Here is a 55,844-nt window from a genome sequence, read left to right on the forward strand (position 1 = left end):
GAACTAACGGAGATGCCCACTAGCCTCCCGCGGTAGCGCGGACCGGGCCGATCAGGCCGGGCTGTAGGTGAGGCAGTCGGCGGTATCGGCGCCGGAACCGATCTCGACGGAATCCGCCGAGCAGAGCAGGTCCTTGTTGTGGGTGCACTCCACCCGTTGGCAGGCGCCCACGTGTGCGCTGGCGGTGGGCAGGCCGCCGCGGACGTCCAGCGAGATGAAGGTGCCGCACTCGGCGTGATCCGGGGTTCCGGCGACGGTGATGGCGCCCGCGTTGCAGCTCTGCTCGCTGTTGAACGAGCACGCCGTGACGGTGCAGGCGCTGATTCCGGTGAGTGTGGCCATGATGATCGCTCCTCGTATGACGGTGGCGTGGTGTGCCCCAGGGTCAACACCGGATCCCCCCGGCTTGCAAGCAAGTTGAGGCTGTGCTAAATCAGGCCAGCCTAGGCTGTCTACCTGCGCGGATGGCGGGAATGTCGGCGTCCCCCGCGGGGTTCTCGGCCGGATCGGCTGCGCGACGACCGGGAGTTGTAGTCCCCCGTCGGGTCGCCGGCCGTGCGCGTCGTCGGGTCCGCGGAGTGGAGGAGCGCGGGTCCGGGTCCCGGTGGGTGATCCCGAATCCAGTCTGGACATTTGTGAGGCGCAGCACTATCGTCGATTTCAGTTAATCCGACTTAACTGAAAGGGAGCGGCACCGATGACTTCCGCGACCACCAATCGCCAGGCCCACGAGGAACTTCTCGCCGACCTCCGCGAGCGCCTTGAGCGGGCCGCGCTGGGCGGCGGCGAGAAGGCCCGTGCGCGCCACCTCGAGCGCGGCAAGCTGCTCGCCCGCCAGCGCGTGGACGTGCTGCTCGACCCGGGCAGCCCGTTCCTCGAGCTCTCGCCGCTCGCCGCGGAGGAGATGTACGGGGGCAAGGCCCCCGCCGCCGGCGTCGTCGCCGGGATCGGCCGGGTGTCGGGCCGCGAGTGCCTGATCATCGCCAACGACGCGACCGTCTCCGGCGGCACCTACTACCCGATGACGGTGAAGAAGCACCTGCGCGGTCAGGAGGTGGCGCTGGCCAACCACCTGCCGTGCATCTACCTCGTGGACTCCGGCGGCGCGATGCTGCTGCAGCAGGACGAGGTCTTCCCCGACCGCGACCACTTCGGCCGGATCTTCTACAACCAGGCGAACATGTCCGCCAAGGGCATCCCGCAGATCGCCGCGGTCATGGGCTCGTGCACCGCCGGTGGCGCGTACGTCCCCGCGATGAGCGACGAGGCCGTGATCGTCCGGAACCAGGGCACGATCTTCCTCGCCGGCCCGCCGCTGGTGAAGGCCGCGACGGGCGAGGAGGTCACGGCCGAGGAACTCGGTGGCGGCGACCTGCACGCCAAGACCTCCGGTGTGGTGGACCACCTTGCCGACGACGACTATGACGCGCTGATGAAGGTCCGCCGGATCGTGGCGACCTGCCCGCCGGCGCCCGCGCCGGACTGGGAGGTGCTCGAGCCCCGCGAGCCCGTCCGCGCGCAGTCCGACCTGTACGACCTCGTCCCGGTCGACTCGCGCCAGCCCTACGACGTGCGCGACATCATCGGCACGATCGTCGACGGCGGCGAGTACACCGAGTTCAAGGAGAACTACGGCACCTCCATGGTGACCGCGTTCGCCCACATCCACGGGCACCCGGTGGGCATCATCGGCAACAACGGCGTCATCTTCTCCGAGTCCGCGCTTAAGGGCGCCCACTTCATCGAGCTGTGTGACCGCCGCAAGATCCCGCTGGTCTTCCTGCAGAACATCACCGGCTTCATGGTGGGCCGGCAGTACGAGGCGGGCGGCATCGCCAAGAACGGCGCCAAGATGGTCACCGCCGTGGCGTGCGCCCGGGTCCCCAAGTTCACCATCGTCGTGGGCGGGTCCTTCGGTGCCGGCAACTACTCCATGTGCGGCCGTGCCTATTCGCCGCGGTTCCTCTGGATGTGGCCCAATGCCAAGATCGCCGTGATGGGCGGGCCCCAGGCAGCCGACACCCTCGCGTCGGTCCGTGCCGCCCAGGTCACCAAGTCGGGCGGGGAGTGGACCGACGAGCAGCAGTCCGAGTTCACCGCGCCGATCCGTGAGCAGTTCGAGGAGCAGTCCACCGCGTACTACTCCACTGCCCGCCTGTGGGACGACGGGATCATCGACCCCGCAGACACCCGCACTGTCCTCGGTCTGGCCCTGGCGGCCGCGGCCAACGCCCCCCTCGAGCCGGTCAACAACGGCGTCTTCAGGATGTGAGCAGCTCCATGTCAGAACAACTGTCACAGAAACTCCACACCGTCCTGGTGGCCAACCGCGGGGAGATCGCGTGCCGCGTGATCCGCTCGCTGCGGGCAGCGGGTATCCGCTCGGTCGCCGTCTACTCCGACGCGGACGCCGACGCGCTGCACGTGCGCGTGGCCGACGCCGCCGTCCGTCTCGGCCCGGCCCAGGCCTCGCAGTCGTACCTCGACATCGACAAGGTGATCGACGCGTGCCGCCAGACCGGGGCGCAGGCCGTGCACCCGGGTTACGGTTTCCTGTCCGAGAACTCGCGGTTCGCGCGGGCACTCGACGAGGCCGGCCTGATCTTCGTCGGACCGCCGGCCTCGGCGATCGAGACCATGGGCGACAAGATCACCGCCAAGGCGGCGGTGTCCGCACGTGACGTCCCCACCGTGCCCGGGATCTCGCGTCCGGGACTGACCGACGACGAACTGATCGCCGGTGCCGCCGAGGTCGGCTACCCGGTCCTCGTCAAGCCCTCGGCCGGTGGTGGCGGCAAGGGGATGCGCCGCGTCACCGATCCCGCCGATCTGCCGGCGGCACTGGAGTCCTCGCGACGGGAGTCGGCAGGCGCCTTCGGCGACGACACCCTGTTCCTCGAGCGGTTCGTCGACACCCCGCGCCACATCGAGGTGCAGGTCCTGGCCGACACCCACGGCAACGTCATCCACCTGGGTGAGCGGGAGTGCTCACTGCAGCGCCGCCATCAGAAGGTCATCGAGGAGGCGCCCAGCGCACTGCTCGACGAGGTCACCCGTCAGCGCATCGGTCAGGCGGCGTGCGACGCCGCCCGGTCGGTGGGGTACGTGGGCGCGGGCACGGTGGAGTTCATCGTCTCCGCGCACGCCCCGGACGAGTTCTTCTTCATGGAGATGAACACCCGCCTGCAGGTCGAGCACCCGGTCACCGAGATGGTCACCGGTGTCGACCTGGTCGACTGGCAGGTCCGCATCGCCGCGGGCCAGGAGCTCACCCTGCGCCAGGAGGACATCACCCTCACCGGCCACGCGATCGAGGCCCGCGTCTATGCCGAGGACCCGGCCAAGGGCTTCCTGCCCACCGGCGGCACCGTGGTCGGGCTCGAGGAGCCCTCCGGCGACGGCATCCGCGTGGACTCCGGCCTCCGTGTGGGCACGGTCGTCGGCAGCGACTACGACCCGATGCTCGGCAAGGTCATCGCGCACGGCGCCGACCGCGCCGAGGCACTGGCCCGGCTCGACGCCGCGCTCGCCGGCACCCACGTGCTGGGTCTGCGCACGAACGTCGACTTCTGCCGGTTCCTGCTCTCGCGGCCGGAGGTCGTCTCCGGCGAGCTGGACACGGGCCTGCTCGACCGGTCCGTCGACGACTACACCGCGACGCCCGCCCCCGAGGGCGGACTGATCGCCGTGGCCATGCACCGCACCGAGGAGCGCTGGGCCCGGGTGCCCGCGCAACGCCGCGGCCCGTGGGACGTTCCCAACGGGTGGCGGATCGGCGGGCGCGCCGAGGTGTGGACCCGCCTGGACGCCGGCGCCGGGTCCGACGCGGTCACCGTGGGACTGCGGGGGACCCCCGACGACGCCGAGGTGACCATCACCGACGCCACGATCGGATCCACCGAGGCGCCCGAGGTCTCCTCCCGGCATCGTGCGCGGGTCGCCCGGGACGGCGCCTCCCTCCGGCTGACCGTCGACGGCACCCAGCAGCGCTGGACCGTCGTGCGCTCGGCGGACCCCAAGGCCGCCGACACCTTCTGGGTGGCCGGCGACGGCGGGACCTGGGACCTGCGGATGCTCCCGCTCATCGACTCCCGGATCCACGACGCCGGGATGTCGGACGGCCAGATCGTCAGCCCCATGCCCGGTTCGGTGATCGCGTGCTTCGTCGCCGACGGCGACGAGGTCACCGCCGGACAGAACATCCTGGCCGTCGAGGCCATGAAGATGGAACACGCACTGCCCGCGCCGATCGACGGTGTGGTCCGCGTGCACGTCACCACCGGCGAGCAGGTGCCCGCCGACCACCTGCTCGCGACCGTCGAGCCCCACCCCTCCACCGAGGAATCCGAAGGAGAAGGCAATGCCTGAGTTGGAAGAGCACTACGCCGACCTCAAGTCGACGGTCGCGGACTTCGCCGACAAGGTGGTCGCCCCGGCCTCGGCCGAGCACGATCGCAACCACACCTTCCCCTACGAGGTCGTCGCCCAGATGGGCGACATGGGCCTGTTCGGTCTGCCGTTCCCCGAGGAGTTCGGCGGGATGGGCGGCGACTACTTCGCGCTGTCGCTCGCCCTGGAGGAGCTCGGCCGCGTCGACCAGTCGACCGCCATGACCCTCGAGGCCGGCGTGGGCCTGGGCGCCATGCCCATCTACCACTTCGGCAACGACGAGCAGCGCGCCACGTGGCTCCCGGACCTGGCCGCCGGCCGCACGCTCGCCGGCTTCGGCCTGACCGAGCCCGGTGCGGGCTCGGACGCCGGCGCCACCAAGACCACCGCGAAGCGTGACGGCGACGAGTGGGTGGTCAACGGCAACAAGCAGTTCATCACCAACTCCGGCACCGACATCACCTCGCTGGTCACCGTGACCGCGGTGACGGGAGAGCGGCGGGCCGCGGACGGTTCTGTGAAGAAGGCCATCTCGACGATCATTGTCCCGGCCGACACCCCCGGATTCACCGCGGAGCCCGCGTACGACAAGGTCGGGTGGAACTCCTCCGACACGCACCCGCTGACCTTCGCCGACGCCCGGGTGCCGGCGGAGAACCTCCTCGGCGAGGAGGGGCGCGGGTACGCGAACTTCCTGTCGATCCTCGACGAGGGACGCATCGCGATCGCCGCCGTAGCCACCGGTGCCGCGCAGGGGTGCGTCGACGAGTCCGTGAAGTACGCCCGTGAGCGCGAGTCCATGGGCCGCAAGATCGGCGAGTTCCAGGCCATCGCGTTCAAGATCGCCCGCATGGAGGCCCGTGCCCATACGGCGCGTTGCGCCTACTACGAGGCCGCGCGCCTCATGCTGGCCGGCAAGGAGTTCAAGAAGGAGGCCGCCATCGCCAAGATGATCGCCTCCGAGGCGGCCATGGACAACGCCCGCGACGCCACCCAGATCCACGGTGGCTACGGCTTCATGAACGAGTACCCGGTGGCGCGGCACTACCGCGACTCCAAGATCCTCGAGATCGGCGAGGGCACCACCGAGGTGCAGCTCATGCTCATCGCACGTGGTCTCGGATTATGAGTGATCAGGCTGTAACGATGTCCGAGCAGCGCAGAGAGGTCGTCCAGCGTGGCCTGTGGTTCGAGGAGTACGAGGTGGGGACCGCCTACCTCCACCGCCCCGGGCGCACGATGACCGAGACGGACAACGTCCTGTTCACCACGCTGACGATGAACACGCAGGCCCTGCACCTGGACGCGGCGTGGTCGGCCGAGCAGCCGGGCTTCGGCGGCGAGCGACTCATGAACTCGATGCACACGCTCTCGACGCTCGTGGGACTGTCGGTCGCCCAGCTCACCCAGGGCACGATCGTGGCGAACCTCGGCTTCTCCGAGGTCAGCTTCCCCAAGCCGGTCCTGCACGGTGACACGCTGTACGCGGAGACCGTGTGCACCGACAAGCGCGAGTCGAAGTCGCGTCCGGGCGAGGGCATCGTGACCCTCGAGCACATCGGCCGCAACCAGCACGGCGACATCGTGGCCAGGGCGGTCCGCAAGACGCTGGTCCGCAAGCGGCCGACGGAGTCGGGCCCGGGCGGGGAGGCCACGGCATGACCCCCGCACCCGCCTGGATCCCGCCCGGCCCGGCACTGTTGTTCTGCCCGGCCGACCGGCCGGAGCGCTACGGCAAGGCGGCGGACCGCGCGGACGTCGTGATCGTCGACCTCGAGGACGCCGTCGCACCGGCGGACCGCCCCGCGGCCCGTGAGGCGCTGCGGGCCTCGACACTCGATCCGGACCGGACGATCGTGCGGGTCAACCCGACCGGCACCGACGACCACGTGGCCGACCTCGAGGCCCTGGCCGACACGGACTACCGCTGCGTGATGCTGGCCAAGACCGAGTCCGCCGCGCAGGTCACGGATCTGCACTCGACGACCGGCGCCGCTGTGCTGGCGTTGGTCGAGACCCCGCTCGGGGTCGTCCGCGCGGAGGAGATCGCCGCCGCGCCCGGGTGCGCCGGGATGATGTGGGGCGCCGAGGACCTCCTGGCCGCGATGGGCGGATCGACCAGCCGGTTCTCCTCCGCCGAGGCCGGTGGCCCCCGCGAGGCGGGGGAGTACCGCGACGTGCCCCGTCACGCCCGGGCGCGGGTCGCGCTCGCCGCGGCCGCGTTCGGTCGGTGGGCGGTCGACTCCGTGCACCTGGACATCGCCGACTCCTCCGGTCAGCGCGCCGAGGCGCTCGACGCCGTCGCGCTGGGGTTCGTGGCCACCGCGTGTATCCACCCGTCCCAGGTGGCGGTGGTCCGCGAGGCCTACGCCCCCGATGACGACGAGGTGGCCTGGGCCCGGAAGGTCCTCGCCGCCGCGGAACACAACCAGGGCGTGTTCCGGCTGGACGGTCGCATGGTCGACGGTCCCGTCTTCCGTCAGGCCGAGGCGACGATGCGTCGCGCCGCGGCCGCCGCCACCTGATACCGCAATCCCCGTGTCGCGCCCCCCTGTCGCGGGCCGTCCGGCCCCACCCCCAAGGAGTACCGAGATGACCACCACCGATCTCGATTCCACACCCCTCGACCCCGCCGGGTCCCACACGCGCGGGGAGACCGACGTCCCCCTGCTCACCCAGACGATCCCCGAGAACCTCGCGGCGACCGTCGAGAGGTTCGGCGACCGCGACGCGCTCGTCGACGTGCAGGCCGACCGGCGGTGGACCTACGCCGAGTTCCTCGCCGACGTCCGCCGCCTCGCCTCCGGACTGCACCGCCTCGGCATCCGTGCGGGCGACCGGGTGGGCATCTGGTCGCCCAACCGGTGGGAGTGGGTGATGGTCCAGTACGCCACCGCCGAGATCGGCGCCGTACTGGTCAACATCAACCCGTCCTACCGGGTCCACGAGCTGGAGTACGTGCTCAAGCAGGCGGGGATCAAGGCCGTCGTCGCCGCCCCCCAGTTCAAGGATTCCGACTACACCGGGATGCTCGCGCAGGTCCAGCCGAACTGCCCCGACCTCGAACTGGTCGTGCTCTTCGGCGACGAGGAGTGGGAGTCGCTGGTCTCGGGCCCCACCCACGCCGAGGAACTGGCGTCGATCCGCGCCGCACTGCAGCCGGGCGACCCGATCAACATCCAGTACACCTCCGGCACCACGGGCTTCCCCAAGGGCGCCACGCTCTCGCACTCGAACATCCTCAACAACGGGTACTTCGTCGGCGAGCTCGTCAACTACACGGAGGTCGACCGGGTGTGCATCCCGGTGCCCTTCTACCACTGCTTCGGCATGGTGATGGGCAACCTCGCGTGCACCAGCCACGGATCGGCCATGGTCATCCCCGCGCCCGCGTTTGACCCCGCGGCCTCGCTGCGCGCGGTGGAGCAGGAGAAGTGCACGAGTCTCTACGGCGTGCCCACGATGTTCATCGCCGAGCTCGCGCTGGAGGATTTCGACTCCTACGACCTGTCCACGCTGCGCACCGGGATCATGGCCGGCTCGCCGTGCCCCGAATCCACCATGCGTCAGGTGATCGACAGGATGAACATGGAGGAGGTCTCCATCTGCTACGGCATGACGGAGACCTCGCCGGTGTCCACCCAGACCCGTCGGGACGATTCGCTGGACCGGCGCGTGTCCACGGTCGGCCGGGTCGGGCCGCACCTCGAGATCAAGATCGTCGACCCGTCGACCGGTGCCACCCTGCCGCGCGGCGAGGCCGGCGAGTTCTGCACGAAGGGCTACAGCGTCATGCTGGGCTACTGGGACCAGCCGGACAAGACCGCCGAGGCGATCGACCCCGAGGGCTGGATGCACACCGGCGACATCGGGGAGATGGACGACGCCGGTTACGTCCGCATCACCGGCCGCATCAAGGACATGGTCATCCGCGGTGGCGAGAACATCTACCCGCGGGAGGTCGAGGAGTTCCTCTACACCCACCCGGACATCCTCGACGCCCAGGTGATCGGCGTGCCCGACCCCAAGTACGGCGAGGAGCTCATGGCCTGGGTCCGGCTCAAGCCGGGACGCGACGATCTCACGGCCGAGGAGGTCCGCGAGTTCGCCACCGGCAAGCTCGCCCGCCACAAGATCCCGAAGTACGTCCACGTGGTCGACGAGTTCCCCATGACCGTCACCGGCAAGGTCCGCAAGGTCGACATGCGCAAGCGCGCGATCGAGATCCTCGGCATCGCCTGACCGCCCCCACACCCAAGGAGTGCGTGTATGTCCAGCAAGATCATGACCGCGGCCGAGGCCGTCGCGGACATCCCCGACGGGGCGTCCATCGCCGCCGGCGGATTCGGCCTGAGCGGGATCCCGCAGATCGTCATCGAGGCCCTCGCCGCCCGCGACGTCGGGGACTTCGAGGTGTTCTCCAACAACGCCGGCGTCGACGGCAAGGGCCTCGGCATCCTGCTGGAGAGCGGCAAACTCCGGCGCATCGTCTCCTCCTACGTCGGGGAGAACAAGGAGTTCGCCCGCCAGTACCTGTCCGGTGAGCTCGAGGTGGAGCTCACCCCGCAGGGCACCCTCGCCGAGCGGATGCGTGCCGGCGGCTCGGGGATCGGGGCGTTCTTCACCCGCACTGGCGTCGGCACGTTCGTCGCCGACGGCGGCATGCCGTGGAAGTACGACTCGGCCGGCGGGATCGCGGTGGCCTCCCCGCCCAAGGAGACCCGCGAGATCCGCGGCGAGACCTACGTGCTGGAGCAGGCCATCGAGGCCGACTACTCGCTGGTACGCGCCGCCGTGGCCGACCGCAACGGCAATCTCCGCTTCAACCTCACGGCCCGCAACTTCTCGCCGCTCGCGGCGATGGCCGGCCGGGTGTGCATCGTCGAGGCCGAGAAGATCGTCGAGGTCGGAGAGCTCGCCCCCGACGACATCCACCTCCCGGGCATCTTCGTCCACCGCCTGGTGGAACTGACCCCGGAGCAGGTCGCCCAGACCAAGTGGATCGAGAAGACCACCACCAACCCGCCCTCGGAAGGACAGCGCTGATGAGCAGGATCGGACGCGACCGCAAGGCCATGGCCGCCCGCGCGGCCCTGGAGCTGGAGGACGGCCAGTACGTCAACCTCGGGATCGGCCTGCCGACCCTGGTCCCCAACTACGTCCCCGAGGGCGTCAACGTCACCCTGCAGTCCGAGAACGGGCTGCTGGGAATCGGCCCGTACCCGCACCCCGACGACGTCGACCCGGACCTGATCAACGCCGGCAAGGAGACCGTCACGACCCTCCCGGGGTCGGCGATCTTCGACTCGGCGATGAGCTTCGGCATGATCCGCTCGGGCAAGATCGACGTGGCCATTCTGGGCGCCATGGAGGTCAACCCCGCGGGCGACATCGCCAACTGGATGGTGCCGGGAGCGATGGTCAAGGGCATGGGCGGGGCCATGGACCTCGTGGTGGGCGCCCGCCGGATCGTCGTGGTCATGGACCAGGTCGCCAAGGACGGTTCCTCCAAGATCGTCTCCGAGATCTCCCTGCCGCTGACCGGCCTGGGCTGCGTCGACCGGATCATCACCGAGCTGGGCGTGTTCGACCGGGACGCCGACGGGCTGACCCTCATCGAGATCGTCGACGGGGTGACCCTCGAGCAGATCGAGGCGGCCACCGACGCGCCGTTCCGGGTGGCCGAGCACCTCAGGTGACCCCGCCGCCGGCGCCGCCCGGCCTTTGGACCACACCGGTCCGGGGCCGGGCGGCGCTGTCGGCGTTGGCGTGGGTCCTCGCGTACGGGGCCTCCCTCGTCGTCGTCGTCCTCCTCGGCCTGGTCACGGCACGGACCCTCGGGCCCGGCCGCCCCGACACCGCGCTCCTCGCCCTGGTCGTCCTCGCCGGCACCGCCGTGGCCGCGCTGCTCGCGGTGCGGATCCACCTCCTGCGCCGGCGCGGTCTCGGGTGGGCGGACGTCGGCCTCCGGCCACCGGACCGCTCACCCTGGCACCTGGCGTGGCAGATCCCCGCGGTGATGGCGGCCGGCGTCACCGCCTCGATGATCGTGCTCATCCCCCTGGGGGCGGGCGCCGAGTCGACGGGGGATGAGGCCGATGCGGCGATCGCGGACCTGGCGGCCGGCGGGCCGGTGTTCGCCGCCCTCGGGCTGCTGACCGTCGCCGTGCTCATCCCGGTGGCGGAGGAGGTCGTGTTCCGCGGCATCGTGCTGCCGGCCCTGCGGGCGCGGCTGCGGGCCGTCGCGGGGATCACGCTCGCGGGAGCGGTGTTCGCCGCCGTGCACCTGCTGCCCCCGGCGTTGCCGTACTTGCTGGTGGTGGGGATCTCACTGTGCGCGATGGCCGAGTGGTACCGGTCGATCGTGCCCGGCATCGTGCTCCACGGCGTCAACAACGCGATCGTGTTCACCGGCGTGATCGCCGCCGGGTCAGGCCAGTAGCGCCGAGACCAGCAAGAGGACCGGCAGCGCGCCGAGGGTCGTGAGGACGGCGGAGTCCCGGGCCAGCAGTGTCCCGTGTCCGTACCGGGTCGCGACCACGAGGACGTTCTGCGCGGTGGGCAACGCGGCGGCGACCACCACCGTGAGAAGCTCGTGACCCTGCATGCCCATCAGCCCGGCGCCGATGGCGTACGCGAGCACGGGGTGGGCGACGAGCTTGAGTGCGCTCGCGAGGAAGATCTCCCGGCGGGGCGAGGCGCCGGCCTCGAGCACCTTGACTCCGTAGAGCGACATGCCGAACACCAGCAGGGCGCCGGGGACGGAGATCTGGCCGACCAGGTGCACGGGCTCCAGGAGAGTCTCGGGCGGCGTCCAGGGCAGGGCGGCGACGACGACGCCCGCGAGCGCAGCGAGGACGATCGGGGTGCGGACCGACTGCAGTTGCGCACCGAGCGCGCCCCCGTCCCCGCCGCCGTCCGACCCCTCGGCCCGCGCGGCCCGCTCCAGCACGGCGATTGCGACCGGTTGGAGGACCACCACCTGGAAGAGCAGCAGCGGCATGACGAACCCGAGGTCCCCGAGGACGTACAGCGCGATGGGGATGCCGAGGTTGGCGGAGTTGACGTAGCCGGCGGACAGGGCACCCACCACGAGGTCCGCCGCCGGGCGCTTGAGCCACAGCCGGGCGATCGCCACGTACAGGACCGCGACGATGATCGCCGACACCGCGGACACCACGAACACGCCGGTGAAGACCTGGTCGAGGGTGGTGCGGGCGAGGGAGTCGAACAGCAGTGCCGGGGTGGCGACGTAGAAGACGAGCCGGTTGAGCACCAGGTGCGCGTCCGTGCCGAGGACCAGGGTGCGGGCGAGTATCCAGCCCAGCGCGACCAGCGCGACGATGACGGCGAAGCCGTTGAGGACGCCGGCCACGGGTGGACTCCTGGTGTCGGGGAGGGGAGGGGGAGAGGTAGACGCGGTAACGCCGATCGGGGTCGCGCACTCCTGCGTGAGGAGGCACGACCCCGATCGGGTTGCTGTTGCCTGAGTCGGCGGCTAGAGGCCGCAGGCGGGACGGGCGGTCCGGTTCACCCGCGCCGAGTGGTGACTCAGCGGCTGGTGAACGGCAGCAGGGCCATCTCGCGGGCGTTCTTGACCGCGACGGCGACCTGACGCTGCTGCTGCGGCGTGAGGCCGGTGACCCGACGCGAACGGATCTTGCCGCGATCGGAGATGAACGTACGGAGGGTGTTGACGTCCTTGTAGTCGACCGTCTCGATACCCGCCACCTTCAACGGGTTCTTCTTGGGTCGACGGCCCTCCTGGGCGCGGATCTTCTTGGACGGGGTGCTACGTGCTTTAGCCATGGTTACCTACTCACCAACTCGACTTCGTGACACCGGGCAGCTCGCCACGGTGGGCCATCTCGCGCATGCGGACGCGGGAGAGGCCGAACTTGCGGAGGTAGCCGCGGGGGCGACCGTCGGCGACGTCGCGGTTACGCACCCGCACGGGCGAGGCGTCACGCGGCATCTTGTTGAGAGCGGTCTGGGCATCCATACGTGCCTCGTCCGTGCTCTCGGGGTTCTTGATGATTGCCTTGAGCTCGGCGCGACGCTCGGCGAACCGGGCGACCTTGGCTTTGCGCTGCTCGTTGCGCGCGATCTTGGACTTCTTGGCCACGAGTCAGCGCTCCTCTCGGAATTCGACGTGCTTACGGACGACCGGGTCGAACTTCTTGAGGACGATGCGGTCCGGATTGTTGCGACGGTTCTTGCGGGTCACGTACGTGAACCCGGTACCGGCCGTGGACTTCAGCTTGATGATGGGGCGGATGTCGTTACGGGCCATCTCAGATCTTCTCCCCACGGGCGCGGATGCGGGCCACGACGGCCTCGATGCCATCGCGGTCGATGGTCTTGATGCCCTTGGTCGAGACCGTCAGCGTGACGCGACGACCCTCGGAGGGCACGAAGTAGCTACGGCGCTGGATGTTCGGGTTCCAGCGACGGTTGGTCCTGCGGTGTGAGTGCGAGACGGACTTGCCGAAACCCGGCTTCCGTCCCGTTACCTGGCAATGCGCCGACATGGCGTGGTTCTCCTTCCGCCCCGTCCTGCGGTGGCGCGCGGCGGAGGGGGCGCCCTCGGTCGGCCTGGGCCGTACGGGGGGCTTACCGCCACGTCGCGAGCACCGTGAGAGGCGATAGCAAACGTGCAGACAACAGCGATGGTCTAGTTTACGGCCCGACCGCGTGAAACGGTAATCGGCACGTCAGTGGGCATAAAGGCGGCCGGACCGGCTCCGGCGGCCGGATGTCCGCGCCGCACGAATTGGGTGCCCGGCCATCCTACGGGTACGATCTACCGATGCGTGTGCTGACACCGGGATCCCCGGTTCGGCCACTGGCAATTGCGCGCTCTTGCAGGAGCGAGCGCCAGACCCACAGACTTCTACCGAGCTAGAGGGATCCAGTATGAAGAACGACATTCACCCCGACTACCACCCGGTGGTCTTCCAGGACTCGGGCACGGGCACCAAGTTCCTCACCCGTTCCACCGCGACCAGCAGCCGCACGGTCGAGTGGGAGGACGGTCAGACGTACCCGCTCATCGTCGTGGACGTGACCAGCGAGTCGCACCCGTTCTGGACCGGCGCGCAGCGCGTCATGGACACCGCCGGCCGCGTCGAGAAGTTCCAGCGTCGCTACGGCAACCGCACCCGCCGCAAGTGAGCAGCGGGGCGTCCGCGCCCCGACCACCCTCCTAGACCCCGAGGACGATAATCATGGCAGTTCCGAAGCGCCGCCTCTCGCGTGCCAACACCCACTCCCGCCGGTCCCAGTGGAAGGCCGACAACGTCGCCCTCCAGGAGACCAAGATCGACGGCCGCCCGGTGGCGCTGCCGCGTCGTCTGGTCAAGGCCGCTCAGCTCGGCCTGGTCAACCTCGACCGCTGAGCCGCGTCGGCTGCCGCCCCCGGGGCGCAGCTGAGCACGGCGGCGCCGCGGGCGCCGCACGCACACGCCCGGTCACGAGCCCGGCGGGTCCACACGGACCCGTCGGGCTCGTCGGCGTCTGTGGCGCGCGTGGCGGCGGCCCTCCGGGGCGGATCCTCAGCCGCGCTTCAGTCGGGTGGGCGAGAATCCCGTCATGAAGATTCTCGTTGTCGACGACGACCAGGCCGTGCGCGAATCGCTCCGGCGCTCCCTGACTTTCAACGGCTACGACGTGGAGCTCGCCGGCGATGGCATCGAGGCGATCGAGAGGGTCGGCACCAACCGGCCCGACGCGGTCATCCTCGACGTGATGATGCCCCGTCGGGACGGGCTCGAGGTGTGCCGGATCCTGCGCAGCAGGGGGGACGACCTGCCGGTGCTCATGCTCACCGCGAGGGACGCCGTCTCCGAGCGGGTCGCGGGTCTGGACGCGGGGGCCGACGACTACCTGCCCAAACCCTTCGCGTTGGAGGAACTCCTCGCCCGCCTGCGGGCTCTGCTGCGTCGTCGCGGCACGGACGCCGAGGAGGTCGACGAGGTGCTGGAGTTCGAGGACCTGCGGATGGATATCGCGACCCGCGAGGTCACCCGCGGCGAGCGCCGGATCCAGCTGACCCGCACCGAGTTCTCCCTGCTCGAGCTCCTCATGCACCACCCACGCCGGGTCCTCACCCGGAGCCACATCCTCGAGGATGTGTGGGGCTACGACTTCCCGACCTCGGGTAACGCTCTCGAGGTCTACATCGGCTACCTACGGCGTAAGACGGAAGGGGAGGGTGAGAGCCGGTTGATCCACACCGTGCGCGGTGTGGGTTACGTGCTGCGCGAGACGCCGTAGTGCCCGCCCGCACGATGCGGACGGGGTCCGCACCGATCTCCCTGCACCAGCGGGTGACGCTGCTGGCGGCGAGCTCGGTGGGTGTCGCGGTGGCCCTCATGGCCGTCGCGGCGTACTTCGTCGTGTCGGGGTCGATGTACAGCGATGTCAACAACCGCCTGCAGCAGCAGGCCGACCAGCTGGTCAACAGCCAACTCGCCTCCGAGTTCGCCCTGCAGTCGCGCAGCACGCTGATCGCACTGCGGGCGTTCAACCCGAACCTGGACGCGCAGATCGTCGCTCCCTCCGGGGTGCGCACCGCGACCGGGGAGCCCTTCCAGATCGGTGGCCCGGAGATCGCGGTCGTGCGCGGCGAGGCCGAGTCGAGCCTGCGTACCTCCGGGGGCAAGCAGATCTACGCGGTCGGGGTCCGAGACGGCTCGACCCTCATCCTGGCCCAGGACCTTAGCCCCACCCGTGCTGCGTTGAACCGTCTGGCGATCGTGCTCACGCTCGTCGGGGCAGCGGGCATCGCCCTGGCCGCGGTGGCCGGGACGGCCGTCGGCCGCACCGGGTTGGCGCCGGTGGCCCGGCTGACCAGGGCCGTGGAACGCATCGCCCGCACCGATGATCTGCGGCCGATCCCCGTGGCCGGTGACGACGAGATCGCCCGCCTGACGAGCAGTTTCAACCAGATGCTCGTCGCGCTGGGGGAGAGCCGGGAGAGACAGGCGCGGCTCGTCGCGGACGCCGGGCACGAACTCAAGACGCCACTGACGAGTCTGCGGACGAACGTCGAGTTGCTCATCGCGGCCAGTCGCCCCGGCGCGCGGACGATCCCCGACGCCGACCGGAACGAACTCGAGGCAGACGTCGTGGGGCAGATCTCGGAACTCAGTCAGCTCGTCGGGGATCTGGTCGAGCTCGCCCGGGAGGACTCCGGGGAGGTCGAGCTGGAGCCGGTGGCCGTCTCCGACGCGGTCGAACGGGCCCTCGAGCGGGTCCGGCGTCGCCGGCACGACGTGGACTTCGACGTCGAGTTGATGCCCTGGTACTCCTTCGGCGACTCGGCCGGGATCGAGCGTGCGGTGCTGAACGTGTGCGACAACGCGGCCAAGTGGAGTCCCACCGGCGGGACGGTGACGGTGCGGATGCGGCCCGTCTCCGACGCGGTCATGGAACTGACGGTCGCCGACCAGGGGCCCGGCATCCCCGAACAGGACCGCGAGCTGGTCTTCGAACGCTTCCATCGCTCGCACGAGGCGCGCGCGATGCCGGGGTCGGGTCTGGGGCTGGCCATCGTCCGACAGGTCACGACCCGACACGGCGGAACCGTCGAGATCAGCGACGCCGAGGGCGGCGGCGCACTGGTGCGGGTGACCATCCCCGGAAGCGAGCAGCCGCCCGGGTGAGTCCCGGGGTGGCGCGCACCGTCTCAGCGGGCACACAGCGCCATCGGGAACCATGGGACTCATGGAGAACGAGAACGAGAACGGCCGGGGCAGGGGCGAACCCGGGTCCCCGGACGAGTGGGCCGGCAGATCGGGTGCCGGTCTCGAAGGACCCGCACACGGACCCTCCGGCCAGAACCCCTACGCCGCCGAGAATCCCTACGGCATGGCCCAGGGGTGGGGTGGAACCGATCGGCCCACCACGGCCTTCCCCGCACAGCACCCCGCACAGCACCCCGCACAGGCGCAGGGGCAGGGGCAGCACCCCGCACAGGGGCAGGGGCAGGGGCAGGCCGGACCGTGGCGACCCGCGGACGCCATGCCCCCCTCGGGCCCGTCGCCCCACCCCGGGGCCGGGCCGGGTGTGGAGCCCGGGACGCCGCAGGGCCAACGGAAGTCGGGCCGGGGCCTGCTCGCGGCCGGCATCGTGGCCGCCATGCTCGTCTCCGGTGGGCTCGGTGGGTGGATCGGTGCGACGGTCGCCGGTGGGTCCGCGGCGGGGTTGTCCTCGCCCATCAGCGCGACCCAGCCCGAGGGGACGGCGCCCGACGGCACCGTCGAGGCGGTGGCGGACAAGGTGCTGCCGAGCGTCGTGTCGATCGACGTGCGTTCCCAGACGGGCCGCGGCGAGGGGTCCGGGGTGGTGCTGACCGCCGACGGCCTCATCATCACCAACAGCCACGTCATCGGCGCAGCTCTCGCCGGGGGCCAGATCCAGGTGCGTTTCGACGACGGCTCCAAGGCTCCCGCGAGCGTCGTCGGCACGGACCCGGCCACCGACATCGCGGTCATCAAGGCGGAGACCTCCCGCCCGCTCACCCCCATCGCCCTGGGCACCTCGGCGACGTTGACCGAGGGACAGGCCGTGGCCGCGGTGGGGTCGCCACTGGGGTTGTCGGGTACCGTCACGACCGGCATCGTCTCCGCGCTGAACCGCCCGGTGCGGGCCGGCGGCGCCCAGTCGGACCAGAGCACGGTGATCGACGCCATCCAGACCGACGCCGCCGTGAACCCGGGCAACTCGGGCGGTGCGCTGGTCAACATGAACGGCGAACTGGTCGGGATCAACTCGGCCATCGCGTCGCTGGGATCGGGCAATTCGGGATCGATCGGCCTGGGCTTCGCCATCCCGGTGGACCAGGCCAGGCGGATCGCCGACCAGCTGATCAAGCAGCAGTACGCGACCCGCGCGGTGCTCGGGGTCTCGGTCAGCGACTCGCCGGAGGGCGACGGCGCGCTGGTGCGTGCCGTCGAGCCGGGGGGACCCGCCGAGCGTGCGGGGATCGAGCAGGGCGCGGTCATCACCGGGGTGGGGGAACGGCTCATCGAGGGCGGCGACGCGCTCGTCGCGGCCATCCGGTCCCAGGCGCCGGGGGACACCGTGACCGTCACCTATGCTTCTCGTGAGGGCGATTCGCCGAACACCGTAGACGTGATGCTGGGAGAGGCCAGATGAGCACCAGATTTGACCCGCGGGCTCTGCCCGGAGGCCGCAAGCTCCCCACCGGTATGGACTTCGACCCCGCGGCCGTCGAGCCGGTCGAGCCGCAGATCGCCGGACGCGCCATGGTCGTGGTGGTGACCGACCGCCTCAACGAGCGGGAGGACTCCATCGGTCCGCTGGTCACGGAGCTCCTCGAGGAGGAGGGGTTCCTCGTCGGTGGTGTCGTGGGCGTGGCGTCGGACGAGGCGGAGGTGCGCAAGGCCCTCGAGACGGCGGTGGTCGGTGGATTCGACTTCGTCGTGACGGTGGGGGGCACCGGGGTCGGTCCCCGGGACATCACGCCCGAGGTCACCGAGGAGATCCTCGACCAGCGACTGCCCGGCATCGCCGAGGCCATCCGGTCGTCGGGTCTCACGGCCGGCGCGGTGGACTCGATCGTCTCGCGCGGTTACGTGGGGGTGTCCGGAAGCACGGTGGTCGCCAACCTCGCGCCGAGCCGCGCGGCCATCCGCGACGGGATGGCGACCCTGTGCCCGCTCGTCTCGTACGTGGTGGCGCAGTTGTCCGCCTTCGACGAACTGTGACGGATCCGCGGCCGGTGGACCGGGCGCGACTCGACGAGGTGTTCGGGGAGATCCTGCCCGAGACGACCTCGGACGAGGCGCGCACCGCGGACAGTCGGATCGACGACGACTGGTGGCGCGATCAGCGTCCGCCGCATCACGGCTGACTCCACGGCGACGCAGCGCCACCTCCGGCAGACGCCGACGCCCCGCCGGCCATGACGGCGCCGACGGGGCGGGGGACGTAGACCGTGGAACGCGGACCGGAGTCGATCAGGCGTTGCTCGACGGGCTGTCCGGCTCGGACGGGTGCGTGAGCGGGCGGCCGGCGAGCAGGTCGCGGATCTCCACGAGGAGGTCGTTGTCCGATGCGGGGGCCTCGATGCCCTTGCGCTTGGCGGCGGCCTCCTTCATCTTGTTCATCGGCCCGACCAGGACGAAGTAGATGATGGCCGCGATCAGCAGGAAGTTGATGATCGCGGTGATGAGCATCCCGAAGTCCATGACCGTCTCGGGATTGCCGTCCAGGAGCTGGACGGCGAACCCGATCTCGCGGTCCCCACCGAGCAGCGCGATCAGCGGGTTGATGATCGCGCTGGTGAACGCGTCGACGATGGAGGCGAACGCGGTGCCGATCACGACGGCGACCGCCAGATCGATCACGTTGCCCTGCATGATGAATTCCTTGAAACCCTTGAGCATTCGTGGCGCCCCTTTCCCAGACGGGTCTTCTCACCGGATCCGGTGACGATACCAGCCGGCCGTGCCGCTTCAGGGCATCTCAACCGTGGACCACGACCGCCAGCGGGGTCCCGGCGGCCGTCGCGGCGAGGCGGGCGGCGTCGGCCGCGGGGACCTCGACGAGGAGGGATCGCGCGCCCGACCGTCCCACGGGGGCGTCCCGTACCCGGGCGGCGTGGGCGACGAGCGCGGGCGGTTGCCCCGGGGCGAGTTCGGTGGTGCCGACGAGATCGACCAGGTCGCCGGGCCGGAGCAGATCGGCCACGGTCGGGTCGGCGAGCGGGACGGGCACCACCCGGACCGGCCCGCGAGCGGGATCGTCGCCGGGTCCCGCGGCGGCGGCCGGGGCGGTGGGGTCCGCCGGGTCCGGGGCACCGGATCGGTCCACGAACGGTGCGGCCACCACTAGCGCGGCCGCGAGCCCGATCCGAACCGCGCGGCGCCGCCGCCACCGCCCGGGTGTGGTCACCGAGGCGATGGTGCGGCGCATGGGGTCCCCCGTCGGTCGGTGCGCTCGACTCGAGCGCCGGGTCGGTGGGCGCCGGGCGGGCCGGTGCCGTTCGATCAGACCGTAGCGGCGCGGCGGGGCGGCCATGCCGCTCCGGGCGCGCGGAGGTGCGACGCCTGTGGAGACGGCCGGGGGTGTGGATAACCGCGCGGGGAGAACTGGCGGGCGGTGCCCCGGCCGTGGGCGGCGGTGACGCGGCCGGTGACGACGGCGGTGCCGGTGACGACGGTGCCGGTTACGACGACGAGGTCGACGACCCCGAGGAGGAGCCCGAGCCGGTGGATGCGCCGGAGCCGGAGCCCGAGCCGGATCCCGAGGAGCCGGACGTCGAGGAGCTACTGTCCGACGAGCCGGAGCCCGAGGAACCGCTGCCGGACGAACTGCCGCCCGATCCCTTGCCGGCCGATCCCTTGCCGGCCGAGCCGCTGTCGCCGGAGGCCCGGCTGTCGGTGCGGTAGAAGCCGGAGCCCTTGAAGACGACGCCGACCGTGTTGAAGAGCTTGCGCAGCGTGCCGTCGCACCGGGGGCAGACCGTCAGCGAGTCCTCGTCGAAGGACTGCTGGATGTCGAAGGCGACGTCGCAGTCGCGGCACCGGTAGGAGTAGGTGGGCATCGGGCCTCCCGAGGAGTATCGGATAACGCCTTGGCACTCTACTCCGGCGAGTGCCAAGTTCCGAAGTCGAGAACCGCCTCCGGGGTGATGACGCCGTCGACCGGCCGGTCGTGTGGCTCGGCGGGGACGTGGTCGACGACGTTCTCGGAGTCCAGCAGCGCGAGCATCCTCGTGCGCGGGCCGGTCAACGCGAGGGACCGATCGTAGTAGCCACCGCCCCGGCCGAGCCGGTTCCCGGACCGGTCCACGGCGACGGCGGGGACGAGGACGAGATCGGCACCCGAGATGAACTCCGGCCCGGCGGGCGGGGCCGACGGGACGGGGATGCCGAACCGTCCCGGGACCAGGTCCGCCGGCCCCGCGTACGCCGCCCACTGCAACGGGCCGACCACCGGCGAAACCGGCAGGAACACCCGCGCACCGCACCGGGTGAGTTCCTCGGCCAGACCCCGTCCGCCGGCCTCGTCGTCGTCGGGGACGTACGCGCAGACCACCATCCCGGCGGTGACGACGCCCCCCAGGCGCCCGAGGATCCTCCGGTCGCGTTCGGCGCGCACCGGCGCCGGCACCGCGGCCCGGCGATCGAGGGCCTCGCGGCGCAACCGCGTCTTGGCGACCGAGAGGGCGACGGTCTCGTCGGTACGATCGGGCCGGTCGGACTGCATGACCCCAGTCTGCCGCGCGTGGCGCCACCCCGAGGGGGCGGGTGCGAGGTCTAAGGTGGTCGCCATGACGTCCAGTACCTCTGTCGACCCGCAGTTCCGGACCGCCGTCGTGCCGGCGGCCGGCCTGGGGACCAGGTTCCTGCCCGCCACCAAGACGGTGCCCAAGGAACTGCTACCGGTCGTGGACACCCCGGGCATCGAGCTCATCGCCGAGGAGGCCACCGAGGCCGGCGCCGGCCGACTCGCGATCGTCACCTCCGAGCGCAAGGTCGGCGTGATGGCGCACTTCTCCGAGGACCAGGTCCTCGAGGACACGCTGTCCGACCGCGGCAAGGACGTCCTGCTGCACAAGGTCCAGCGCGCCCCCGGGCTCATCGAGGTCGTGGACGTGCGCCAGGACGAGCCGCTGGGGCTCGGTCACGCGGTCGCGCAGGTGGAGTCGGTGCTCGGCGACGAGGAGAAGGCGGTGGCCGTGCTGCTGCCGGACGACCTCGTCCTGCCGTTCGGGATCCTCGGCCGGATGTCGGCGGTCCGCGCGGCCCGCGGCGGCAGCGTGCTGTGCGCGTTCGAGGTGGATCCGGAGGACGTGTCGTCCTACGGCGTGTTCCGGGTCGAGGACACCGATGACCCGTCGGTGAAGAAGGTGCTCGGCATGGTCGAGAAGCCCGCCGCCGAGGACGCTCCGTCCAACCTCGCCGCGGCCGGGCGGTACGTGCTCGACCGGGCGATCTTCGACGCGCTGCGCCGGATCGAGCCGGGTGCCGGAGGCGAGCTCCAGCTCACCGACGCGATCGACCTGCTCATCGGCGAGGGACACCCCGTGCACGTGGTGGTCCACGACGGTACGCGGCACGACCTGGGCAACCCGGGCGGCTACATCAAGGCCTGCGTGGACTTCGCGCTGGACAACCCGGCGTACGCGGACGATCTCCGCGAGTGGCTCTCGGACCGACTGGGTTCCTGACGAGCACCGTAGGTGAGGCGGGCCCGCTCGGCGGGCGGTGACTGGTACGGGAAGGGGACACTGGGTGCGCTCCGTCGAGGAACAGCTGGCGCTGGTGACGGCGGCCGCGGTCGCCCCGCGCCCGGTCCGTGTGGCGATCTCCGAGGCGCAAGGCTTGTTGTGCGCCGAGGAGGTCGTGGCGGAACGGCCGCTGCCGGCGTTCGACCAGGCCGCCATCGACGGGTACGCGGTGCGCAGCGTCGACGTGCGCGCCGGCGGGTCCACCGCCCAGGGCGGGGACGGTCCGGCCGGACCGGCGACACTGCCCGTGGTCGGTCAGATCACCGCCGGATCCCGCCAGCCGACCCGCCTCCAGCCCGGCCAGACCGTCCGGGTGGACACCGGCGCGCCGTTGCCCACGCTCGCGGACGCGGTCCTGCCGATCGGATGGGCCACCGCCGACGGGCGTCACATCACCCCCTCCCGCGCCGTCCGCACCGGGGACTACGTCCGACGGGTCGGCGACGACGTGCAGCCCGGGGACGTGGCGGTGCGCGCGGGCAGCATCATCGGACCGGCGCAGGTCGGCCTGCTCGCCTCGGTCGGGCGCGCGAAGGTATTGGTGCACCCCAAGCCACGGATGGCGGTCATCTCCGTCGGCGACGAACTCGTCGACGTCGACGGCCGGCCCGGCACCGGACAGGTCTACGACGTCAACTCCTACGCCCTCACCGCGGCCGGCCGGGACGCCGGCGCCGACGTCCACCGCGTGGGCATCGCCAGTACCGAACCGTCCCGCCTGCGCGAGGTCCTCGAGGGTCAACTCGTGCGCAGCGAGCTCGTCGTGGTCTCGGGCGCCGCCGGCGGTGAGGCGACCACCCGCATCCGCCAGGTCATGGCCGAGCTCGGCCAGATCGAGGTCAACCGGGTGGCGATGCATCCCGGGTCGGTCCAGGGGTTCGGGCGGCTCGGACGCGACGAGGTCCCCACCTTCCTCCTGCCGTCCAACCCGGTGAGCGCCCTGGTGGTCTTCGAGATCATGGTCCGCCCACTCATCCGGATCGCCCTCGGCAAGCGCCAGCCCATGCGCCGCACCGTCCGCGCACGGACCGTCGCGCCGATCTCGTCGGTCGAGGGTCGGCGCGGCTACCTGCGCGGACAACTGATGCGCGACACCGACACCGGCGAGTACCTGGTCCGCGCCCTCGGCGGCGCCCAGGGGTCGTCCACCCACCTGCTGGCCTCGCTGGCGGAGGCGAACTGCCTCGTCGTGATCGACCCCGGCGTCACCGCGGTGCGTACGGGTGACGAGGTCGACGTGATGTTCCTCGCCCAGCGCGGGTGACCGGGCCGGCGACGTGAGCGGACCGTGGAGCGCGTTCGCCGCCGACACGGTGACCCGCCCCGGGTGGCCGATCGAGGCCGGGCCGGTGCGGGTGCGCGCAGGGGTCGTGACCCTGCGCCCGGTCCGCCGCCGCGACGCCCGGGACTGGGCGGCGCTGCGGTTGTTCGAGCGGGACCACCTCGAACCGTGGGAGCCCACCGTTGAGGGGAGCTGGCACGAGAACAACTCCGCGCGCGCCTGGCCCCCCATCCACGCCCAGCTCAAGCGTTACGCCCGCGCCGGCGCTAGCCTGCCCGCCGCCATCGAGTTGGACGGCCGCTTCTGCGGGCAGCTCACCGTGGGCGGGATCGTCCGCGGCGCGCTGCACTCCGGCTGGATCGGCTACTGGGTGGGGCGACCCTTCCTCGGTGGCGGGGTGGCCACCGCCGCCCTGGCGCTGGGTGTCGACCACGCGTTGGGTCCGGGAGCACTGCACCGGGTCGACGCCACCGTCCGGCCGGAGAACACCGCCAGCCGCGTGGTGCTGGACCGGTGCGGTTTCCGCGAGGAGGGGCTGCTGCGGCGCTACCTCCACGTCGACGGGGCGTGGCGCGATCATCTCCTGGTGGCACGGACCCGCGAGGAGCACGGCCGGGGCGCCGTCGCGGCTCTGGTGCAGGCGGGTCTGGCGCGACGCGCGTGACCGCGCGTCTGAGTATGTCCTGAGCATCGTGACCTGCGGCGCGCCGTCACCGGACGGGGCTCGGGCCCCGATACGGTTGGGACCTCACCACGACGTCCCGTGTCGGGGTAGACGCTCGAGGAGGCCTGATCGATGTCGAGCTCGCTGCTGATCATCCTGCTGGTGGTGGTCTGGCTGTTCGTCCTCGCGCCGATGCTCATCCGGTCGCGGAATCCCATCCGCCGCACCGGTGACGCACTGGCCCAGACGCGCACGCTCTACTCCGGCGGTTCCGGCCGACTGGTACCCAGTCGTGGCCGTGCCGCCGCCGACCCGGTCCAGGCCGAGGACGAGGACTCCCTTTTCGGTCTGCCCTCCGGGGCGGGCGCGACGGACGCCGAGTTGCTCGACACCGAGACGTGGGAGCACCTGCTCGAGCAGACCCTGCGCCGTGAGGCCGCCGGCCGTCGGGGCGAGGCCGTCCGCCGGGCGATGGAGGAGCGGCTCGCCGCGGTGGCCGGGGACCCGGCCGCCGAGGAGGTCACCTCCGAGATCCCGGCTGTCCCCGTTGTCGACGAGCACGACCCGGCCAGGGCGGTCGCAGGGGTGGACGAGCGGTCCGCCTCGGCCGTGGGCGCCCGGGTCGGCGACCTCCGCTCGAACGGCGTGGGCGCGGCGGCCGCGGACTCGGACGTGTCGGGCGCAGAGGCGGACGACGAGACCCGGCGACCGGTGGTCGTCGACGGCGAGCTCGTCGAGGGCACGGCGGGGGGGCGGACCGCGGCTCGGACCGATCACGCCGAGGACGCCGCGGGCATCGACGAGGAGGCCGTGCTCACCCATCGTGGGCGCCGACGCCCGGCCGAGCCCGAGGTCGAGCTCACCGACGCCGATCTGAGCTTCGCCGAGCGGCGTCGCGGGCGCGGGGCCTACGACCCGATGGCGGACCGCGAGGCCGCCGAGCAGCGGGCCCACGCGCGCCAGCGCACCGTGCTCATCCTCGTGGCGTTGTCCGTCGTCACCGTGATCGCCGCGCTGCTCACCGTGCCCGCCGTCTGGTGGTTCGCGGGTGGCTCGGTACTGCTGCTCGCCGCCTACCTGACCTACCTGCGCCGCCAGGTCAAGCTCGAGGAGAGCCTGCGCCGGCGCCGCGTGGAGAGGATGCGTCGCGCCCGGCTCGGTGTGGAGTCCCGCGAGGACGACGAGCTGTCCGTGGTGCCGCCCCGCCTGCGGCGTCCCGGTGCGGTCGTGCTGGAGATCGACGACGAGGACCCGGCGTTCGACGTCCTCGATACGTTCGACGATCATCTGGACTCCGACCCCGGGCACCACGATCACCGGCGTCGGCAGCACGCACCGCTGCGGCGCGCGGTGGGCTGATCGGCGGCCCGGTTTGGTCGGGGGACCGACCATCCTGGTAAGGTATTCCACGCTGCTCGAGAGGGCGGCAGCGTCGCCCGCGAGGGTGACATCGTCGCCCGCGAGGGTGACATCGTCGCCCGCCAGGGCGGCGAGGGGCTATAGCGCAGTTGGTAGCGCGTCTCGTTCGCATCGAGAAGGTCAGGGGTTCGATTCCCCTTAGCTCCACCCAAGGACTACGAGTTCTCAAGGCCGTTTCCGCGCAAGCGGGGACGGCCTTTCCGCTTTGTGGTGAGTTGGCGCTGTGGTGAGTTGGCGCTGTGGTGAGCTGGGGCAGTGGCCGTTCACTCCTTCACGATCGTCGAGCGCTTCTCGGCCGAGCCCGGTGACGTGCTCTCCCTCGCCTCCGACGCCGCGCGGTGGCAGGAGTGGGCGCCTGCGCTGTTGCGCGGGCTCGGCCGACGTCACCCCGGCGCCGTCACCGTGCGCGCCCTGCCAGGCGGTGGTGGCGAGCTCGAGTGGGAGTGCTCCATCCGGACGTCCGATCGGGTCGTCGGCACGGTCGTCGCCCGTGTCATCGCGGCGCTCGTCGCCCTGCTGGCGCGTCGTCTGGTCACCGAGGCCGACCGTCGGATCACGCTCACCCGCCGGCCGAGCCTCCCGGCACGCCTCCAACGCCTCGGCCTGCAGCTGGTCATCCGCCCCGTGCTGACCGTCGCACCGTTCGACCGGAGGTGGATCCGGGCGATGCGCGCGGTGGCCACGGGCGCGTCGCGGGCCACGGGATCCCGCCGGGTGGCCCGACCGGCCGACGGTGCTCCCGTCCCCGGGCTCTGGATCGACGGGCCGGCGGATGCCCCGGGGCTGCTCGTGTTGCACGGTGGTGGCTATGTCGCCGGCTCAGCGGACACGCACGCCACCATGGCGACCACGCTCGCCCGGCTGTCCGGATCGACCGCCTACGTCCCCGACTACCGACTCGCGCCCGAGCACCGGTACCCGGCCGCCCTCGACGACGCCGAGGTGGCGTTCCGTCATCTCGCCGAGCGTGTCGGTGGCGCAGCGCGCGTCGCCGTCGCCGGGGACTCCGCGGGCGGCGCCCTCGCCCTCGGGCTGCTCGACCGCCTCCGCCGCAGTGGGGAGCGTCCGGCCGCCCTGGCGTTGGTCAGCCCCTGGGTCGACCTGGCCGGGCGCACCGGCCCGGGGCGGCAGGCCGGCGCGGCCCGGTGGAGTGGCGCGTTCGACCCGCGCACGCCGCCGAGGCTGGCCCGCGCCTGTCGCGACGCCTATGCCGGGAACGTCCCGGTCGACGACCCGGGGGTCTCACCCGCCCGGCGCCCCCTCGACGCGTCGGCGCCACCGACCGCGATCGTGTGCGGCGGCGACGACTTCGTGGTCGACGACGTCCGCCGCTTCGTCGAGGCCAGTCGCTCGCGTGGCGCGACGATCGACCTGAGGGTCTGGCCCGGGATGATCCATTGCTTTCCGGTCGTGGCGGGCACCCCGGAGGGCGCCTCAGCGCTGGCCGTGCTCGCGGTCCACATCGGGAGCGCGGTCGGCGGTGCCTCGGATCCCCGACGGGAGGACTGATGGGATCGGGGATCGTGACGACCGCCTGCGGCGTATCGCTCGTGGAGATCGGTGCGGGCGTCTGAAGCGGGTAAGGCCAACCTATGGTCTGCAGGTGGCGGGCGGTAGCGCCGCCCGGCGTAGGGTGCCTGCGGCGAATCACGACAAATGCGCTGGCCAGACAGGGGACGGGGCGGGTGGAACAGGTTATAGTTCTGCTCATGAGTCTCGCGCCCGGAACACCCGCACCCGATGTCTTCAGCCCCGGCAAGATCGGCAACGTGACGCTGCGCAACCGCATCGTCAAGGCCGCGACCTTCGAGGGGCGCTGTCCCAAGGGGCGCATCACCGACGAGCTCATCGAGTTCCACGCCGAGTACGCGCGCGGCGGCGTGGGCATGACGACCGTGGCCTACCTCGCGACCTCCCCCGAGGGCCGCACCGACAAGCACCAATACCACTGGGGAATGGACGACGGTGGCATGCTGCGCAAGCTCACCGACGCCGTGCACGCCGAGGGCGCCGCGATCTCCGCCCAGGTCGGTCACGCCGGGGCCGTCGCCAACGGGTCGTCCAACGGGCTGCCCCCGCTCGGGCCGTCCCGGATCCCGGCGCCCACCGGCCTGGCGATCACCAAGGCGTGCACGGAGGCGGACATCGACCGGATCGTGTCCGACCACGTCCGCGCCGCCCGCGGTGCGTATGAGGCCGGTTTCGACGCCATCGAGGTGCACTTCGGTCACAACTACCTCGTCAGCGAGTTCCTCAGCCCCAAGCTCAACCGGCGCAAGGATTCCTACGGCGGATCGCTGGAGAACCGCGCCCGCTTCGCCCGCCGCATCGGCCGCGCCATCCGCGACGCCATGGGCGACAAGATCGCGGTGACGATCAAACTCAACATGGACGACGGCGTGCCCGGTGGGTTCTGGATCGACGAGGCCCGCCAGGTCGCCCAGTGGCTCGAGCAGGACGGCTCCGCCGACGCGCTGGTGATGACAGTCGGCAGCTCCCTGCTCAACCCCATCTACCTGTTCAAGGGCGCCGCGCCCCTGGAGGAGTTCGCCGCCACCCAGCCCGCGGTGATCAAGATGGGCATGAAGGTCGTGGGTCCGAAGATGTTCAAGGAGTACCCGTACACCGACGCGTACATGTTCGACGACGCCCGGCAGATCCGCGAGGCCGTGGACCTGCCGATGATGCTGCTCGGCGGGATCGTCGACCGGCCGTCCATCGACAAGGCGATGGGGGCCGGTTTCGAGTTCGTCGCCATGGGCCGAGGCCTGCTGCGTGAGCCCGACCTACCCAACAAGCTCAAGGAGGACGACCGGCGTCGGTCGCTCTGCGTGCACTGCAACCGCTGTATGGCCACCATCTACAGCGGCAGCCGCTGCGTGCTGCGCGAGTACGTCCCGCCGATCCCCGCCCGCGGCGGCCACGACACCCTCCAGGCGACGAGCCCCACGCCACCCGTGTAGAGCGGACGCGCCCGCCCGTCCCCGCCTCACGTGCCCCGTCGGGCCGCTACGGTGATCACATCGGGTGGCCCGCCGCTTTTCGATCCGGGCCCGGACGTGGGGGAGTAGATGTCGAGGCGACGGATCAAGAACTACCGGGGCAGGGTCTGCGTGGTGACCGGCGCGGCCAGCGGGATCGGTCGCGCGGCGGCCCTCCGGCTCGCGGATGAGGGCGCCCGCTTGGTGCTCACCGACCTCAACGCCGAGGGGCTGGCCTCCGCCGAGCAGGCCTGCCGGGACGCCGGTGCGCCCGTGCTCGTGGCCGAGGCGCTCGATCTCACCGACCACGAGGCCGTGATGGCGTTCGGGGAGCGCGTCGTGGCCGACAGCGGTGCGCCCGACGCGATCTTCCACGTGGCCGGCAACTCGGCCTGGGGCCGCCCGGATCTGCTCGAGCACCGGATCTGGCGGTCGATGGTCGAGGTCAATCTCATGGGCACCATCCACGTGGTGGAGGCGTTCGTGCCCGCGATGATGACCGCCCGCAAGCCCGCCGCGCTCGTCCTGGTCTCGTCCGCCGCCGGTCTGCTCGGCCTGCCGTGGCACGCCGCCTACAGTGCCGCCAAGTTCGGGATCCGCGGCGTCGCCGAGGTCCTGCGTTTCGACCTGGCGCCGTACGACATCGGTGTGCACCTCGTCTGCCCCGGCGGCGTCGACACCCCGCTCGTGGAGACCGTCGAGATCGCGGGCGTCGACAGGTCCGATCCCGAGGTGGCCAGGACCGTCGACCAGTTCCGGCGCCACGCGGTCACCCCGGACCAGGCCGCCGAGAAGATGCTCGAGGGCGTGCGCAAGGGGCGCTACCTCGTCTACACCTCCCCGGACGTCCGCGTCGGCTTCGCGGCGCAGAAGTTCGCCCCGCCGTTGTACCGGCTCGCGATGATGGCCCTCCACCGTCGGCTCGCCAAGGCCGGCCGGGGCATCCTCCCGTGAGGGGGATGGAGACCCTCCGGGACGCCGCGATCCTCCTGGCCCGTGTCGGGCTCGGGGTGGTGTTCGCGGCCCACGGATGGCAGAAGTTCTTCACCCTCGGCCTGGGCCGGGTGGCCGAGCAGTTCTCGAGCTACGGCATCCTGCAGCCGGCCGTCACCGCCGCGATCGTCGCCGGAGTGGAGTTGGTGGCCGGGGCCGCCCTCATCGCCGGGCTCCTCACCCCACTCGCGGGCATCCTGCTCGGCGTGGATATGGCCGGCGCGTTCTACTTCGTCCACGCGACCAACGGCCCGTTCATCACGCAGAACGGCTGGGAACTCGTGGTGGCGCTCGGGGTGGGGGCGCTGCTCGTGGCGGCGGTCGGCGCCGGCCGGTTCAGCATCGACAGGGTGCTGGGCGGCTAGCGCCGACCGGGCGGGGACGGCTGTCGCCGCCCTGGCCTCACCCCGAGGCCATCGCGCGCATCGCGGACACCGGGAGGCCGTCCGGGTACGGGGCGTCGATGCCGGCCTCGTCGAAGGCGTTGCGGATGCGGCGCCGCAGCTCCCGCTCGGTGGCCCACTGGGTGTTGGCCTGCGTCACCGCGGTCATCCGCAGGGACCAGAAGTCCGCGTCCAGCGCGTTCACGCCCTGGAGCTCCGGGCCCGAGATGAGGTTCGAGGCGATCGGCTCCTCGGCCGCCGCCTGCCTGGCGGTCTCGATGGCCACGGTGCACGCCCGGTCGACGTCGGCGGTGTAGGACACGGGGATCTCGAGGAACGCCACGCCGAAGTCCTGGCTGTAGTTGCCGACGCGCTGGATGTCGCCGTTGCGGCAGTACCAGAGCGTCCCGTGCAGGTCCCGCAGTGAGGTGACGCGCAGTCCCACGTGCTCGACCGTGCCCTCGGCCTCGCCCAGGTCGACCCAGTCACCGACGCCGTACTGGTCCTCGAAGAGCATGAACAGACCGGAGAGGAAGTCCCGGACGAGGGCCTGGGCGCCGAAGCCCAGCGCGACGCCGACGATCCCGGCGGACGCGATGAAGGGCGCCACGTTGACGCCGACGATGGCCAGGGTCTGCAGCACCACCCACACGAGCACGGCGAACGAGACGATCGACTTGAGCACCGACCCGATGGTGGCCATCCGCTGTGCCCGCCGTTCCGCGCGTCGATGCTCGGTCCGCACGTGCTCCGCGGAGCGTCGTCGACTGTTCTTCTTCAGACTCGCGGCGGTGAGACCGCCACTCTCGTCGGCGGTGACCTCACCGCGGTCGCCGTCGGGGTCGAGTTCGACCGTGTGCGCGCCGGCGCGCCGGTCGGCCCGTTCCTGTCGGCGGCGCCGCCACGAGGACGGGGACGCGTTCTTCGACGGGGCGGTGATCCGGTCGATGCCCCGGTGGAGCACCCACCGCACCAGCAGCGCCAGCACGAGGTACAGGGCGATCATGGCCGGCTTCTCGACCAGCCACTGTTGGGTCACGTCGCTCATCGGGAGATCGGCGAAGGGAAGGGATAGCTCGTTCACTGCCGCGACGGTACTGACCGCACACCGTCGGCGACACCTCGTCCCCGGCCGCGGGGCGGGGGGATCAGGCTGCGCCAAGCCGGTGATAAGCGAGCGCTCAGCGGCCGGGCTCAGTACGGGTCGGGTCCGCGCGTGGTCGACCGCGCTAGCGCCAGGACGGCAGCCAGAGCTGGTGGCTCCACTCGGTCTGGGTGATGGGCATCCCCGAGAGGATGGGCAGCGCATAGATGAAGTTCACCGCGACCAGCGCCAGGTACAGGCTGACGATCGCGCGGCCGATGAGCTGCCGCCGGGGGGAGTCGGTGGCCCTGCCGGCGATCTCGCCCAACACCAGCGCGATGATCATGACGAAGAACGGCGCCATGACCGAGGCGTAGAAGAAATACATCTGGCGGTCGTGCTGGAAGAACCACGGCAGGTAGCCGGCCATGTAGCCCACCAGTGGGAACGCGTAGCGGCCGTCGCGGCAGATGACGGCGCGCCAGAACGCCCACGCCAGGACGGGGATGGCCAGCCACCAGATGGCGGGCGTGCCCAGGAGCATGATCGCGCGCACGCACGAGGTCTCCCCGCAGCCGGCGATGCCCTCGCCCTGCTCGACGTAGTAGAGCATCGGCCGCAGACTCATGGGCCAGGTCCACGGTTTGGACTCCCAGGGGTGTCGGTTCCCGGCGGAGGTGGTCAGCGTGGAGTGGAAGTCCAGGACCGACGACTGGTAGTACAGCCACGACTGCACCGCGTCGGGCAGCCAGTTGTCCTCGACCTCGTCGCCCACGACGTGCCGGTACACGGAGTTCTCGTTCGCGAACCAGGGCAGCCAGGTGAACATGTGCAGGATCGCCGGCCAGAGGACGAGGGTGAGGAAGGCCGGCACCGCGTCGCGTAGCAGTGCGCCCGCGATTGGGCGCTGGACCCCGTAGCGGCTGCGCAGGGCCCAGTCCCACGCCACGGTCATCAGACCGAAGAAGGCGATGAAGTACAGGCCGGACCACTTGACCCCCAGTGCGAGGCCCAGCATGACGCCGGCGGCGAAGCGCCACCAGCGGAATCCCAGTCGCGGTCCCAGGCTCGACAGGTGGAGCCTGCCCTCGAGGGCGGCCCGATGCATGCGGGCGCGCATCCGGTCGCGGTCCACCAGCAGGGCGCCGGCGGCCGCGACGACGAAGAGCACCTGGTAGATGTCCAGCATGCCGATTCGAGAGGTCACGAAGCTGACGCCGTCGAGGCACAGCAGCAGCCCGGCGACGAGGCCGAGCTGGGTGGACCGGGTCAGGCGCCGGGTGATGCGCATGACCATGAGCACCACGAGCACCCCGGCCAGAGCCGCGGTGAACCGCCAGCCCAGGGGCGAGTAGTCGAAGAGCATGCCGCCGATGGACTGGATCTGCTTGGCGACGGGCGGGTGGACGACCAGGCCGTAGGCGGGGTTCTCCTCGATGCCGAGTTGGGCGACGTTGTACGACTGCGGTGCGTAGTGCTTCTCGTCGAAGACCGGGGTGCCCTTGTCCGTGGCCGAGGTCAGGCCCCAGAAGCGGGAGAGGAACGCCAGGACCAGGATGGCGCCGGTGGCGATCAGGTCGCGGGTCGTGTCGACCGGACCGGTGTCGGGGGCGGGCAGCGGGCGTCCTGGTGAGCGCACGCCGATGGTCGAGGTCACAGGCAGAGCATAGTGGGGGCCGAGCGCCGGGCGGGGATGCGCCCGGCCACCGATAGGGTGGTCGTCATGACGTCCGGACGTGTCGTGTTGGCGGCCACCCCCATCGGGAACCCGGCTGACGCCTCGGACCGGCTGCGGCAGGTCCTGGCGACCGCCGACATCGTGGCCGCGGAGGACACCCGCCGGCTGCGTTCCCTCTCGACGGCTCTCGGGGTGACCATCGGGGGCCGGGTGATGAGTTTCTTCGAGCACAACGAGGCCGGTCGCGTGCCCCAGTTGGTCGAGCGGGTCCGCGCCGGGGACGTGGTGGCGGTGGTGACCGACGCCGGGATGCCGGCGGTGTCGGACCCGGGGTACTCGCTGGTCGTGGCGTGCATCGAGGCCGGGCTCCCGGTGACGTGTCTGCCGGGACCGTCGGCGGTCACCACGGCGTTGGTGCTCAGCGGGCTGCCGGTCGACCGCTTCTGCTTCGACGGGTTCCCGCCGCGGCGCCCGGGCCGACGCCGGACGTGGTTGGCCCGGCTGGCGGCGGAGGAGCGCACCTGTGTGTTCTTCGAGTCCCCGCACCGCCTGGCCGACACGCTCGCCGAGGCGGCGCAGGTCCTGGGCGCCGATCGCCGGGCGGCGGTGTGCCGGGAGTTGACCAAGACCTACGAGGAGGTCCTGCGCGGCACCCTGGGTGAGCTGGCCGAGCGGACCGCCCGCGGCGTGCTGGGGGAGATCGTCGTGGTGGTCGAGGGTGCCGACGCCGCCGGGTCGACCGCCACCCTCGAGGACCTCGTGGAGATCGTCGAGGAGCGGGTCGAGGCGGGGGAGCGGCTCAAGGACGCCTGCGCCGCCGTGGCCGAGGGGTCGGCGGTGACCAAGCGGGACCTCTACCAGGCCGTGCTCGACTCACGCGCCTGAGGGGGCGCGGCGGCTCAGAGCCAGGGCGCGGGACCGCCGCCCCAGGTGAACGCCGCCTTGTGCACGCATTCGTCCCATTCGGCGTCCGGGTCGGAGTCGATGGTGATCCCGCCGCCCACCCCGAGTTCGCAGCGGCCGTCCGGCGCCACCTCGAGGGTGCGGATGGCCACCGCCAGGTCGAGGGTGTCGGCGGTCGCGAACCCGTAGGTGCCGCAGTGCAGGCCGCGGGACCGCGGCTCCCAGCCGGCGATGAGTTCCCGGGCACGCTGCTTGGGGGTCCCGGTGACCGAGGCGGGTGGGAAGGTGGCGGCCACGAGGGCGTCGTGGTCCACCGAGGTGCGCGCCGTGACGGTGGAGACCAGATGGTGGACGCCGGGCGCGGGACGGACGGCGAGCAGGTCGGACACCCTCACCGAGCCCACGTCCGCCACTCGTCCGAGGTCGTTGCGCGCGAGGTCGACGATCATGATGTTCTCCGCGACGTCCTTGGCGGAGGCGAGGAGTTCGGCGGGGTCGCGGTCGGCGGGCACCGTGCCCTTGATGGGGCTGGTGCGGACGTCGTCGCCGGTGCGTACGAGGAACTCCTCGGGGGAGAAGGCCAGCACCGCGCCCCACTCGCCCTCGAGGTACGCCGACCGCGCGGCGGGGGCGCGGCGGGCCAGGGAGAGGAAGGTCTCGAGCGGGTCCGCGCGGAGCCTGCCGTCGAGGCGGGTGCTCAGGCAGGTCTGGTAGACCTCGCCGGCGCGGATCGCCTCGAGGCAGTCCACCACGGCACGTCTGTGCGCGCGACGGTCGGGGGCGGCCCAGGTGAGGGGGATGCCCACCTCGTCGTCGTCGCCATCGTCCCCGTCGTCACCGGCGCCCCCGGATGACGGCGGCCCGTACCGTCGGACCACCTCGTGCGGGTCGGGGGCGGTGCCGTCGCCCCGCCACCGGCCGTCGGGGGCGAGCGTGAGCCTGCCGGTGGCCGTGCCGCGGACCGCCGCGGGCAGGAGGGGGGCGTCGTCCGGTACGTGGTCGGGGAAGGAGCGGAACCCGACGACGACGAGGTCGCCGGCCACCGAGAAGACCTGCTCGGGCCGGGTCGGCCGCAGGTCCACGGACGGGATGATCACCGCCGGGGAGCCGCACCAGTCGCCGAGGAACGCCGCCGGGGGACCGATCCCGAGGGCCCGCGACCGCTCGTGGAGGGCGCGGAGGAGCGCCGGCACGGCGGGGGTGGAATCGGGCACCGTCCGATCGTGCCACCCCGGGGCGTCGAATCCACGCCGGGGACTGATAAGCGTTTTAATATCTTGCGCTCACCTTGGATTGTTGACAGGGTTCGACGTATGCCTAAGTCACGAGAGAAAGCTTTCGACGCGTCGAATGACGGCCCAGAGGACCCTGTGCGCGGGCCCCGTCCGGGCGTCGACTTCACGGTCCTCGTGCCCACCACGATCATCGCTCTCATCGTGGTGATCTGGGGCGCCATGTACACCACTTCGTTCGAGAACGCCGCCGGTGAGGCGTTCTCGTTGGTGGTGGACACGGTGGGGTGGCTGTTCATCCTCGTCTCGACCACGGTCGTGGTCTACGCGATCTACCTGGCTCTGTCCCGGTTCGGCGGCATCCGCCTGGGCGGCGACGACGAGAAGCCGGAATTCTCCACGCGGTCGTGGATCGCCATGATGTTCGCCGCGGGTATGGGCATCGGGCTGATGTTCTACGGAGTGTCCGAGCCGCTCACCCACTTCCAGGAGCCGCCGCCGGGGCAGGAGCAGCAGTACGACGTGGCCATGGCCACGACGACCTTCCACTGGACCCTGCACCCGTGGTCGATGTACGCGATCGTCGGGCTCGCGCTCGCGCTGGCCGCCTACCGCTTCAAGCGCGGCCACCTCATCTCCCAGGCGTTCGTTCCGCTCATCGGCGAGAAGCGGGCCGCGGGATGGATCGGCAAGGTCCTCGACATCGCGACCGTCGTCGCGACCATCTTCGGCACCGCGGCCTCGCTCGGCCTGGGTGCGCTGCAGATCCGGGCCGGGCTCAACGAGACCGGCGCGATCAGCGGTGGCGGCATCGCCCTGGTCGTGGGCGTCATCGTGGTCCTGGGCCTGGTGTTCCTCGCCTCGGCAGCCTCCGGGATCAGCCGCGGTATCCAGCTGCTGTCGAACATCAACCTCATCCTGGCGGTGTCGCTCGCGCTGTTCGTGGCGATCTTCTCCGGCGCCCTGTTCTTCATGCTCGACCTCATCCCCACCACGATCGGCACCTACTTCTCCGACTTCTTCGACATGGCCTCGCGTACCGCGGTGAGCGAGAACGGTGAGGCCGCCGAGTGGCTCTCCGGGTGGACGGTCTTCTACTGGGCGTGGTGGATCTCCTGGTCGCCGTTTGTTGGCATGTTCCTGGCCCGTATCAGCCGTGGGCGCACCGTTCGCGAGTTCATCATCGGCGTGGTCCTGATCCCCAGCACCCTGTCGGTGGTCTGGTTCTCCATCTTCGGCGGCTTCGCCCTCTACCTCGAGGAGGCCGGACGCAGCGTCTTCGGCGACGGGTCGCTCGAGCCGCAACTGTTCAACCTGCTCCGCGAGCTGCCGCTCGCGCCCGTACTCATGGTGGTGGCGATGGTCCTCATCGCCATCTTCTTCATCACCTCCGCGGACTCGGCGTCGATCGTCATGGGCGGGATGGCCCAGCACGGCGTGGAGGAGCCGACCCGTTGGCTCGTCATGCTCATGGGGTCGTTCACCGCCGCCGTGGCGATCATCATGTTGGTGGCCGGTGACGGTGGCGGCGACGCCCTGTCGAGCCTGCAGAACATGACGATCATCGCCGCCTCGCCGTTCGTACTGGTGCTGATCGCGCTGTGCGTGTCCATCCACAAATCGCTCTCGCGAGATCCCGCGGCCGAGGAGGCCTGACGCGGTCCCGGCCCCCGCGGACGTGACCACTAGTCTGTAGCCCATGGCGAAGACAGTCCTGACCGCGGTCGCATGGCCGTACGCGAACGGCCCCCGGCACATCGGACACGTCTCGGGGTTCGGGGTGCCGTCGGACGTCTTCTCGCGCTACCAGCGGATGGCAGGCAACGACGTCCTCATGGTCTCGGGCACGGACGAGCACGGCACGCCGCTGCTCGTGCAGGCCGAGAAGGAGGGCGTGCCGGTCCAGGAGCTAGCGGACCGCTACAACCGGGTGATCGTGGACGACCTCGCCGGCCTGGGGCTGAGCTACGACCTGTTCACCCGCACCACCACGCGGAACCACTACGCGGTGGTGCAGGAACTGTTCCGGGGCCTGCACGCGAACGGCTACATGGTCGCCAAGACCACCACCGGTGCGGTGAGCCCGTCCACCGGGCGGACCCTGCCGGACCGCTACATCGAGGGCACCTGCCCCATCTGTGGTGACGACGGCGCCCGCGGGGACCAGTGCGACAACTGCGGCAACCAGCTCGACCCGGCGGACCTGAAGAACCCGGTCTCCAAGATCAACGGTGAGACGCCGAAGTTCATCGAGACCGAGCACTGGTTCCTCGACCTGCCCGCGCTCGCGGACTCGCTGGGGGACTGGCTCAAGGGGCGGAAGGACTGGCGACCCAACGTCCTCAAGTTCTCGCTCAACCTGCTCGAGGACCTGCGTCCGCGCGCCATGAGCCGCGACATCGACTGGGGGATCCCCATCCCGGTGGAGGGGTGGCAGGATCGCGGCGACAAGAAGCTCTACGTGTGGTTCGACGCCGTGGTCGGCTACCTGTCCGCTTCCATCGAGTGGGCGTGGCGCTCCGGCGAGCCTGAGGCGTGGCGACGGTGGTGGACCGACCCCGAGGCCGTGTCCCACTACTTCATGGGCAAGGACAACATCACCTTCCACTCGCAGATCTGGCCGGCCGAGCTCATCGGCTACGACGGCCGGGGCGCCCACGGCGGCGAGCCGGGGGCGCTGGGCGCACTGAACCTGCCCACCGAGGTGGTCTCGTCCGAGTTCCTCACCATGTCCGGGTCCAAGTTCTCGTCCTCGCGCGGCGTGGTGATCTACGTGCGCGACTTCCTGGCCGAGTTCGGCCCCGATGCGCTGCGCTACTTCATCTCGGTCGCGGGCCCGGAGAACCACGACACCGACTTCACCTGGGACGAGTATGTGCGCCGCACCAACTCCGAGCTGGTCGGCGGCTGGGGCAACCTCGTCAACCGCACCGTGTCGATGGCACACAAGAACTTCGGCGAGATCCCGCGGCCCGGCACCCTGTCCGACCTCGACGCCGAACTGCTGCGCGAGGCGGAGTCGGCCTTCGCCACCGTCGGCGCGCACCTCGAGCGCTCGCGGTTCAAGGCCGGCGCCACCGAGGCCATGCGCATCGTCGGCGCCGCCAACCGCTACATCGCCGCCACCGAGCCGTGGAAGCTGGCCAAGGAGCCCGACCAGCGCGAGCGCCTGGGTACCGTGCTGCACACCGCGCTGCAGGTGGTCTCCGACGCCAACACGCTGCTGACCCCGTACCTGCCGTCGGCCGCGCAGCAGATCCACGGCGCGATCGGCGGGCAGGGCGTGTGGGCCGCCGCCCCGCAGGTGCACGAGGTCACCGACGACATGCCGGTCGAGCTCGTCGGGGTCGGGCTGCCCGACGCTGGCCGCAGCTACCCGGTGATCATGGGTGACTACGCCGCCGAGCAGGCGCGGTGGGCGCGCACCGAGATCACCCCGGGCACCCCGCTGGCCAAGCCCAGCCCGCTGTTCGCCAAGGTCGACCCCGAGTTGGCCGAGACCGGGCCGAGCTGGGCGCCGATCCAGCAGGAGGACTGAGGCGACCGTATGGGTAAGCGCAAGCCCCGCCCCACTCCCGTCCTGCCCGAGTCGCTACCCGGGCTCGTCGACGCACACACGCACCTCTACTCCTGCGGTCACCGCACCGCCGACGAGGTGCGCGCCGCCGCCGACCGCGCCGCACTCGCCGGGGTCGCGGCCCTGGTCACGGTGGGCGACGACCTCGCCGAGTCCGAGGCCGTCGTGGCCGCCGCCGAAGCCGACGAGCGGGTGTACGCAGCCGTGGCCGTGCACCCCACCCGAGCCGCCGAGATCACCGACCCCGAGCGCGGCGAGCAGGTGCGGGCGCGCCTGCGCGAACTCGCCGCCCATCCGCGGGTCGTCGCGGTGGGGGAGACCGGCCTCGACCACTACTGGGTGGGGAAGATGGACGGCTGCGCCGACCCGGCCGAGCAGGAGGAGTCGCTGCGCTGGCACGCCGGGCTCGCCGCCGAGCTGGGCAAATGCCTGATGATCCACAATCGCGAGGCCGATGACGACCTGCTGCGTGTGCTCGCGGAGGTCGCCGGCCCGGGCTCGGGCATCCCGCACGTGATGCTCCACTGCTTCTCCTCGCCGCTGGAGGTCGCCGAGGAGGCCCTGGACCGCGGCTACGTGCTGTCGTTCACCGGCAACGTCACCTTCAAGGCCAACGACCACCTGCGCGAGGCGGCCCGCCTGGCCCCGGCCGGGCAACTTCTCGTGGAGACCGACGCCCCGTACATGGCGCCCGAACCGTTCCGGGGCGCCCGCAACGAGCCCGGCCTGGTGGGCTACACCGCCCGGGCGATCGCGGAGGTCCGGGGGCAGACGCCGGAGGACTTCGTGTCGGAGGTCGCCGACACCGCCCGCGCCGTGTTCGGCCTGACCGTCTGACGGGCGGGCCCGCCCGGGCCGACGACCGGTGTGGCGCGTGGTACTCGTGAGGGCTGAGTGGCGAATGTAACGAAACGTGACCTGAATACCTCGTCGTCGTCGACTCGTTCCCGCATGTCACGAGGGTCACGTTGCCCCGGCGCTGTCCGCTCGTTACGCTATCGTGATGAAACGCGAACGGCTGTACGGCAGTTCGCGGAGCTACCCGAGGAGAGAACCCACAAGTGGTTGACGACGCACGGACCGACACCCCCACGGGCGCCCGACCCGCCGCGACCCGGGGCATGCTCGCCCCCGTCAAACGACTCCACGAGTCCCGCTCCACCATGCTGCGGCTGTCCGTCGCCGGGATGCTCACCACCCTCGTGGTGGGTGGGGTGGCGGCGCTCGACCAGCGCACGCAGTACACCCTCGAGGTCGACGGCGAGCAGGTCGAATTGGTCACCTTCAGCTCCGACGTCCACGCCGCGCTCGCCGACGCCGGCTACAGCGTCGACGACCGGGACGTGGTGATCGCGCCCGGCGACAGCATCGACGACGGCGACACCGTCACCCTGCTGCGCGCCCGGCCCGTCACCGTCGAGGTCGACGGTCGCAGCGAGCAGGTGTGGACCACCGCCACCACCGTCGCCGACCTCGTGGCCGAGCGCGACGACGTCCCGCCCCGCAGCTACGTCAGCCCACGCATCGACGCGGACGTCCCGCTCGACGGCACCACCGTCTCCGTGGTGACCCCGCGCGAGGCGCTGCTGTCCGACCACGGCGGCCCCGCCACCCCGATGGCCTCACCCGGTGAGACGGTCGGGCAGTTCCTCGAGCGCGCCGGCATCACCCTCGGCCCGCTGGACACTGTCACCCCGGCCCCGGACGCCCCCGTCGAGCCCGGCACCGAGGTCACCATCACCCGCGTGGCCGTCGCCGAGGAGACCGCGGTCGAGCAGTTCGAGGCCCCCGAACAGACCACCGAGGACCCCGAGGCCACCGAGGGCGAGCGCACGGTCGTCGATCCCGGTGCCCCCGGCGAGCGCGAGGTCGTCTACACGATCACCCGCGTCAACGGTGTCGAGACCGAGCGCGCCCGCGGCGCGGAGAAGGTCCTCACCGAGGCCCGCCCCGCCGTCGTCCGCGTGGGCACCAAGCCCAGGCCCGCCGCGCCGGCCGTCTCGAACGGCGGCGTGTGGGACTCGATCGCCCAGTGCGAGTCGGGCGGGAACTGGAGCATCAACACCGGCAACGGGTACTCCGGCGGGCTGCAGTTCGCCGCCGGCACCTGGACCGGCCACGGCGGCGGCCAGTACGCGCCCAGCGCGCATCTCGCCACGCGCGAGCAGCAGATCGCGATCGCCGAGAAGGTCCGGGCCTCGCAGGGCTGGGGCGCCTGGCCCGCCTGCACCTCCAAGCTGGGTCTGCGCTGACCGGCCCGGACGCGACCTTCCGCGGGCAGGCCGACCCACTCGGCCCGCAGGAGGTGCGCGCGCTCGCGGAGGAACTGGGCATCAAGCCCACCAAGACCCTCGGACAGAACTTCGTCCACGACGCCAATACGGTCCGCAAGATCGTCACCGCCTCCGGCGTGGGCCGAGACGACACGGTGATCGAGGTCGGGCCGGGCCTCGGGTCGCTGACCCTGCCGCTGCTCGACGCCGCCGGCCACGTGGTGGCCGTGGAGATCGACCCCGTGCTGGCCACGCGCCTGCCCCGGACCGTGGCCGAGCGGGCCCCGCAGCTCGCCGACGCACTGACCGTCGTGGGCGCCGACGCGCTCGCGGTCTCCGGCGCCGACCTGGGCGGCCCGGGGGTCCCGCCGCCGACCGCGCTGGTGGCCAACCTGCCCTACAACGTCTCCGTGCCCGTGCTGCTGCACATGCTCGCCGAGGTGCCGACCCTGCGCACCGCGCTGGTGATGGTGCAGCTCGAGGTGGCCGATCGCCTCGCCGCCGCCCCCGGCTCCCGCGTCTACGGGGTGCCCAGCGTCAAGGCCGGGTTCTTCGGCACCGTCCGCCGCACCGGCACCGTCGGCCGCAACGTCTTCTGGCCCGTCCCCAACGTCGAGTCGGGCCTGGTGCGGATCGACGCCTACCCCGAGGCCCCGTGGGACCTGGGCGAGGCACACCGGAAACGGGTGTTCGCGGTGGCCGACGCCGCGTTCGCCCAGCGTCGCAAGACCCTGCGCGCCGCCCTGTCCGGGTGGGCGGGCTCCGGCGCGAACGCCGAACTCGCGCTGACCGAGGCCGACGTCGACCCCAAGGCCCGCGGTGAACAACTCACCACCGCCGACTTCGTCCGGATCGCCGAGGCGGCGGTGCGGCTCGGGATCGGACCGGCGCACCGGGAGCCGTAGGCTGGTGGTCATGCCCCGCGACGCCTCCACCCCCGCCGGCGCGCGCGCCGTGACGGCCGTCGCCCCCGCCAAGATCAACCTCCACCTCGGCGTCGGTGACGTCCGCGGCGACGGTTACCACGACCTGCTCACCGTGTACCGGGCCGTGGACCTGTGGGAGCGGGTCACCGTGTCGCTGGACGACGCCGACGACGACAGCGAGGTCGTCGTCACCGGGCCCGGGGCCCCGCAGGTGCCGACGGATCGGGCCAATCTCGCCGCCCGGGCCGTCGACCTGCTCCGCGAGGAGGCGGGATCGGACGCCCGGATCGCCATCCGGATCCACAAGGGCGTCCCCGTGGCCGGCGGGATGGCCGGCGGCAGCGCGGACGCCGCCGCCGCGCTCGTGGCCACGGACCGGCTGCTCGGTCTGGGACTCGGCCGGGCGGCGCTGGAGGAGCGGGCCGCGAGGCTGGGCAGCGACGTGCCCTTCTGCATCCGCGGCGGCACGGCGCTGGGTACCGGGCGCGGCGAGAAACTCGCGACGCTGCTGCACGCCCGCGCCGAGCAGCACATCGTGGTGGCCCTGGCCGACGGGGGACTGTCCACCCCGACGGTGTTCGCCGAGCTCGACCGGCTGCGCGCCGAGCGCGACCGGCTGCGCGCGGAGCGCGACCCTGCTGATCCCGGGCGCGACCCGGCTGATCCCGAGCGGGGCCTGCCGCGCGCGGGCGGGGTCGACCCGCTCGTGGCGGCCCTCGCCGGCGACGATCCCGCCGCCGTGGCCGGGCTGCTCGCCAACGACATGGAGGCCGCCGCGCTCTCGCTCATGCCCGCCCTCCGCCGGACCCTGCGCGTCGGCCGGGAGGCCGGGGCCCTGCACGGCATGGTCTCCGGCTCCGGCCCCACCTGCCTGTTCTTCTGCACCGACCGTGACCACGCGATCGCCGTCGCCGCCGAGATCAGCGAGCACGGCGTCGCCCGCGAGGTCCGCGTGACCCGCGGCCCGGTCGGCGGTGCGCACATCGTCGACGACCCCACAGGAAAGTAGAGATGGCCCCCACCAACCTCATCAACCTCGAGCAGTGCTCGGTCTCCTTCGGGATCCGGCAGGTGCTCGACAACGTCTCACTGGGCGTCAATGCCGGCGACCGCATCGGCGTCGTCGGCCTAAACGGGGGCGGCAAGACCACCCTGCTGGAGATCCTCACCGGCGTGGCCGAGCCCGACTCCGGGCGCGTCTCACAGGTCAGCGGTCTGCGGACCGCCGTGGTCACGCAGCGCACCGAGCTCGCCGCCGACACCGTGGGCCAGGCCGTGGTCGGCAGGCTCGGCCTCGCGGTCCACGAGTGGGCCGGTGACGCCCGCGTCCGCGCGGTGCTCGACGGCATCGGCATCCACGACCTGGGACTGGACACGCCCGTCGCGGATCTGTCCGGCGGTGAGCGGCGCCGGGTGTCGCTCGCCGCGGCCCTCGTGCAGGATTTGGACCTGCTCGTGTTGGACGAGCCGACCAACCATCTCGACGTCGAGGGGGTCCAGTGGTTGGCGGACCACCTCGTCGCGCGATCGAGTGCGCTCGTCGTCGTCACCCACGACCGGTGGTTCCTCGACACGATCGCCACCCACACCTGGGAGGTGGTCGACGGCCACGTCGAGCAGTACGAGGGTGGCTACAACGACTGGGTGTTCGCGCGCGCCGAGCGCGACCGCCAAGCCGCGGCCACCGAGTCGCGTCGTCAGAACCTCATGCGCAAGGAACTCGCGTGGCTGCGCCGCGGCGCCCCGGCGCGGACGTCCAAGCCGCGCTATCGCATCGAGGCGGCCGAGGCGCTCATTAAGGACGTGCCGCCGCCCCGCGACTCGCTACAACTGTCGAGCTTCGCCGCGCGGCGCCTCGGTAAGGTCGTGATCGAGCTGGAGGACGCGCGCCTCGATGCCCCCGACGGCCGCACCCTTGTCGACGACCTCACCTGGCGACTCGCCCCAGGTGAGCGCGTGGGCCTGGTCGGCGTCAACGGTTCCGGCAAGACCACGCTCCTGCGCGCGCTCGCCGGTGAGGCCCCCCTCGCCGCTGGCAGCCGCAAGGAGGGCAAGACCATCCGGATCGGGTGGCTACGTCAGGAACTCGACGACCTGCCGCTGGACCAGCGGGTGCTCGAGGCGATCGAGGACGTCGCCGCCCGGGTGGCGTTCGGCAAGGACGAGCTCACCGCCTCCCAGTTGGCCGAGCGGCTGGGCTTCTCGCCGGCCCGTCAGCGCACACCCGTCGGCGACCTGTCCGGCGGCGAGCGACGGCGCCTGCAGCTCACGCGCGTGCTCATGGCCGAGCCCAACGTCCTGCTGCTCGACGAGCCCACCAACGACCTCGACATCGACACGCTGCGCCAACTCGAGGACCTGCTCGACGGCTGGCCCGGCACGATGGTCGTCATCTCGCACGACCGCTACCTCGTCGAGCGCATCTGTGACTCGGTGTGGGCGCTGTTCGGCGACGGCCAGCTCACCAACCTCCCGCGCGGCATCGACGAATACCTCGAGCGCCGTCGCGTCGCCGGGGCGGCTGGCGACTCGGGCAAGGTGTCGCGCTCCACGCCGGGCGCCGCGTCTGCTTCGGCTGGCGGCTCTGGGGCCGGTGCCGCGGGTGGTAGTGCCACGGCTCCCGCCCTCTCCGCCGCCGAGGAGCGGGCACTCACCAAGGAGATGTCGAAGATCGAGCGGCAGATGGGCAAGCTCGACAAGCGCGAGGCCGAGCTCCACAAGGCCATGGCCGATGTCTCGGCAGGGGCGATGGACACCGAGAAGCTGGCCGCCCTGGACCGCGAGCTCAAGGACGTCTCCGCGGAGAAGGACACGCTCGAGGAGCGCTGGATGGAACTGGGCGAGCAAATCGAGGGTTGAGGCGCCCGGCCGGCCGACCTAGGCAGCCGACTGCGACCCCGGTTCGCGCTCTGCAGCGTGGAGTCGCTGTTCCGCCTGAGCGCGCAGGTACCTCCGTTCGGAGGCGCGACGGTGCCGGGTGTGCGGTTGGCGCTGCGATCCGGGTATGCCGTCTCCGGTTCTGCCGGCTTCGGCGGCCTCCTTCTGTAGCCGGGAGCGTTCGGGGTGTCGCGGTGCGCCGAACTCCGCCAATGGGCCGGTGGGGGTGGTGATGACGCGTGTCCCGGGGTCCTTGTCGGGATGGTTCGGACCATGTATCCACACGTAGTCCCCGTCAGTGCTCCGGTAGTAGGCCCAGATGCCATCGGTCTTGAGGCGATGGTGGGTGCGGCAGATGCTGCCGAGGTCGTCGCTGGTGGTGTATCCGCCGCGTTGGGGATCGTCGTGGTCGAAGGGGATGATGTGGTCGAGGTCCGTCTTGTCCGCCGGGGTCTGGCAGCCGGGGAAAACGCAGGTGCCGTCGCGACCCCGACAGAAGCGGGCCAGTGCCTCCGAGGGGTTGTACCGGCGGGAGGCCTCACTGTCCGGGTCCGCGAGCGTGTCGATCGCGTCGAGTCTGCGCCTGGCGAATCGCTGCAGTTCATCGGACGTGAAGCGACTGACGGGGCCGTAACCTGCCACGAACAGGCCCCGGAAGTCCGCGTCCCCGTCGTCGTAGGCGTGGATCACGACCCGGCGGGCCGCGGCCATCGCGTCCGGGTCCGTGGGGTGGTCTCCGTCGGGTGCGGGCAGACAGGTCCAGCCGCGGCTCAGGGCGAGGAGGCCGGCGGCCCTGAGTTGCCCGATCGACCGGGGGTCGTCTGTTGCGGCGGTGCGGACCAGGGCTTCGATCCGCTCGGTGATCTCCAGGCCGTCGACGGCTGAGAGGGTCGCGGTGAGCAGCGCGAGATCGCCGGTGACCGGCGTCATCTTCACGTTCTGCTCTCGCCGAGCCTGTTGTGCGCGGGCGTCCGCTCCCACGGGGTCGCAGCTCGCGACGTGCTTGCTGAGCATCTTGCGCAGTGGCCCGATCCTGGGAGGGTGGGTTCGGCGCCTCGTCGGTGCGAGTCCCTCGCTGATGCGGCGGTCGAGTTCCGGCATGAGACGGTCCTCCACCAGGGCGGTCTCCTCGGCGATGGCGTGGGCCGCGTCGACTCCGATCCACCCAGTCGTCAGCAGTGTCGCGGTGAGAGGCAGCCGCTCGGTCAGTTCTATGGCGGTGGCCACCAGCCGAAATGCCCCGCGGCGGGACAAAGCCATCGAGGCGCTCACCATGGTCGCCGCCGTGTCCAGGGGATCGCGTCGCTGGTCGTTCTGGGTTGACCTGGATACGCAGTCGTACGCAAAGGCCACAGTGCGGCCTTCGGCAGCGTTGATCGCCCGCTGCGCGAGATAGCCGCGTCGCTGTCCGGGGTCCCATCGGCTGAAGGCCTCAGGGACGACGACGTCGGTGGCGGGGGTAGGCACCGTCGTGAATCCCGGCGGGGTCACGAACGGCGAGTGGGCGGTGTCTGTTGGGCTCATGGTTCGACTGTATGTTCGAGGTACGACATGGTCGGAAGAAGTGGCTGTCACGGCCGTGACCTGCGGTGCCCTGGATGCCCCGTTCAGGGCGGCGCAGGTCAGACGGCACTGCGGTTCAGACGGCACTGCGGTTCAGACGGAGGCGTGGACGGCAGCCAGAAGTGCGTCGGCGTAGGTGAGGCATGGCGGTACGGCGTGCCACCGCGCCCGGGCGCTCTATGGATACCGCCAGGCCGTGGGCCCGGGCGGCGTCTGCAGCCTCGTGACCTGCGGTGCCCTGGATGCCCCGTCCAGGGCACCGCAGGTCGGACGGCACCGCGGTTCAGACGGTGGCGTGGATCGCGGCCAGCAGGGCGCCGGGATCTGTGAGATCCGGCAGGACGCCGTGGGCGCCGGCGGCGCGGAGGTCGTCGGCGGAAACCCTGCCGGTGGCGACAGCCACGCAGACGGCACCCGCGGCGCGCGCCCCGCGGACATCGTGCACGTGATCGCCCACGACCACCGACCGCCCGGGGGTCACGTCCACACCGCGGGCCCGGGCGGCGGCGAGGGCGTCGCGGACGAGGTGGGCGCGGTCCGCGTGGTGATCACCGAACGCGCCGAGTCCGGGATCGGGCAGCCCGTCGAAGCCACAGAGCCGCAGCTTGAGCAGCGCCGTCCGCCGCATGTTGCCCGTGACGATCCCCTGGTGCAGTCGCGGGTCCGCGGCCAGGGCGGCGACAGCTTCGTGGGCGCCGGGCAGGGGACCGCCACCTCCGGCCAGGAGATCGTCCCCGAACGTTTCGCAGCGCCGGGCCACGGCGTCCATGAGGGAATGGACCACCTCGTCGTCGTCGACACCTATCCCGTTGATCTCGAGCAGATCGGTGAGGATCGCGCGGTCGGTCCGTCCGGCGAAGGACACGCCCATGACGGGGTCGCGGCCGAGGAGGTCGGCGAGCGCCGGGGTGATCATGCGGGTCCCGAAGCCGGCGGGGTCGAGGAGGGTGAGGTCGAGGTCCCACAGGACGAGTACGTCGCTCACCTCCCGAACGTCTCCAGCAGCGGCGCCAGCCAGGTGGTGAGGAAGGTGCGGAGGTCGTCGTCGGAGCGGGCCTCGGGCGAGTCCAGGCACAGCACCGACCAGCCCACGTGCACGCCCACCTCCGCGACCAGGTCCAGGCGGCCGGCCAGTTGCGGGAACCGCTCGGCGGCGGGGACGAGGAGCTCGACCGCGTACTGGCGGGCCCGTTCGGCGGAGCCGGGGTCGAAGATGGGGTTCGAGCCGCCGCCGAGCGTGAGCGCGCGCAGCAGGGGATCGTCGAGGATGCAGTGGCGGCCCACCACCACGATCTCCACGATCAGCTCGAGGGGCGTCGTCGCGGCGTCGAGCACATCGGTGAACGCGCCGGTGAGCATGGTGAGTCGCTCGGAGACGGCCTGCGAGACCAGGTCCTCGCGGCTGCCGAAGATGGAGTAGACGGTCTGGCGGCTGACCTCGGCCTGCTTGGCGACCGCGGCGATCGTGACGCCCCCGAAACCGGCGCGCCCGATGACCGCTCGGGTGGCGTCGAGGATGGAGTCGCGGGAGCGCACCCCGCCAGTATCCCGGACGCCGCCGGACGCCGTGCCCGAAAAACGGTGCCCCTAGAAGTCGGCGCCCCTAAAAAACGACGCCCACGTCCTGCCGCACGATCCTGTCCAGCGCGCGCTCGGCGATCGCGGCGATGGTCAGCGACGGGTTGCACGCGGCGGTCGTGCCGGGGATGAGCGCGCCGTCGACGACGTACAGCCCGCGCTGGCCCAGGACGCGGCCGTCGAGGTCGCAGACCTGTCCCATGACGGCGCCGCCGAGCGGGTGCCAGGTGGAGTTGAGCATGCGGTTGGTGTCCGTGAGGTGGCCGGTCGGGCCGGCGATGGCGCGTGCGGTGCGATCGACGTGGGTGAGGATGCCGGAGTCGCCGTCGGCCGGCCAGCGGATGATCCCGCGGTCCTGCGCCGAGTCGTAGACGACCCGACCGCGGTCCGCGCTGACGCCGTAGCCGACCATCACCGTGGTGTGGGGGTCCGGTCCGAACGGTGGGAGCGAGGCCTGGATGACGGTGTGGGCGGTGGCGGGGTCCGACCAGTTGAGGCTGCCGTAGACCACGGGTCCGCCCTGGACGGCGCCGAACCCGGCGGTGGGGTCGGTCCAGAGGTAGATGCGGTCGGCGTTGGTGCCCCAGCCGCTGCCGATGCCGTCGGGCAGGTCGGTGACGGCGTCGGTGGTGGCGGCGCGGGTGAGCAGAGTGGAGGTGCCCACCGAGCCGGCCGACAGGATGAGCGCCGGGGCCCGCATCGACAGCGTCCGGACGAGCCGTCCGGCGGTGTCGAGGACCTCCACGTCCAGCTCCCAGCGGCCGTCGGGCAGGCGGCGCATCGCGCGCACGTCGTGCAGTGGCCGGACCTCGACGAGGCCCGTGGCCTCGGCGCGGGCGAGGTAGGTGACGTCGACGGAGTGTTTGCCGCCGTTGTTGACGCCCAGGGAGCTGTCGCCGTTGGTGTACGACGGGCGCATCTCGCCGCGCAGTTCCGCCAGGGCGTAGTCCCAGTCGATCGGCATGGGGATCTTGCGCAGGGGGAGCCCCGCGTCGCGGACGCGCTGGGCGAAGACGCGGGAGGCGGCGTACCGGGGTGCGGCGACGAGCTCGTCGGGGGCCTCGGCGAGGCGCAGCATCCGGGAGACGCGTGGGTAGTACTCGCGGTCCATCTCGTGCCAGTCGATCGCGCCGGGGAACCAGGTGTGGAACAGCTCCTCGGTGGGTTGTAGTGCCATGCCCTGGTAGATGAGGGAGCCGCCGCCGACGCCGGTGGCGCAGACGGACGTCATGTTCTCGCCGACGGACGCCTCGAGTAGGCCGGTGTGGCGCGGCAGGTCCACGGGGCGGCCGAACACCTGGGCGGGCGGGCGGAACCACAGGGCGCGCTCGTCGGGGGAGGTGGCGCTGGGGAAGGTGGTGGAATCCGGTCCGGTGGGCCAGCGGCGGCCTCGTTCGACGACGACGACGGCGACGCCCGCCTCAGCGAGACGAAGCGCCGAGATGCCGCCGCCGAATCCGCTCCCGACCACGATGCACCGGTGGTCCTGCACCTCGTGGGGGATCCGTCCGGGTGCGGGGGAGTCGGTCGCGGCGCCGGCGGAGTCGCTCGGCCGGGCGGCAGCCGCGGGATCGGTGGCCAGGGCGGCGATCCCGGCGGCGGCGACGGTGCCGAGGAAGCCCCGGCGGGAGAGGTGCGGCATGGGCGTGAAACTAGACAGTGTTGGCGAAAACTGTCAACATCGTCGTCCCGGCCGAGGAGGCCGGGTCGGGTCCGTAGGCTCGGGCCATGAGCAGCAAGAAGGACTCCGGTAAGAGCGGCAGCAAGAGCGCGTCCAAAAGCGGTGCCAAGAGCGGTGCGAAGAAGAAGGACCTCCTGCCCAGCGGTCTGGAGAAGCTGCCGAAGAAGGCCTACGAGGCCGAGCTCGAGCGGCTGCAGGCGGAGCTGGTCGAGATGCAGGCCTGGCTCCGGGAGACCGGCAACCGGATGGTGGTGGTTTTCGAGGGGCGCGACGCCGCGGGCAAGGGCTCGGCCATCAAGCGGATCACGCAGTACCTCAACCCGAGGCACGCCCGGATCGTGGCATTGCCCGCCCCGACGGAGGTGCACAAGACGCAGTGGTACTTCCAGCGCTACATCGAGCACCTGCCGGCGGCCGGGGAGATCGTGATCTTCGACCGGTCCTGGTACAACCGGGCCGGGGTGGAGCGGGTGATGGGTTTCTGCACACCCGACGAGTACCGGCGGTTCCTGCACCAGGCTCCGATCTTCGAGCGGCTGCTGGTGGAGGACGGGATCATGCTCCGCAAGTACTGGTTCTCCGTGTCCGACGAGGAGCAGGAGCGCCGGTTCCGGTCGCGCCATGACGACCCGATGCGCCGCTGGAAGCTCTCGCCGATGGATCTGGAGTCCATCACCCGGTGGGAGGACTACAGCCGGGCCAAGGACGAGATGTTCGTCCACACCGACATCCCCGAGGCGCCGTGGTTCACGGTCGAGTCCGAGGACAAGAAGCGCTCGCGGATCAACGTCATCTCGCACCTGCTGTCGACCGTGCCGTGGGAGAAGCTCGACCCGCCGGAGCTGGAGATCCCCGAGCGGCCGAAGGGTGCGGACTCGAACTACGACCGCCCGCCGCGCGAGGAGTTCAGGTACGTGCCGGACGTGGCCTCGCAGTTGTTGGAGGGCTGAGGCGGCGGGCCCGCATCGGGGGCAGCGAAGTAGGAATTCCTAGTATCCGTGCGACGGTCCGTGGGCGGCCTGACACTATGGGGTCATGAGCGAATTCGTCAGCAGCCGGCGTGATGGCCGGATACAGCACATCGTCCTGGACCGCCCCAAGGCCCTGAACTCGCTGGACCTGTCCATGTGCCGGGCCCTGCACACGGCGCTGGACGAGGCGTCCAAGGACGAGGACGTCGAGGCCGTCATCACCACCAGCACCTCGGAGAAGGCGTTCTGTGCGGGTGGCGACATCCGCGCGCTGCGCGACGCCGCGGCGGCCGGTGAGCACGAGAGGAACCACGAATTCTTCTCCGAGGAGTACGCGATGGATCTGGCGTACCACACGCACCGTGTTCCCACGGTCGCCGTGATCCACGGGGTGGCCATGGGCGGAGGCCTGGGCGTCTCGATCAACGGCTCGCACCGCGTGGTGACCAAGAAGGTCATGATGGCCATGCCGGAGACGGCGATCGGCTTCATCCCGGACGTCGGCGCCAGCCACTTCCTGCCGCGCCTGTGCGGCGGGGGCGCGCGCGGCCTGGCCGTGGCGATCTACCTGGGCACGACGGGCGTGCGGATGAACTCCGCCGACGCCCTCTTCACCGGCCTGGCCACCCACCTGATCGACGACGACGAGCGCAACGCCTTCGTCGACGCCGTCGCTGCCATCGGCTTGGCCGACGCGCTGAAGAGGTTCGGTCTCGAGCGCGCCGAGGCGGGGGAGTCCGCCGTCGAGGCCCGTATCGAGCGCATCGAGGACGTCTTCTCCCGCGACACCGCGCAGGAGATGATCGCGGCGCTGGAGTCCGGTGAGCAGGACGAGTGGGCCACGTCCACTCTCGAGATGTTGCGGTCGCACTGCCCCACGTCGATCGTCGCCACCATCGAGCTGCTGCGCGCCGGGGCGAAGGCGGAGGACCTGCGGGAGTGCCTGGACAACGAGCTGGCCCTGGGCGCCTGGATCACCGCCCGCCCGGACTTCGTCGAGGGCGTGCGGGCCGTCGTGATCGACAAGGACCGCAACCCCACCTGGGACCCGGCGGACCTCGACTCCGTGGACGTCGACGCCATCCGCTCGGCGCTCGCCGGGAACTGATCGGTTTCCCCGGGGTCGATCGGGATACTCTGAGCGACATCCGGCGCACGGGGCGCCGTGCGTGAGGAGCGTCATGACTAGCAGCGGAGACAACGCGGTTCCGCCGGCGGCGCCTGCGCCTGCGCCGGAGGCGCTGGCTCCGCACGAGGAACCCAAGGGCTGGGGCATCGCAGGCGTCACGGCGGTGTCCCTCGCGGCCCTGTTCGTGGTGGTGTGGGGACTGTCCGAGCACGCCAGCCTGCTGATGCCGGCGTTCCTGGCGTTGAACCTGGTCATCGCCGCCCAGCCCCTGCAGCGGCTGCTGCAGCGGGCCGGGCTGCCCCGCTGGGGGGCGATGATCATCGTTCTTCTGGTGCTCTACCTGCTGCTGGCCGCGCTGGTCGGGATGCTGGTGTGGGCGTTGTGGGTCGCGGCCGAGGAGATCCCGCTATACCAGGACAAGTTCGTCGAACTGTACGAGCAGACGATCGCGTTCCTCGGCACCTTCGGCGTGAGCGAGGATCAGGTCACCTCGAGCCTCCAGGGCGTGGACCCCACCACGATCGTCGGCACCCTGCAGAACGTCGCCGGTCAGTTGTCCTCGGCCGGCGGTCAGCTCACCGTCCTCGTCATCGCGCTGACGTTCCTCGTGTTCGACGTCCCCGGCATCACGAGGCGTCGCGCGGTGATCGCCCGGCAGCGGCCCCGGCTCGCCGACGCCCTCGGGTCGTTCACCGACGGCGTGAAGTCGTACTGGATCGTCTCCACGGTCTTCGGCCTCATCGTGGCCGTGATCGACACGGTGGCCCTGATGATCCTCGGCGTGCCGCTGGCGCTGGTGTGGGGCGTGCTCGCGTTCGTCACCAACTACATCCCCAACATCGGCTTCGTGCTGGGGCTGGTACCGCCGGCACTGTTCGCGCTGCTCACCGGGGGGCCGGTCGAGGCCATCTGGGTGGTGGTGATCTACAGCGTCGTCAACCTGGTCATGCAGAGCTTCATCCAGCCCAAGTTCACGGGCGACGCCGTGGGGCTGACCCCCACCGTGACGTTCTTGTCGTTGGTGTTCTGGTCGGCGATCGCCGGTGCGCTGGGCGCGATCCTCGCCGTCCCGCTGACGCTGGCGGTCAAGGCGTTTCTCGTGGACGCCGACCCCCGGATGGCCTGGCTCTCCACGTTCCTCACGACCCCGGACGCGGACGCCAAGCGGGACCGGCGGCGCGCGGCGCGGCTGGAGGCGGCCCACGAGGGGTAGGTCCCGCCGGCGTCGGCACCAGCCGGTGGACCCTGGCGGCCCCGCGGTCAGTCGCCCGTCTCGTCCTCTCCGACGCGGGTGAAGGTGCCCAGGCCGTTGCCGTCGAGGAGATCCACGGTCACCGTGTCGCCGTCGACGGTGACGCTGCCGCGGGAGCCGGGCGGCCAGTTCTCACCGACCGGGCTCACGGCGAAGGTGTCGCCGTCCCAGTGTTCGAGCGGCCAGACCTGCGGCCCCGGGCCCACGTCCAGCGCGAGTGAGGGGCCCGCGACCGGCGGGGCGTCCGAAACCGGGTCGTCCGATCCCCGGTCAGCCTGTGAGGCGACGCGGCGGATCTCGATCTCGCCGAAGTAGTCGTTGCGGTAGACGCCCACCAGCTCATCCGCCGGGCGCGGCGGTGCGGGGGCGGAGGGTTGCCGAGTGGAGACCAGGTCGCCGACGGGGGCCAGCAGTGGGCCGAACGCCTCGCCGTACAGCTCCCGCCACTTCAGGGTGGGGTCGCCGAACTGCGCGTAGTCCGCGAAGCGCGAATTGATGGTCTCCGCCACCCCGACGGGCGAGGCGTTGGTCAGGGTGATGATGCCGAGGTCCAGCGACGGCATCATGAGCATCGCCGTCCCGGCGCCGAGCGCGAACGCCCCGGAGTGACTCCACTCGACGCGGCCGGAGGAACTGGTGGAGATGTTGAACCCGTAGCCGTAGGTCCCGGTCCGGTCCGCCGCGGACTGCGGGGGTGAGGACACGGCCTGCGGGGTCAGAGCCTGTCGGAGTGCGTCGGAGGGGACGACCTGCGAGCCGCCGGGCCCGGCGCCGTCGGCGAGCACCATCGACATCCACCGCGCCATGTCCGTGACCGACGAGCTCAGGCCCCCCGCGGGGGCCTGGGCGTCCGGGTCACGCGCGGGATCGGCCGGGACCCAGTCGCCGGACGACTCGCCCGACTCGTCGGCGGCGGCGCGGACGTGGCCGACGACGCGGTTGTCGCGGTCGAGGAGGTCTTCGTAGGAGTAGGAGGTGTCGTCCATGTCGAGGGGGTCGAAGAGCCGCTCGCGGGCCAGCTCCGGCCACGGGGTGCCGGCCGAAACGGCCACGGCTTCGGCTCCGGCGGTGAGCCCGAAGTTGGTGTACGCGTACGAGGCGCGGAACGGCTCCAGCGGCAGGTGGCGCAGGCCGTGCAGGATCGCCGGGCGGTCGTACCCGAGGTCCTCCAGGTCGTCGCCCGCGTGCTCGGGCAACCCGGAGCGGTGCGCGAACAGGTCGCCCACCGTCACGTCGGCGGTCACGCCCGGATCGGACAGGGCGAACCACGGGAGGTGCTCGCGCACGGGAGTCGACCAGTCGACCTCACCCGCAGCGGTCTCCGCGGCCACGACGGTGGCGCTGACCGGCTTGGAGACCGACGCCATGGGGAACACCGTCCGCGCGTCGACCTCCTCGCCGGTCTCGGTGCTGCGCACGCCGAACCCCTCGGCCAACGCCACCTCGCCACCGTGCACCACCGCCACTGCGACGCCCGGGATGCCCGAGGCCTCGAGCTCCTCCTCGACGATGTCGGTCACCTTGCCGATCGCGTACTCGACCCGGTCCTCCGAGACCTCCAGTCCGGAGTAGGCCGCGGGACTCTGGCCGGGCTCCGGGTCGGGGACCGGGGTGCCGCACGCCGAGGCGGACAGGGCCACGGTGAGCCCGAGCGCCGCTGCTCCGGCGATCCGCGGGCGCCGCGAGCGACGGGGAGGGGACGGGTCCGGGGTCATTGCCTCAGATTAGTCGTCCGGCGCCGCGAATCGCCGCAACAGCGCAGGACGAGCCGGTGGTCAGCGCGCCCGTTCCCAGTTGGCGGTCCACGCCTCGGCGCCGCCCATGAGCTGACGCTCCAGCTCGGCCCGGTCGGGCCCGGCGCGGTGCAGCACGTCGGCGGCCCAATCGGCGTAGAGGCCGTACTGGGCGACCCCGTCGGTGTTGAGGTCGTACACGCGGTCACCGAACCGCCACCGGTCCATCACCTCGCCGCTGGGCGCGGTGAACGGGTACACGAGCGGGTCGCTCGCCGCGCTCGGCAGGGGCTCGGCGAGGGCGGCCAGGCCGTTGACGTCGGAGCCGAAGCCGTAGCCGGTGAACGGCCGGGCGGCGCCGGCGGTGTTCGTGCGCCACTGCTCGAGGAAGCCGGTCTCGAAGTTCTCGGTGGCCTCGGCGGGCCAGGCGAACGCGGCCACGAACCCGCCCTGCTCGTGGACCCGGCGCGTGTTGCCCTGCGTGGCCCAGGCGTGGTCCACGACCAGGCCTGTGTACCCCGCCTCAGCGGCGATGTCGAGGGTGCGGTGGGCGGTCTTGACGCCCATGTGGTCGATGTTGATCACCATGCCGCGGGCCATCATCCCGCGGATCGCGTGCTCGCCCAGCGGCGTCAGCCCGCGCACGTTGCACAGCGGAGCCTCGGGGTAGACGGGCAGTGCCGCGCCCGCCGGGGCGTCCGAGGAGGCCACCGCCAGGCCGTCGGCGACGGGCGTGGAGGCCAGGGGTTGGGCGTGGTCGGCGTCGGGACCGGTGCACGGCTCGGTCTCCCAGAACCGTGCGCGGGCGAGTTTGTTGCCGATGTTGACCGCGAGGCCGGCCAGTTCCTCGTCCATGCGGGCGCCACCGAGGGCGTTGTCGAACTTGTGTACCGGGAACACGGTCGACACGCCCCACGAGGCGAACTCGTCGAGCCCCCGGTCGATGTCCTCGGTCGTGCACATCGGCACGTCGTCGACCACCCGGCACCCGAACGGCTCGGATGCCTCGACGCCCAGCGTGACCGCGAGTTTCCCGTCGGCCGCGATCGCGCGGACGTCCTCCGGCGAGCGGGCGATCCGGAACCAGCCCCGCCCGGGACCGCCGTGCTCGGCGTCGATGTGGGCCTCCATCCGCTCGAGGTAGTCCACCTGCCGGCGCAGTTGCTCCATCTCGTCGCACGGGGAGCGCGCGGGTACCCCGATCCCGGCGAGGGCCTCGCAGAGCACGCGGTTGGCCACCAGATGGTTGGTGAGCACCCGCAGTCCACCGCGCCACGCCCGCTCTATACCGGTGTAGTAGGCCTGTTCGTGCAGTTGGGACTCGTGCGACGGCCACTGCGCGAAGGTGGGGAAGCCCTGGGTCCCGCCGGGCAGGGCGGTGCCCCCGAGGACCGATTCGAGCAGCGCGAAGTGCCCGGTGCCCGAGTGGCTCGGGCAGTCCGCCAGCGCCTCGCCGATGCCGCCGGGGGAGAACGGCTCGCCGCAGCGCAGGGCGCCGCCGAATGCCTGCGACGCCGCGAGGTGCGCGTGGGCGTCGACCATGCCGCTGATGGGGGAGCCGCCGGCTGGGGTCGCCGCCCGGGACGGTGCGGCGTTCAGGGGGGCGAGTAGGGCGACGACGACGAGGAGTGCCATCGCGGCCCACGCACAGCCTCCGGGATGTGCGGACCTCGTTGTCGTCGTCCCTTGTGCCACCATGGCGTGACACTAATCCCACTCCTCGGGCAGGGGAGGGGGTTTCGCCCGGCCGGCGGGGCGACCGGCCGGCCGGGCAGGGCTCGCGTCAGAGCTGGCGCGCCACCTCGGAGGCGACCAGGTCGAGGTGGTCCAGGTCGGACATGTCGAGCACCTGCAGGTAGATGCGCCGGGCACCGATCGCCGCGTACCGGCCGATCGTGTCCACGACCTCATCCGGGGTCCCGGCGGCGCCGTTGGCCCGCAGTTCGTCGACCTCGCGGCCGATGGCGTCTGCCCGCCGGGCGATCTGCGCCTCGTCGCGTCCGCAGCACAGGA

Annotated in this window: 55 protein-coding genes and 1 tRNA gene (1 of these 56 running past the window's edge); 36 read left to right on the plus strand and 20 right to left on the minus strand. The window is 71.4% G+C overall.

The features are described from left to right. Positions 1–51: 51 nt before the first annotated feature. Complete coding sequence (locus AYO52_RS03360) at positions 52–342, minus strand: DUF1540 domain-containing protein (RefSeq protein WP_067713210.1); 291 nt, start codon at positions 340–342, stop codon at positions 52–54. A 355-nt stretch (positions 343–697) separates the two neighbouring features. Here AYO52_RS03360 and AYO52_RS03365 point away from each other — a divergent pair, with 355 nt between their 5' ends. The 9 genes from AYO52_RS03365 (at position 698) to AYO52_RS03405 (ending at position 10,831) form a co-directional block, all read left to right on the plus strand. Beyond that, entirely contained in the window at positions 698–2,272 is a 1,575-nt protein-coding gene (locus tag AYO52_RS03365; protein ID WP_067713219.1) for a carboxyl transferase domain-containing protein, read from the plus strand. 8 nt (positions 2,273–2,280) lie between these two features. After that, positions 2,281–4,368, plus strand: a complete 2,088-nt coding sequence (locus tag AYO52_RS03370) for a biotin carboxylase N-terminal domain-containing protein (protein WP_067713222.1) — start codon at positions 2,281–2,283, stop codon at positions 4,366–4,368. Then, positions 4,361–5,518, plus strand: a complete 1,158-nt coding sequence (locus AYO52_RS03375; RefSeq protein ID WP_067713224.1) for an acyl-CoA dehydrogenase family protein — start codon at positions 4,361–4,363, stop codon at positions 5,516–5,518. Before AYO52_RS03370 ends, AYO52_RS03375 begins: the two co-directional genes overlap by 8 nt. Before the next feature lie 17 nt (positions 5,519–5,535). Further along, positions 5,536–6,051, plus strand: coding sequence for a MaoC family dehydratase (locus AYO52_RS03380; RefSeq protein WP_067713227.1), 516 nt, complete (start codon positions 5,536–5,538; stop codon positions 6,049–6,051). Further along, positions 6,048–6,914, plus strand: a complete 867-nt coding sequence (locus tag AYO52_RS03385; protein ID WP_067713230.1) for a CoA ester lyase — start codon at positions 6,048–6,050, stop codon at positions 6,912–6,914. The genes AYO52_RS03380 and AYO52_RS03385 overlap by 4 nt, the downstream gene beginning before the upstream one ends. 67 nt (positions 6,915–6,981) lie before the next feature. Beyond that, positions 6,982–8,631, plus strand: coding sequence for an AMP-binding protein (locus tag AYO52_RS03390; RefSeq protein WP_067713232.1), 1,650 nt, complete (start codon positions 6,982–6,984; stop codon positions 8,629–8,631). A 27-nt stretch (positions 8,632–8,658) separates the two neighbouring features. After that, positions 8,659–9,435, plus strand: a complete 777-nt coding sequence (locus AYO52_RS03395; RefSeq protein WP_067713235.1) for a CoA transferase subunit A — start codon at positions 8,659–8,661, stop codon at positions 9,433–9,435. Then, positions 9,435–10,088, plus strand: a complete 654-nt coding sequence (locus tag AYO52_RS03400; protein ID WP_067713237.1) for a 3-oxoacid CoA-transferase subunit B — start codon at positions 9,435–9,437, stop codon at positions 10,086–10,088. The genes AYO52_RS03395 and AYO52_RS03400 overlap by 1 nt, the downstream gene beginning before the upstream one ends. Then, complete coding sequence (locus AYO52_RS03405) at positions 10,085–10,831, plus strand: CPBP family intramembrane glutamic endopeptidase (protein ID WP_067713240.1); 747 nt, start codon at positions 10,085–10,087, stop codon at positions 10,829–10,831. Before AYO52_RS03400 ends, AYO52_RS03405 begins: the two co-directional genes overlap by 4 nt. Here AYO52_RS03405 and AYO52_RS03410 read toward each other — a convergent pair. The 5 genes from AYO52_RS03410 to rpmB all read right to left on the minus strand — a co-directional run bounded on the left by AYO52_RS03410 (position 10,820) and on the right by rpmB (position 12,920). Next, positions 10,820–11,764, minus strand: coding sequence for an AEC family transporter (locus tag AYO52_RS03410; protein WP_067713243.1), 945 nt, complete (start codon positions 11,762–11,764; stop codon positions 10,820–10,822). The genes AYO52_RS03405 and AYO52_RS03410 overlap by 12 nt on opposite strands. 176 nt (positions 11,765–11,940) lie before the next feature. After that, positions 11,941–12,198, minus strand: a complete 258-nt coding sequence (gene rpsR, locus AYO52_RS03415; RefSeq protein ID WP_007632792.1) for a 30S ribosomal protein S18 — start codon at positions 12,196–12,198, stop codon at positions 11,941–11,943. 10 nt (positions 12,199–12,208) lie between these two features. Next, positions 12,209–12,514: a 30S ribosomal protein S14 gene (rpsN, locus tag AYO52_RS03420; protein ID WP_017836289.1), complete on the minus strand. Its 306-nt coding sequence runs from the start codon at positions 12,512–12,514 to the stop codon at positions 12,209–12,211. Positions 12,515–12,517: 3 nt separating this feature from the next. Beyond that, positions 12,518–12,682: a 50S ribosomal protein L33 gene (rpmG, locus tag AYO52_RS03425; protein ID WP_010542298.1), complete on the minus strand. Its 165-nt coding sequence runs from the start codon at positions 12,680–12,682 to the stop codon at positions 12,518–12,520. 1 nt (position 12,683) lies between these two features. Further along, positions 12,684–12,920: a 50S ribosomal protein L28 gene (gene rpmB / locus AYO52_RS03430; protein WP_010542299.1), complete on the minus strand. Its 237-nt coding sequence runs from the start codon at positions 12,918–12,920 to the stop codon at positions 12,684–12,686. A 385-nt stretch (positions 12,921–13,305) separates the two neighbouring features. Here rpmB and AYO52_RS03435 point away from each other — a divergent pair, with 385 nt between their 5' ends. From AYO52_RS03435 to AYO52_RS18510, 7 genes are all read left to right on the plus strand, one after another. Then, positions 13,306–13,563, plus strand: coding sequence for a type B 50S ribosomal protein L31 (locus AYO52_RS03435; protein ID WP_067713246.1), 258 nt, complete (start codon positions 13,306–13,308; stop codon positions 13,561–13,563). A 53-nt stretch (positions 13,564–13,616) separates the two neighbouring features. Beyond that, positions 13,617–13,787, plus strand: coding sequence for a 50S ribosomal protein L32 (gene rpmF / locus AYO52_RS03440; protein ID WP_067713249.1), 171 nt, complete (start codon positions 13,617–13,619; stop codon positions 13,785–13,787). A gap of 193 nt (positions 13,788–13,980) precedes the next feature. Beyond that, positions 13,981–14,664 carry a response regulator transcription factor gene (locus AYO52_RS03445; RefSeq protein ID WP_067713428.1) on the plus strand — a complete coding sequence of 228 codons (684 nt, stop codon included), beginning with the start codon at positions 13,981–13,983 and terminating at the stop codon, positions 14,662–14,664. Beyond that, complete coding sequence (locus AYO52_RS03450) at positions 14,664–16,055, plus strand: HAMP domain-containing sensor histidine kinase (protein WP_067713252.1); 1,392 nt, start codon at positions 14,664–14,666, stop codon at positions 16,053–16,055. Before AYO52_RS03445 ends, AYO52_RS03450 begins: the two co-directional genes overlap by 1 nt. Positions 16,056–16,116: 61 nt before the next feature. After that, positions 16,117–17,550: a S1C family serine protease gene (locus AYO52_RS03455; protein WP_216635307.1), complete on the plus strand. Its 1,434-nt coding sequence runs from the start codon at positions 16,117–16,119 to the stop codon at positions 17,548–17,550. 53 nt (positions 17,551–17,603) lie between these two features. Continuing rightward, entirely contained in the window at positions 17,604–18,122 is a 519-nt protein-coding gene (locus AYO52_RS03460) for a molybdenum cofactor biosynthesis protein B (RefSeq protein ID WP_200841576.1), read from the plus strand. After that, positions 18,119–18,268, plus strand: a complete 150-nt coding sequence (locus AYO52_RS18510; RefSeq protein ID WP_172812104.1) for a hypothetical protein — start codon at positions 18,119–18,121, stop codon at positions 18,266–18,268. The genes AYO52_RS03460 and AYO52_RS18510 overlap by 4 nt, the downstream gene beginning before the upstream one ends. Positions 18,269–18,374: 106 nt before the next feature. On the opposite strand, the gene mscL is transcribed toward AYO52_RS18510, so the two are convergent. The 4 genes from mscL to AYO52_RS03480 form a co-directional block, all read right to left on the minus strand. Continuing rightward, positions 18,375–18,803: a large conductance mechanosensitive channel protein MscL gene (gene mscL, locus AYO52_RS03465; protein WP_067713269.1), complete on the minus strand. Its 429-nt coding sequence runs from the start codon at positions 18,801–18,803 to the stop codon at positions 18,375–18,377. Positions 18,804–18,882: 79 nt separating this feature from the next. Further along, a complete protein-coding gene (locus AYO52_RS03470) occupies positions 18,883–19,332 on the minus strand; it encodes a hypothetical protein (protein ID WP_067713272.1) in 450 nt (149 codons plus the stop codon). Positions 19,333–19,585: 253 nt separating this feature from the next. After that, the gene (locus AYO52_RS17565) at positions 19,586–19,963 is read right to left on the minus strand and encodes an FmdB family zinc ribbon protein (RefSeq protein ID WP_082923739.1); all 378 of its coding nucleotides are present in this window, start codon (positions 19,961–19,963) and stop codon (positions 19,586–19,588) included. A 38-nt stretch (positions 19,964–20,001) separates the two neighbouring features. Next, the gene (locus tag AYO52_RS03480; RefSeq protein ID WP_067713276.1) at positions 20,002–20,628 is read right to left on the minus strand and encodes a 5-formyltetrahydrofolate cyclo-ligase; all 627 of its coding nucleotides are present in this window, start codon (positions 20,626–20,628) and stop codon (positions 20,002–20,004) included. Positions 20,629–20,692: 64 nt separating this feature from the next. Between AYO52_RS03480 and AYO52_RS03485 the strand changes: the two genes are divergently transcribed. The 9 genes from AYO52_RS03485 to AYO52_RS03525 all read left to right on the plus strand — a co-directional run bounded on the left by AYO52_RS03485 (position 20,693) and on the right by AYO52_RS03525 (position 29,356). Continuing rightward, positions 20,693–21,592 (plus strand): UTP--glucose-1-phosphate uridylyltransferase, encoded by a 900-nt coding sequence (locus AYO52_RS03485; RefSeq protein ID WP_067713277.1) that lies wholly within the window; start codon positions 20,693–20,695, stop codon positions 21,590–21,592. A gap of 64 nt (positions 21,593–21,656) precedes the next feature. Beyond that, positions 21,657–22,916, plus strand: coding sequence for a gephyrin-like molybdotransferase Glp (gene glp, locus AYO52_RS03490; protein ID WP_067713280.1), 1,260 nt, complete (start codon positions 21,657–21,659; stop codon positions 22,914–22,916). Between the two features lie 13 nt (positions 22,917–22,929). Next, positions 22,930–23,598 (plus strand): GNAT family N-acetyltransferase, encoded by a 669-nt coding sequence (locus tag AYO52_RS03495; RefSeq protein WP_082923740.1) that lies wholly within the window; start codon positions 22,930–22,932, stop codon positions 23,596–23,598. 132 nt (positions 23,599–23,730) lie between these two features. Next, complete coding sequence (gene glpR, locus AYO52_RS03500) at positions 23,731–24,957, plus strand: gephyrin-like molybdotransferase receptor GlpR (protein ID WP_067713283.1); 1,227 nt, start codon at positions 23,731–23,733, stop codon at positions 24,955–24,957. Between the two features lie 134 nt (positions 24,958–25,091). Continuing rightward, positions 25,092–25,164: transfer RNA gene (locus AYO52_RS03505), tRNA-Ala, on the plus strand. Positions 25,165–25,272: 108 nt separating this feature from the next. After that, positions 25,273–26,526, plus strand: a complete 1,254-nt coding sequence (locus AYO52_RS03510; protein WP_067713286.1) for an alpha/beta hydrolase fold domain-containing protein — start codon at positions 25,273–25,275, stop codon at positions 26,524–26,526. A gap of 200 nt (positions 26,527–26,726) precedes the next feature. Beyond that, entirely contained in the window at positions 26,727–27,980 is a 1,254-nt protein-coding gene (locus AYO52_RS03515; protein WP_067713288.1) for an NADH:flavin oxidoreductase, read from the plus strand. A gap of 108 nt (positions 27,981–28,088) precedes the next feature. Further along, positions 28,089–28,952, plus strand: coding sequence for an SDR family oxidoreductase (locus tag AYO52_RS03520; protein ID WP_067713291.1), 864 nt, complete (start codon positions 28,089–28,091; stop codon positions 28,950–28,952). A gap of 5 nt (positions 28,953–28,957) precedes the next feature. Next, entirely contained in the window at positions 28,958–29,356 is a 399-nt protein-coding gene (locus tag AYO52_RS03525; RefSeq protein ID WP_067713296.1) for a DoxX family protein, read from the plus strand. A gap of 37 nt (positions 29,357–29,393) precedes the next feature. Here the strand turns inward: AYO52_RS03525 and AYO52_RS03530 are convergent, their stop codons facing one another. Continuing rightward, on the minus strand, positions 29,394–30,422 hold the full coding sequence (locus tag AYO52_RS03530) for a mechanosensitive ion channel family protein (protein ID WP_067713298.1): 1,029 nt from the start codon (positions 30,420–30,422) through the stop codon (positions 29,394–29,396). A gap of 181 nt (positions 30,423–30,603) precedes the next feature. Further along, a complete protein-coding gene (locus AYO52_RS03535; RefSeq protein ID WP_067713301.1) occupies positions 30,604–32,115 on the minus strand; it encodes a dolichyl-phosphate-mannose--protein mannosyltransferase in 1,512 nt (503 codons plus the stop codon). 66 nt (positions 32,116–32,181) lie between these two features. On the opposite strand from AYO52_RS03535, the gene rsmI reads away from it, so the two are divergent. Beyond that, positions 32,182–33,021: a 16S rRNA (cytidine(1402)-2'-O)-methyltransferase gene (gene rsmI / locus AYO52_RS03540; RefSeq protein WP_067713438.1), complete on the plus strand. Its 840-nt coding sequence runs from the start codon at positions 32,182–32,184 to the stop codon at positions 33,019–33,021. Positions 33,022–33,035: 14 nt separating this feature from the next. Here the strand turns inward: rsmI and AYO52_RS03545 are convergent, their stop codons facing one another. Then, positions 33,036–34,253: an aminodeoxychorismate synthase component I gene (locus tag AYO52_RS03545; RefSeq protein ID WP_067713304.1), complete on the minus strand. Its 1,218-nt coding sequence runs from the start codon at positions 34,251–34,253 to the stop codon at positions 33,036–33,038. 99 nt (positions 34,254–34,352) lie between these two features. Here AYO52_RS03545 and AYO52_RS03550 point away from each other — a divergent pair, with 99 nt between their 5' ends. The 7 genes from AYO52_RS03550 (at position 34,353) to AYO52_RS03580 (ending at position 43,906) form a co-directional block, all read left to right on the plus strand. Next, positions 34,353–35,927 carry a BCCT family transporter gene (locus AYO52_RS03550; protein ID WP_067713307.1) on the plus strand — a complete coding sequence of 525 codons (1,575 nt, stop codon included), beginning with the start codon at positions 34,353–34,355 and terminating at the stop codon, positions 35,925–35,927. Between the two features lie 43 nt (positions 35,928–35,970). Continuing rightward, positions 35,971–37,809: a methionine--tRNA ligase gene (gene metG / locus AYO52_RS03555; protein WP_067713310.1), complete on the plus strand. Its 1,839-nt coding sequence runs from the start codon at positions 35,971–35,973 to the stop codon at positions 37,807–37,809. 9 nt (positions 37,810–37,818) lie between these two features. Then, positions 37,819–38,685 (plus strand): TatD family hydrolase, encoded by an 867-nt coding sequence (locus tag AYO52_RS03560; protein WP_067713313.1) that lies wholly within the window; start codon positions 37,819–37,821, stop codon positions 38,683–38,685. 224 nt (positions 38,686–38,909) lie between these two features. Beyond that, positions 38,910–40,100, plus strand: coding sequence for a resuscitation-promoting factor (locus AYO52_RS19175; RefSeq protein ID WP_082923741.1), 1,191 nt, complete (start codon positions 38,910–38,912; stop codon positions 40,098–40,100). Next, positions 40,097–41,026, plus strand: coding sequence for a 16S rRNA (adenine(1518)-N(6)/adenine(1519)-N(6))-dimethyltransferase RsmA (gene rsmA, locus AYO52_RS03570; RefSeq protein WP_067713441.1), 930 nt, complete (start codon positions 40,097–40,099; stop codon positions 41,024–41,026). The genes AYO52_RS19175 and rsmA overlap by 4 nt, the downstream gene beginning before the upstream one ends. Before the next feature lie 10 nt (positions 41,027–41,036). Then, a complete protein-coding gene (locus AYO52_RS03575) occupies positions 41,037–42,056 on the plus strand; it encodes a 4-(cytidine 5'-diphospho)-2-C-methyl-D-erythritol kinase (protein ID WP_067713443.1) in 1,020 nt (339 codons plus the stop codon). A gap of 2 nt (positions 42,057–42,058) precedes the next feature. Continuing rightward, on the plus strand, positions 42,059–43,906 hold the full coding sequence (locus tag AYO52_RS03580; RefSeq protein ID WP_067713316.1) for an ABC-F family ATP-binding cassette domain-containing protein: 1,848 nt from the start codon (positions 42,059–42,061) through the stop codon (positions 43,904–43,906). Positions 43,907–43,924: 18 nt separating this feature from the next. On the opposite strand, the gene AYO52_RS03585 is transcribed toward AYO52_RS03580, so the two are convergent. The 4 genes from AYO52_RS03585 to AYO52_RS03600 form a co-directional block, all read right to left on the minus strand. Continuing rightward, positions 43,925–45,448, minus strand: coding sequence for an HNH endonuclease signature motif containing protein (locus AYO52_RS03585; RefSeq protein WP_067713318.1), 1,524 nt, complete (start codon positions 45,446–45,448; stop codon positions 43,925–43,927). Positions 45,449–45,770: 322 nt separating this feature from the next. After that, positions 45,771–46,472 (minus strand): HAD hydrolase-like protein, encoded by a 702-nt coding sequence (locus tag AYO52_RS03590; RefSeq protein WP_067713320.1) that lies wholly within the window; start codon positions 46,470–46,472, stop codon positions 45,771–45,773. Further along, the gene (locus AYO52_RS03595) at positions 46,469–47,023 is read right to left on the minus strand and encodes a TetR/AcrR family transcriptional regulator (RefSeq protein WP_067713322.1); all 555 of its coding nucleotides are present in this window, start codon (positions 47,021–47,023) and stop codon (positions 46,469–46,471) included. The genes AYO52_RS03590 and AYO52_RS03595 overlap by 4 nt, the downstream gene beginning before the upstream one ends. 67 nt (positions 47,024–47,090) lie before the next feature. Then, positions 47,091–48,707 carry a GMC oxidoreductase gene (locus tag AYO52_RS03600; protein ID WP_067713325.1) on the minus strand — a complete coding sequence of 539 codons (1,617 nt, stop codon included), beginning with the start codon at positions 48,705–48,707 and terminating at the stop codon, positions 47,091–47,093. A gap of 86 nt (positions 48,708–48,793) precedes the next feature. Here AYO52_RS03600 and ppk2 point away from each other — a divergent pair, with 86 nt between their 5' ends. From ppk2 to AYO52_RS03615, 3 genes are all read left to right on the plus strand, one after another. Further along, positions 48,794–49,696, plus strand: coding sequence for a polyphosphate kinase 2 (gene ppk2 / locus AYO52_RS03605; protein ID WP_241504377.1), 903 nt, complete (start codon positions 48,794–48,796; stop codon positions 49,694–49,696). 85 nt (positions 49,697–49,781) lie between these two features. After that, positions 49,782–50,825, plus strand: a complete 1,044-nt coding sequence (locus AYO52_RS03610; RefSeq protein ID WP_067713328.1) for an enoyl-CoA hydratase/isomerase family protein — start codon at positions 49,782–49,784, stop codon at positions 50,823–50,825. A gap of 73 nt (positions 50,826–50,898) precedes the next feature. Then, positions 50,899–52,059 (plus strand): AI-2E family transporter, encoded by a 1,161-nt coding sequence (locus AYO52_RS03615; protein WP_067713331.1) that lies wholly within the window; start codon positions 50,899–50,901, stop codon positions 52,057–52,059. Between the two features lie 47 nt (positions 52,060–52,106). On the opposite strand, the gene AYO52_RS03620 is transcribed toward AYO52_RS03615, so the two are convergent. The 3 genes from AYO52_RS03620 to AYO52_RS03630 all read right to left on the minus strand — a co-directional run. Next, the gene (locus AYO52_RS03620; protein ID WP_067713334.1) at positions 52,107–53,813 is read right to left on the minus strand and encodes a serine hydrolase; all 1,707 of its coding nucleotides are present in this window, start codon (positions 53,811–53,813) and stop codon (positions 52,107–52,109) included. Between the two features lie 60 nt (positions 53,814–53,873). Then, positions 53,874–55,466 (minus strand): hypothetical protein, encoded by a 1,593-nt coding sequence (locus AYO52_RS03625; protein WP_067713337.1) that lies wholly within the window; start codon positions 55,464–55,466, stop codon positions 53,874–53,876. 148 nt (positions 55,467–55,614) lie between these two features. After that, a protein-coding gene (locus AYO52_RS03630; protein ID WP_067713452.1) for an LLM class F420-dependent oxidoreductase crosses the window boundary here: on the minus strand, positions 55,615–55,844 show its final stretch. It continues 715 nt past the right edge of the window; the window shows 230 of its 945 coding nt (coding positions 716–945); the start codon falls outside the window, past its right edge — the gene reads right to left on this strand; it ends in the stop codon at positions 55,615–55,617.

This window comes from Dietzia sp. 111N12-1 (assembly GCF_001658045.1).
GTDB classification, from domain to species: Bacteria; Actinomycetota; Actinomycetes; order Mycobacteriales; family Mycobacteriaceae; genus Dietzia; species Dietzia kunjamensis.

What these genes read in the sequence shown, in the direction of transcription:
- AYO52_RS03360 (WP_067713210.1), bottom strand. Translation starts at nt 342, where the DNA reads ATGGCCACACTCACCGGAATCAGCGCCTGCACCGTCACGGCGTGCTCG.
- AYO52_RS03365 (WP_067713219.1), top strand. Translation starts at nt 698, where the DNA reads ATGACTTCCGCGACCACCAATCGCCAGGCCCACGAGGAACTTCTCGCC.
- AYO52_RS03370 (WP_067713222.1), top strand. Translation starts at nt 2,281, where the DNA reads ATGTCAGAACAACTGTCACAGAAACTCCACACCGTCCTGGTGGCCAAC.
- AYO52_RS03375 (WP_067713224.1), top strand. Translation starts at nt 4,361, where the DNA reads ATGCCTGAGTTGGAAGAGCACTACGCCGACCTCAAGTCGACGGTCGCG.
- AYO52_RS03380 (WP_067713227.1), top strand. Translation starts at nt 5,536, where the DNA reads ATGTCCGAGCAGCGCAGAGAGGTCGTCCAGCGTGGCCTGTGGTTCGAG.
- AYO52_RS03385 (WP_067713230.1), top strand. Translation starts at nt 6,048, where the DNA reads ATGACCCCCGCACCCGCCTGGATCCCGCCCGGCCCGGCACTGTTGTTC.
- AYO52_RS03390 (WP_067713232.1), top strand. Translation starts at nt 6,982, where the DNA reads ATGACCACCACCGATCTCGATTCCACACCCCTCGACCCCGCCGGGTCC.
- AYO52_RS03395 (WP_067713235.1), top strand. Translation starts at nt 8,659, where the DNA reads ATGTCCAGCAAGATCATGACCGCGGCCGAGGCCGTCGCGGACATCCCC.
- AYO52_RS03400 (WP_067713237.1), top strand. Translation starts at nt 9,435, where the DNA reads ATGAGCAGGATCGGACGCGACCGCAAGGCCATGGCCGCCCGCGCGGCC.
- rpsR (WP_007632792.1), bottom strand. Translation starts at nt 12,198, where the DNA reads ATGGCTAAAGCACGTAGCACCCCGTCCAAGAAGATCCGCGCCCAGGAG.
- rpmG (WP_010542298.1), bottom strand. Translation starts at nt 12,682, where the DNA reads ATGGCCCGTAACGACATCCGCCCCATCATCAAGCTGAAGTCCACGGCC.
- rpmB (WP_010542299.1), bottom strand. Translation starts at nt 12,920, where the DNA reads ATGTCGGCGCATTGCCAGGTAACGGGACGGAAGCCGGGTTTCGGCAAG.
- AYO52_RS03435 (WP_067713246.1), top strand. Translation starts at nt 13,306, where the DNA reads ATGAAGAACGACATTCACCCCGACTACCACCCGGTGGTCTTCCAGGAC.
- rpmF (WP_067713249.1), top strand. Translation starts at nt 13,617, where the DNA reads ATGGCAGTTCCGAAGCGCCGCCTCTCGCGTGCCAACACCCACTCCCGC.
- AYO52_RS03445 (WP_067713428.1), top strand. Translation starts at nt 13,981, where the DNA reads ATGAAGATTCTCGTTGTCGACGACGACCAGGCCGTGCGCGAATCGCTC.
- AYO52_RS03455 (WP_216635307.1), top strand. Translation starts at nt 16,117, where the DNA reads ATGGAGAACGAGAACGAGAACGGCCGGGGCAGGGGCGAACCCGGGTCC.
- AYO52_RS03460 (WP_200841576.1), top strand. Translation starts at nt 17,604, where the DNA reads ATGGACTTCGACCCCGCGGCCGTCGAGCCGGTCGAGCCGCAGATCGCC.
- mscL (WP_067713269.1), bottom strand. Translation starts at nt 18,803, where the DNA reads ATGCTCAAGGGTTTCAAGGAATTCATCATGCAGGGCAACGTGATCGAT.
- AYO52_RS03470 (WP_067713272.1), bottom strand. Translation starts at nt 19,332, where the DNA reads ATGCGCCGCACCATCGCCTCGGTGACCACACCCGGGCGGTGGCGGCGG.
- AYO52_RS17565 (WP_082923739.1), bottom strand. Translation starts at nt 19,963, where the DNA reads ATGCCCACCTACTCCTACCGGTGCCGCGACTGCGACGTCGCCTTCGAC.
- AYO52_RS03480 (WP_067713276.1), bottom strand. Translation starts at nt 20,628, where the DNA reads ATGCAGTCCGACCGGCCCGATCGTACCGACGAGACCGTCGCCCTCTCG.
- AYO52_RS03485 (WP_067713277.1), top strand. Translation starts at nt 20,693, where the DNA reads ATGACGTCCAGTACCTCTGTCGACCCGCAGTTCCGGACCGCCGTCGTG.
- glpR (WP_067713283.1), top strand. Translation starts at nt 23,731, where the DNA reads ATGTCGAGCTCGCTGCTGATCATCCTGCTGGTGGTGGTCTGGCTGTTC.
- AYO52_RS03515 (WP_067713288.1), top strand. Translation starts at nt 26,727, where the DNA reads ATGAGTCTCGCGCCCGGAACACCCGCACCCGATGTCTTCAGCCCCGGC.
- AYO52_RS03520 (WP_067713291.1), top strand. Translation starts at nt 28,089, where the DNA reads ATGTCGAGGCGACGGATCAAGAACTACCGGGGCAGGGTCTGCGTGGTG.
- AYO52_RS03525 (WP_067713296.1), top strand. Translation starts at nt 28,958, where the DNA reads ATGGAGACCCTCCGGGACGCCGCGATCCTCCTGGCCCGTGTCGGGCTC.
- AYO52_RS03530 (WP_067713298.1), bottom strand. Translation starts at nt 30,422, where the DNA reads ATGAGCGACGTGACCCAACAGTGGCTGGTCGAGAAGCCGGCCATGATC.
- rsmI (WP_067713438.1), top strand. Translation starts at nt 32,182, where the DNA reads ATGACGTCCGGACGTGTCGTGTTGGCGGCCACCCCCATCGGGAACCCG.
- AYO52_RS03550 (WP_067713307.1), top strand. Translation starts at nt 34,353, where the DNA reads ATGCCTAAGTCACGAGAGAAAGCTTTCGACGCGTCGAATGACGGCCCA.
- metG (WP_067713310.1), top strand. Translation starts at nt 35,971, where the DNA reads ATGGCGAAGACAGTCCTGACCGCGGTCGCATGGCCGTACGCGAACGGC.
- AYO52_RS03560 (WP_067713313.1), top strand. Translation starts at nt 37,819, where the DNA reads ATGGGTAAGCGCAAGCCCCGCCCCACTCCCGTCCTGCCCGAGTCGCTA.
- AYO52_RS03575 (WP_067713443.1), top strand. Translation starts at nt 41,037, where the DNA reads ATGCCCCGCGACGCCTCCACCCCCGCCGGCGCGCGCGCCGTGACGGCC.
- AYO52_RS03580 (WP_067713316.1), top strand. Translation starts at nt 42,059, where the DNA reads ATGGCCCCCACCAACCTCATCAACCTCGAGCAGTGCTCGGTCTCCTTC.
- AYO52_RS03585 (WP_067713318.1), bottom strand. Translation starts at nt 45,448, where the DNA reads ATGAGCCCAACAGACACCGCCCACTCGCCGTTCGTGACCCCGCCGGGA.
- AYO52_RS03600 (WP_067713325.1), bottom strand. Translation starts at nt 48,707, where the DNA reads ATGCCGCACCTCTCCCGCCGGGGCTTCCTCGGCACCGTCGCCGCCGCC.
- ppk2 (WP_241504377.1), top strand. Translation starts at nt 48,794, where the DNA reads ATGAGCAGCAAGAAGGACTCCGGTAAGAGCGGCAGCAAGAGCGCGTCC.
- AYO52_RS03610 (WP_067713328.1), top strand. Translation starts at nt 49,782, where the DNA reads ATGAGCGAATTCGTCAGCAGCCGGCGTGATGGCCGGATACAGCACATC.
- AYO52_RS03615 (WP_067713331.1), top strand. Translation starts at nt 50,899, where the DNA reads ATGACTAGCAGCGGAGACAACGCGGTTCCGCCGGCGGCGCCTGCGCCT.
- AYO52_RS03620 (WP_067713334.1), bottom strand. Translation starts at nt 53,813, where the DNA reads ATGACCCCGGACCCGTCCCCTCCCCGTCGCTCGCGGCGCCCGCGGATC.
- AYO52_RS03625 (WP_067713337.1), bottom strand. Translation starts at nt 55,466, where the DNA reads ATGGCACTCCTCGTCGTCGTCGCCCTACTCGCCCCCCTGAACGCCGCA.